The sequence below is a fragment of the Oribacterium sp. oral taxon 078 str. F0262 genome (assembly GCF_000160135.1).
Taxonomy (GTDB): domain Bacteria; phylum Bacillota; class Clostridia; order Lachnospirales; family Lachnospiraceae; genus Oribacterium.
Window position 1 is genome coordinate 4,414 of record NZ_GG729938.1, and the last position, 57,671, is coordinate 62,084.

The following is a 57,671-nucleotide window of genomic DNA, read 5'->3' on the forward strand; positions in this document are numbered from 1 at the left end:
GAAGCAGGAACAAATCTATCGCGATCTCGGCGTGAAGCCGCTGCTGGCGGCACCGGAGATGAAGTAACTCTTAATCTACATAGTTATGTGTTGCGGGAATCCAGGGTTCAAGCTATCCACACCCGAGCTGGAGTAGAGCGAAGAATCATAGAAATGGCTTAAAATAAAGGCTTTTAGCCTATGAAAATGAGCAACTGGGACAAAATTGGGTAAAGTTTTCAAAAAGAATAATCTCAATAATTGTTCAAAGTGGCTTTACAAGAAAATACAAAAAAATGAGACCGTAGCTTAGTTGTTACGGTCTTTTTGACTCTAGTGCTATTTCTGCTTGTATGTGAAGCATATGATATCGCAAAGGAGACATATTCGATAGTGTCAAGATTTTTTCGCAAATTCAATTTCAACCATCGGATCCCTGGTAGTTAGCCGGCAGACACCTCAGCCGTTTCAGTATAATAGCTGAAGAAGTATCGCCAAATTAGAACCTTCCCGAGTATAATGGGTCAGTTTTCAAGACAAAAATCCGAGATTTTTATAATGAACTGATATCCATAGTTATGAGAGTGTTGATACCCTGGGGTACTGATGTTCAAGCTATATCTCTGGCTCCCTCGTAAATGTGATTTTCCTAAGAATTAACTCTCGACGTCCTCAGAATCCCCCGCGGAGGTGTCCCCCTGAAGGAACTGCATGATCTCCTCGAAGCTTCTGTTGCTGTCCTCAATAGCCTTCATGAGTTCCTTCTTCTGAAGCTCGTCCCGTTTATTCATCATCTGCTCCAGTTTGCTGACCTCAGCTTCATAGTGTTCCTTGGCCTTACTGACGACCTGCTCCTGTTCCTCAATCCGTTCATCAAGAGAACGCCTCGTCCTTGCCATCACACTGCCTCCTTCATCTTCTCAGACAGTTTATCGCTGATCTCATTAGCCCACTTTTTGATGTCTACCTCACTGATTCCAAATGCTTTCAGGCTCTCTTTCTGAGTCGCCGTAACTGCATAGTTCATCCGGTATCTGTGATCTGACTGCTGGATGATCTCGATCTTCTCCAGTTCCCGGATCGCGGCAGCTACTGTCATGTAGTTTTCCTTCTTATCGTTCTTTTTCTCCTGCTCGATCAGCTGATGATAGATGCGGTTTCTGACAATCAGCGCCACGAACTCAACAAAGATCCGGGCATCCTCCGTTTCATTCATATGTGCCCGCATCGTCCTGTTGCCAATAAAGGACTTGTCTGCCCGGAACAGTTTCTCTGAGACGTCACGGCTCTTGTAGAGCTCCAAGGCTTTCGAAGCGGTCATTCCAGCCGAGGTGATAATAACGAAGTATCCACAGAAGCTGATCTCCTTGTTGATCACATCCGTTTTCTCTCTGGCATACAGGAACTTCTCGTCCTTCTGGCCTTCGTGCCAGTAGATCAGGTCGAAATAGTGTTCCAGAGCCCGGTCAAAATGAACCGCCTGATTCTGATGTTTCTTGAAGTATTTAGCCAGCCTGGCGATCTTCCCCGTCAGTTCGCCCTTCTCAGACGCTTTCTTGCTGTCACTATAATAAATGTGGAAATATCTGTCCTTCTCATCTGACGGGAACAGCTTTTGATGAACCGTCATTCCGTAAACTTTATAGCCGCGGATGTTTTTCGAATAGTCATCCTCAAACCTGCCCTTGTTCGCGGTTACGATTTCATGGACCAGAGACTTCATTCCTTTCATCATGATGATGAAATCGAAGCCATTCTTGTCCATGTACCGAATGTTCTCTCTGCTAAAGTATCCCCGGTCGAGAATGAATCCGACCTCATGATAGCCATAGCCTTTAGCCTTCTCCAGCATGATCTGCAGTTGCGATACATCCGTGATGCTGCCTGGATACTCTTCATAAAAGAGAGGTACCGTATTGGTGTTGTTATAAGCAACGGAATAGTTGAACACCGGCTTTCCGTTGTCCTGTTTCGGATGGCCGAATTCTACGCATTCCAGGTTGCCTGCCTGGCAGTTCTTATTCGTGGAATCATAAGAAATATAGATCTTCTCGCGATGATCCAGTTTCTCATTCCATGTATTCTGGAAAACGATGATCTGGTCAGGCGTGATTCCCTTCAGGAAATCGCAGACCTTGGAATCACTGTAAACATGCATCCCTTCGGTAAAGAGCGGGTGATTGAATGCGTATTCCGGATAGTACTGGGCGACATTTCCTTCCGTCACAAGTGTATAAGCTGCAAGGTCCAGGAACAGACCGCTGTCTTTGCCAATCAGTGCGTCGATTGTCTGATCAAGTTTGTATTCCTGCGGGATCTTACGGACAACAACGAATGTTCCGATCCTGAGACATCCGCTTCTTTCCGGCGGCTTATCTTCTTCCGGGAGAGAATCTGGAAAGAATCGAAGGAAGTTAGCGTTCGGATACATCATGGTATTATCACCAGGATCAACCTTCCCTATAGAAGTATCCTTTCCCTGGCTATACTTCTTCTCTGAGATGTAGGTGTACGACCATATGTATAGTAAACATAAGTCGTTCCCTTGATCGTTTTCTTCGTGATTCCAGTCTCAATCTCAGGAATTTTTACCGTGTATTTCTGGTACATTTCCACCTCCCATAGAGAGTTAATTAACTCTCTATGATTCTACCACTTTGAGGTCGGAATGCAACGGAAAAGCATGTATTTTCAACAAAAACTCGTTATCGACTGCATTTTTAATTTGGTCGAGAGTTAATTATCGGGAAATCCACAAGTATGTCTCGGATGCTTTCAAAGATGCAACTGCAAGCTTTATTAATAGTTATTCCCAAAAAGGATATCCCTGGGATAATGCATGCATCGAATCGTTCCATGCACTCATTAAAAGAGAATGGATCAATCGATTTGCGATACTTGATTATCAACATGCTTATCGTCTTGTATTTGAGTATATTGAAACTTTCTATAATACAGTGAGGATCCATAGTCATTGTGATTACTGCTCACCGGATCAGTATGAGGCGCAATACCTGGAGAAACTGGAGGAGTCTCTCAAGCTCGTAAGCTGAGAGATAATCCGGTGTGTAAGTCACTGATACAGAGCATCTGAAACTGTTAATGCTGTTTAGCGGGAATTATTGTACTCATACACCAACCGGAATGACAGTCTGATCTGTGACTGTCATGAAGGGCGGTAGGATAAACAGCGGAGTATCAACGAAAAAGGTTATTTTTAGCTTGTACTTTTTCTTGACATAGGACCATTTGAAGATTTCCCATACTGATCTGAAAGAACAGCTTGCCGCAGTCAATGAGAAATTGCAGCCGATGAAAGATATTCGCTACTGGGTCGGTAAGGTTCTATTGCCGGAACAGACGGTTGAGAAACAGCTTGAGCCGAAGCACTCCCCGACTGAAAAAATCAAGTATGAACGGGAACAGACTAAACAGAAACAGGTGCAGAAAGCACCGAAACAGAAACAACAGGATATGGAACTTTAACAGGCACTTGCCGTTTTTATTTGGAAAATAGCAGGTACTTTTTGCGTTTCTATGGGAAAGGAAAATGCACTCGGAATAAAACCAAGTGCATTTTCTTATTTCCCGAACAGATCGCTATGTGTGCCGGTTCTGGAAAGAGTCAGCACGAGCAGATCATTTTCAATCCAATAGACCAGTAACCAATCCGGCTGAATGTGACACTCACGATGTCCCACCCAATTCCCGGTTAGAGCATGGTCTTTGTTCTTGTCTGGAAGCTGTTCGCCGCTTGCCAGCTTACGGATGATGTCATCGAGAAGGTCAATATCCAGATGGCGTTTCATCGCCAGCTTGTAGTCTTTCTTGAACTGATTTGTCCAAACGATGTCTAAATTCTTGCTCATTCCTTTAACGCCCTCAATGCTTCTTCTACATCAGAGTAGCGTTTTACAGACGGATCACGGGCAATGCGTTCTGCTTCCAGCATTGCAGCCATCGTCTCCTTGTTCGGTTGTTCCATGCGAACATCAAAAGGAAAACCGCCTACACGGAGCGACTGACGAAGAAACACATTGATTGCGGTTGTCAGGTTCATGCCCAACTCACCGTAAAGCGTTTCGCACTGCTTTTTAATGTCGCTGTCCATACGGACGCTGAAATTCGTAGTGGTAGCCATATCGTCAACTCCTTTCATTGCTAATGCACTTGTATTATACGCACTTTGCATTGCAATATCAATATATCAGACGGAAGCTTCTCCTTGATGTTTTCCTCACGGGAATCATCGAAGACCACGGAATCCTTCTCTAAGAACTCCTTCTTCCAGTTTCTGAGAAGATTCGCTGGATGCCGTTCTCAGTGGCGATGACATTCAGTTCTTTCTCACCCTTCAGGACTTCGAGAATGAGGTCGGACTTGAACTTTGCTGAAAAGTTTCTTCTTGTACGGGACATAAATGAATCCTCCATGTGTGGTATGTTTCAAGCATATCAGATTCATTAAAAACCGTCTTAAGAAGTGTCTTAATTTACGGAACCATTATAGCTTCATTCCGGTCCTTCCATATAACAAAGGATGAGACAGACCTTTCAGTCCATCTCATCCTCGCCGTGAAGAAGCTCTGCTCCTCTTCCCTTTGACAGAACGAAAGATTTTCAAGTCTATCCGGGAAGCAGGGCCTGAACTCTTCCTTCACCGTTTAGCATTGAGGGATTCTATTGCCTTGCGGCACCTTGATCCCAGCTTCCATCCTCCTTCAGGAGATAACCATCCGGTGATCTCTGACTCTTCAGCATCCTTCCCTGGCTTCCGTCAGAAACCGTATGGAAGTAATACCACTTGCTGCTGATCAGCTGCCATCCGATGCGCATGGCGCCTCTTGTGCCGTCGGAGACGGGATTTAGATAGTACCATTCTCCCTTTCCGTCTTGCACCCAGCCATCGCGCATGGAGCCGGAGCCGTCCATAAAATACCAGCTTCCGTCGACATTCGCCCAGCCTGTCATCATCTCTCCCTTCTCGTTGAAGAGATACCAGTTTCCTGAGAGATATGCCCATGCGGACGTTGCCGTTGCTCCGTCGACATCCAGCTTCCACACCGTTCCTTCCTGCTTCCAGCTGCCATGATCATGGATTCTTCCGTTGGTCTGGATATAGGAATACGGATTGACAGAGATATTCCCGAAATCAAGGCTTCTGCGGCCGCGGAAAGAAGATCCTGAGCTGCCTCCGCCGGAATTTCGAGACTGGCCCTGATTGTCCGGGTTCAGATCGGAGGGCGTTGCCGTTCCGGTGTTGCTGTTGTTGGCATTGCCGTTGTTGATGTTGCCGTTATTGGCATTGCCGTTGTTGATGTTGCCGTTATTGGCATTGCCGTTATTGGCGTTGCCGTTGTTGGCGTTGCCGTTATTGGCGTTGCCGTTATTGGCGTTGCCGTTGTTGGCGTTGCCGTTATTGGCGTTGCCGTTGTTGGCGTTGCCGTTGTTGATGTTGCCGCTATTGGCATTGCCGTTATTGGCGTTGCCGTTATTGGCATTGCCGTTATTGGCATTGCCGTTGTCCGCCGATCCTTCCGTTACCTGAAGGGTAAAGCTTGCGGTGTAGATCAAGCCTCCGGAATCCTTCGCTGCGATCCGGAGAGGAATGCTCGATCCTACAGCGTCCTCCACACGCACTCCCTCCTTCAGCTTCAGCACGCCGTCAGAGTTGGCCTCAAAGCGCGAATCACTCACGGTGTAGCTGTGTGTATCGCCTACATCGGGATCTGTCGTCGTAAGCTGCCCTACGATTTCTCCCGCCTTGCCTGCCGCGACAGTATTGTTGGAAAGCGTGACCTTTTTCGGAGGCTGGTTCTTGGGCCTTGCCACCTCTATGGTAAAAGCTTTTGTCAGAGAAGCGCCGAGCGCATCGGTTGCCGTTACATGGAGGGTTATCGTAGACACAGATCCAAAGGGAATATAGTTGTCTCCTTTCAAACGAAGCAGATTATCATATATTATCTCAAAGCGATCATCGTCGACCGTATAGGTATGCACATCTCCGGCGTCCGGGTCTGTCGTGCTCAGGAGCCCCACTTCTGCCAGATATTGATTGCTGTAGATGAAGAGAGGGTTGAGCGTGATGTCTGTCGGCGCTTGATTTGCATAGTCTACCGGCAGGGTGGGAGGACTGACGGCATCCTCCGCATTTCCGGCTTTATCCGTATACTGCACCTGCACGGTAAGCCTTTTTCCGGAATCGGATGCCGTCGGGACATAGCTGGACTGTGTCGCACCGCTGATGGCCGTTCCATCGGCATACCACTGATAGGAAGAGATCGCTGAGGCCGGGACCAGTACGACATTATGGACATGAAGATCTCCATAATCGCCGTCGTATACCTTGGCGTTCAGCGTCTTCCCGGCATGGGCGATGCCGCGGATGTAGACAGCAGCTTTGAAAATATTGTCTTGAATCGTATTGCTTTCTCCGGTGCTGTCAATGATATTGGCACCGTAGATGGTATTGCCGCTGACTGTCACATTGCTCGTCGCGTGAACCCCGGAGTTGCGAAGCCGGATCCCCCAATGCGTATCATTTTCCGTACTCTGATCATGATAGACCGTATTGCCGATGATCTTACCGCCCTGCAGACCTACCAGATTGATTCCGGTCCGGTTATCACGGACGATATTATCGGCAAAGGTGATATTCGCCGCGACACTGTTTGAATAGTGATTGCCAACCACAAAGCCGGTACTGTTTCCGGAGAATTCACAGTTTCGTATTTCCACATCCTTGACGACCGGAAGGTCCCCCTCGGGTTCGATGTCAATTCCTGATTTCGGGGGCGTACCGTCGGAGTGGTTGAATTTCGAGTTCAGAATTTTGACATTCTGACCGCCGACAATCGACATTCCCTGACGGCGGTTATGGTCGCAGACAACATTGTAGATGGTGATATTTTTGCTGTCCTCTCCCAGAAACAGACCGTCTCCCCAGAATTCACCGGCATGCAGATTCTCAATGACCACATTCGTGGCATCGGTGATGCGAACGCCATATCCGGTCTCTCCGATACTCGAGGTATGATGATCGCGATCACCGATCAGTGTGCCGCCGATGATATGGACATTATCGACATGCGTGATACTGAACATCTGATAGGACCTCTCCCCGTTCGGAATCGCCTCAAGTACGGCGCTGTCATCGATGCGAACGATGATGTTGCTTTTCAGCACAAGCCCCGCTTTCTCATAGCTCTTTCCCGTCTGGTACAGAGTGTTGATCCGGTAGGTGCCCGCCGGAATGTCTACGATCCCGCCGCCCGCCTCAGAAACGGCATCGATGGCCTTTTGTATCGCGGCAGTATCATCACTCACGCCGTCTCCCACCGCGCCATAGGCCGAGTCCCGAACATTTGCCACGAAGCTGGTCACAGGGTCAGGTACATAGACACCTGTGGACGCTGATACCCTCTGTGAAAGAATACAGAGGAAGCAGAGCAGCATCGGCATAAAGTACAGAGGCCATTTCTTTTTTGAATTCATTCCTTTTCATCCCCTTCGTTGGATATTGATAAATGTATGACAATACCTGGGCCAAACAGCTTCCTGCACGAGTGTGGAGGATCGCTGTGTGACCCGCGCTCCTCTTAGTTCCCGAATCCCTTTTCGTAATCCCGCGGAAGCTTCTCGCTGCCGCTGTCTCTAAGTGGGTGCTTTGCTGTTTTGCTCGTCTTGAAGGACAGGGCATGTGCACTGTACGATATGCACCGGCTGCCAGACAGAGGCAGAGATCCTCTGACGGTCAATGTCCGGGTAGATTCTGAAACCTTCTGTGATATTCCATGCCGTCTGCGGAGCGATTCCTCCGCTCTCCCTGGAATGGAGAGAGATACGGAAAGCCTTGATCGGCTGCGCGGCAGGGAAAATCAGCTTATATTACAGCGGATGGCCTCGGCAGCGAATGATTTGGACAGCCTTCTGCCCCTCCCTTGCCGGTACATTCGGAAGAAGACTGAGCGGCATAATCGGAAGAAATTCCTCCGGCATAATCGGAAGAAGCTTCTCCGGCATAATCGGGAGAAGCCCTGCACCTTTCCATCCCTCAGCGGCTATGGTCCCGGCAGTTGTGAGCGCAGCGCTCATGGTTTCCGTACGCATGACTTCAGCAGCCATGGCTTTTGTGCTCATGGGCTCAGCGGCCATGGTCCCGGCAGTCGCTAACGCAGCGCTTACGGCTTCTGTGCTCACGGGCTCAGCGTTCATGGATTCGGCAGCTGCGAGTGCAGCGGTCGTGGGTTCGGCGCTTATGGCTTCTGTACTCACGGGCTCAGCGGCCATGGACTCGGCAGCTGCGAGTGCAGCGGTCGTGGGTTCGGCGCTTATGGCTTCCGCGCTCATGGGCTCAACGGCCATGGGCTCAGCAGTCGTGGCTTCCGCGCTCATGGCCTCGGCAGTCGTTTGCCCCGCTTTTTCTCTTCCCTCTCCCTCGATCCGGCCCGGACTTACCAGGAAGGCGGGATACTGTCTTTGCGCTTCCGCATCCGTATGTCCGGCTCCCTTGAGCAGGATCAGACTTACTGTGAAGGCGAAATTCTGCCTTTGCAGCCCTGCATCCGTATGCCCGGCTTCCTTCGTGAGAGGAGGGCTTGCGCTAAGCTCCGTATCCCGTGCTGGATGAAGCCTCTCTGTATCAGCGGCATCCATCGAAGATCTCATTGCTTTCCTCCTTTCTTCTGTTTCCTTCAGAAACTATTTTCAGCATCAGTTTACCCTACGGTGTGGGTAAATACAAATACTATCGCAGGATAGAATACTGTAAATCTTTACTATTTTTTCACTTATGCACTGCTCGAAGAGAAAATTATTACAAAAAATCAGCTAGAAATCACATCTGTCCGCAGCGATAAGGGCAGGGCCGAAGGGAGAACGATCGAAGCCCTGCTGAGGGATGAGCTTGCCGGCACTGACTTTCGAGCGTCTTTTTGGAGGATCCTGGCGGCATTGCCCAGGCGCATAAGCGCATATTTGCAGTTTTCGGCAAATAGAAGCAGCGAGGATTCTCCTGGAGCTGCCCGTCGAATGCATGCGCTCGTTTTTTGCCGGAAAAGCGGGAGCAAGGATGGAGCGCCCTGCCTCACTGAGCGCTCAGGAAGAGCGGTCCGTTTTGAGAAAATGCAGCATCCAGCACAGCGCGAGGAGATCCGCACTGCCGCCGGGAGAGAGATTTTTTTGGATGAATTCCCGATCCAGCTCCTCCAGCTCTTCTCTTCCGGGACAGGGGCAGTGCTCCAGCAGCTCCCCGGCCCGGCGGGAGGCTTCCTTCTGAGTCGGCACATCGCTTCTTGCGATGAGATTGGTGTCCGTCATATGGGACAGGATGGCGAGAAGGACCGCCGCGCCTGTCTCATCCGTACTTCTGCCCTCGGCCAGGAGCTTTTCCAGCAGCGGAAGGCCATAAGCGGATACCGCAGGGAGACCTTCCTCCATCTGCCCGCGGACTCCTGTGATGCCATACTCCAGGTAGAGCTTCTGCCCTTTGGTCTTTGCGGTATTGACGGTCAGATTCCGGTAATCCCCGGCCACAATTCCTTTTGTCATCCTGGCGCAGATGGAAAGGATGGTTTCACTTTCATTCCAGCGAGCCGGTGGAAGACTTGCGGCAGCGGCGCAGAGGATCCCCAAGGAGAAGATCGCCCCCTTATGGGTATTGACGCCGCCCGTTGCGCGGAGCATCTGGTTTTCCGCAAGCTTTCCGGGCAGGCGGAGAGAACGGAAGAGCCCCGGCAGATCTTCCCTTCCTTCTCTTTCCGCCTTTTCCGCCTCCAAAATGCCAAAGTCAGCGCACTTTTTAAAATACGACTGCAAAGCGGCGGCACTGTTTAAAAAGGAATAAAAATCCATATCCCTGTGGCTGCCATTATTCGCCCTGTCCACAAGGCCGGGCTTTGGAGTTATGGCCACCTCATAGAGAAGGGATCTTGTGGCAAGCTCTGCGATCCGGCAGGCCGTGCGCTCCCGTACGGCGCTTTTCAGGATCTCATCGGTCCTGGCGACGAGCTCGCTCAGGGGATGGATTCTTCTGGAAGCGCATTCCTTTGCGGGCCTTTTGCACAGAAGGCATTGCCTTCCGGAAAACCCCAGCTCCTCTCGCTCCATCTTGCGAAAGCCGGAGGGGATGTCCTTCGCAGGCAGGAGGACGTCCATGTCATAGAGCCGTCCCAGAGGATCGGCATCCTCCAGCTCGCAGGCCAGCGTTTTGATTGTGGCGGGAGAAGTATTGATTATGAGGAAGGCCTCGTTTCCTGTCGCTTCATCCCATATTTCCCGGTACAGGATCTCGGCCCTCTCTCTTTGGAGCTGGAGGGCGAGGTCCTCCAGGCCATATAGAAAGCCCTTTCGGATCAGAGGGGAGTTTTTCATGGACCCCGCAATATTCATCGTAAAGCAGAGCAGAGGCTTTTGGTATTGAAGAAGCAGTTCTCTTTGCCGAAGAGCCCGTTTTTCTCTGGCATCCAGGATCTCGGGCAGTGAAACTTCGTGGTAGTTCTTCCGCATTTTTTCCTCCGGCTTAAGCGAATGCCTTTAATTCTCCGGAAAAGCTGTGAGCCGCGGTCCCTTGCTTACTCCAGGTAGCCTCCGAGCTCAAGCTTCCGCCCCGTCTTCTTCCGGTAGAGGATCAGGATGCCCGTGAAATTTGCAAAGACATAGAGCATAGTGATGGTGATCGCGGAGAAGGGGGAACGGCCGAGGAGCAGGACCGCCGGGACATAGAGGAGGATGAGAGTGCCGGTGCAGAGGAGGAGACGCCCCATGCTCCGGAAGCAGTCCTTGGCGTAGCGGTCCACACCGACCAGAAGGATGTAATAGGATATCATGCTTATGAGCAGGAAGAGGAGCCTCGGGAACTGCGCCATTCCCTCCCGCGAAAAGAATTCCAGGGCGATGGTCACGGAATTGATGGAGCAGATCAGGAAGACGTGGAGGGAGAGAAAGCCGAGTCCGCTCGTCCTTTTATGATGCTCCAGGATATTGTCGAAGTAGAAACCGTACTGCAAAAACATGCCGACCACGGTCAGAAAGGCGAAGAGATTCAGGAGGATATTTGAGCCGCCGTGGAAAAATTCCGAGATGCCGATGATCATTTCTCCGAAGGTCAGGATCACGAGCAGGAGCACCCGCTCCGAAAGATGCGGGAAATCGACGGTGCGCCTTTTATAATAGCGGTACTCAAAGGCCCTTGCTGTATAGCCAAAGAGAAGCGCGGCAGGGGCCAGGATGGGGCCGAAGAATGCCTGGACCGGGATCGAGAGGAGAATGATTCCCGCCTCGGCGGTTTCGATAAAAACGTTATTGCCCAGAATTTTCCGATCCAGCTCATCCAGCTTAGGCCCTCTCTTTCTCTTGTCCCAGTTTCGGTAGGCGAGATTCAGGAGGATTAAAGCCCAGGCGATGCAATAGGGGAGATAGTGCTTCTGCCAGTCCAGCTTGGCGCCAAAGGACATATAGTACAGGAAAAACATGCTGGCCAGGATCATGAGATAATCCCGGAGAGACTTTCTCCCGTAGCGATTGAAATACATGGTCGCAAAGTACCAAACCTGCAATGCGACAAGCATCAGAAAGAAGAAGGAGAAAAGAGTGGGAAGAGGCGGAAATTCAGTCTCAAAGTCGTGAAAGAGCGCGTTGATCGTCCGAAGAGTGAAGACGAAAATGAGATCGAAAAAAAGCTCGATGTATTCCACCTTCTTTTCGCCCTTTTCGCCGGGCAGGTCCTGAGGTTCGTTTTCCTTCTGCTTTTCCATATTTTCCCCTTTGCCGCCGCATCCTGGAGACGCGCTTTGATACCGGAATGACGCAATGGCTTCAGTATAACGAAAGTGCGGGCGATAAGCCAGCACTTTTCCTGTCTGAACGGATCTCCGCCTGCAGCGCTCTTTCCTATTTTGAAAGCTTTGAAAGCCGTCTGCTTCCTTCTTCGCTTAATGGAAGCGGACTGGAAATTTTGTCCGATATGGGATACAATCTTGCACGAGTATCCGGATATTTGACGGGATAAAGGGATAGAGCCGCAGCGCTGCCGCATTTTCTTGTTTATGCCTGGCATGGTCCGGCGCATAAGCGATGGAAAAGGTGAGAGGCCAAACGCTGAAGAGGCGGACAGACAATCTGCGGGAGGGGAATTTATATGCCCTTGAGCAGAGCGGAATATGAAAGCTGGGAAGGGGGAAGAGGATATGGGACAGATCAAGGTGACGGAAGCGCCGATCAGAGGCCTCTATATCATAGAGCCCGCGGTGCACGGTGACAGCCGCGGCTATTTTATGGAGACCTATAATCAGAGGGATATGGAGGAGGCCGGGCTCAATATGCGCTTTGTGCAGGACAATCAGAGTATGTCCGTGCGGGGCGTGCTGCGTGGCCTGCATTTTCAGAAGCAGTATCCGCAGGGGAAGCTGGTCCGCGTGATACGCGGCAGGGTCTATGATGTCGCGGTGGATCTCCGGGAGGGGAGTGAGAGCTATGGGGAGCACTTCGGCGTGGAGCTCACAGCGGAGAATCACCGGCAGTTCTACATCTCCGAGGGCTTTGCGCACGGCTTCCTGGTTCTCTCCGAGGAGGCGGAGTTTTGCTATAAGGTGACGGACTTTTACCGCCCGGGGGATGAGGGCGGGATCGCCTGGAACGATCCGGAGCTTCACATCGATTGGCCGGAGCTTACGGGAACGTATCCCGGCTCCGCGGATGCATCCTCCTATTGCCTTAAGGACGGGACAAAACTGATCCTTTCGGAGAAGGACCAGAAATGGCTTGGCCTTCGGGAGAGCTTTCACTTCACCGGGAAGGCCTGAGGGAGCAGGAGAGAGGAGGGCAGGGATGAGAATCAATAAATGCCTCTCGGAGCTCGGGCTTTGCTCGAGGAGAGAGGCGGACCGCTGGATCGCCGAGGGAAGAGTCCGCCTGAACGGGGAGACCGCGGAAATGGGGCAGCAGGTTGAGGAAAAGGACCGCCTTGAGCTGGACGGAAAACTGGTGAAGAAGGCGGGAAAGGCCGTCCGGGCGCAGGCTCCGCGAAGAGTCCTTCTCGCCTGCTATAAGCCTCGGGGAGTCGTGTGCAGCTGCTCCGACAAGGACAGAGCGAAGAATATCGTGGAGCTTGTGAACTATCCGGAGCGGGTCTATCCGATCGGACGGCTGGACAAGGATTCGGAGGGACTCATCCTCCTCACCAATCAGGGCGAGCTTGTGAACCGTATCAACCGGGGAGGACGGAATGAGAAGGAATACGTCGTCACCGTGGACAGGCCCCTTACGAGGGAGGCGCTGGACCGCCTTGCGGACGGCGTGGAGCTTTCGGAGCTCAATCAAAAGACGCGCCCCTGTGAGGTCTGGCAGGATCTTCGTCTTCCGCCGGGAAGAAGGCAGAGGCAGTTTCATATTGTATTAAGCCAGGGACTGAACCGGCAGATCCGGAGGATGTGCGAAGCGCTTGGCTATGAGGTGAAACGCTTAAAGAGGGTCCGGATCCTCTCCTTAAGACTGGAGGGACTCAGACCCGGTGAGTTTCGGGAGATTGGGCTTTCAGAGCTCGGACTTTCGGAGGAGCTTTGGCCGGAGTGATGCCGGAGGAAAGGATGCGGAAGCTTTGATGCAGATCGAACGAATGAAGGAACTAATCGGGATTTTGAACCGGGCGTCAAAGGCCTATTATCAGGACGGAGACGAGATCATGTCGAATCTCGAGTACGATAAACTCTACGATGAGCTCCAGGGGCTGGAGAGGGAGACGGGGATTGTGCTCTCCGCTTCTCCCACAGAGCGGGTGGGCTACGAGCTTCTCTCGGAGCTTCCGAAGGTGCGGCATTTATCCCCCATGCTCTCTCTCGATAAGACAAAGTCCCCGGAGGCACTCGCGGAATGGCTCGGGGACAGGGAGGGGCTTCTCTCCTGGAAGCTGGACGGGCTCACCATTGTTCTGAACTACGAGGGGGGAGAGCTGGTCCGGGGAGTCACCCGGGGAAACGGAGAGATCGGGGAGCTCGTCACGCAAAATGTCAGAGTTTTTGACAATGTGCCGACCCGCATCCCCTTTTCGGGGAGCCTCGTGCTCCGCGGAGAGGCGCTCATCCGCTACTCGGACTTTGAGAGGATCAATGACGGCATCCTGGACGCGGAGGCCCGCTATAAGAATCCGAGGAATCTCTGCGCGGGCTCTGTCCGCCAGCTGGACCCCGGGATTACGAAGGAGCGGCATGTGAAGCTGCTCGCCTTCTCTTTGGTCTCCGCAAAAGAGGGGGACGGGAGCCCCGTGGATTTTCAGAACAGCAGGAGGAGGCAGTTTGAATTCCTCCGGGAGCAGGGCTTCTCCGTCGTGGAGTACAGGCTGGTTCGGGGAGGAGAGGTTTTGGCCGCCGTGAAGGCTTTTTCGGAGAGGGTGAAGGACAATGACTTCCCCTCCGACGGTCTGGTTCTTCTCTTAGATGACATCGCCTATGGGGAATCGCTCGGCAGGACGGCGAAGTTTCCGAGGAATGCGCTTGCCTTTAAGTGGAGGGATGAGGAGGCGGAGACCGTGCTCCGGGAGGTGGAGTGGTCTCCCTCCAGGACCGGACTCATCAATCCGGTCGCGATCTTCGATCCGGTGGAGCTCGAGGGGACGACAGTCTCCCGGGCGAGCCTCCACAATCTCTCCTTCTGCGAGGAGCTTTCACTCGGGCTGGGGGACCGCGTCTCTGTCTATAAGGCGAATATGATTATCCCTCAGCTTTCGGAGAATTTCACGAAATCCGGGACGCTCTCCCCGCCCTCCCGCTGCCCTGCCTGCGGGGAGGAGACGGAGGTCAGAAAGGATAAGGGTGCGAAGTTTCTGTACTGCAAAAATCCGGACTGTCCGGCGAAGAGGATCAAGAAGTTTTCCCTCTTTGTGAGCCGGGATGCTTTGAATATCGAGGGACTTTCCGAGATGACGCTCGAGAAATTCATCGGGCACGGCTTTATTAAAAGCTACCGGGACCTCTACCATCTTGAACGGCACCGGGAGGAAATTCTCTCGATGGAGGGCTTTGGCGAGAGGTCCTATGAGAGACTGATGGAGGCGGTGGAGAAATCCAGAGATACGCTCCTCTATCATCTGATCTACGGACTCGGGATCGACGGGATCGGACTCGCCAACGCGCGTCTGCTCTGCCGGCATTTTCACCAGGAGCTCAGTCTTATCCGGGGAGCGGAAAAGGAGGAGCTCCTGGAGGTGGATGGCATCGGGGAGGTGCTTGCGGAGAAGCTCTATGCCTATTTCCACTCGGAGAAGCAGCTTTCAGAGCTCCATGAGCTTCTCCCGGAGCTTCGGATCGGAAGGGAAGAGGAGAGAGAGGAAGAGGGGGGAGCGCTCCGCGGAAAGACCATCGTCATCACGGGGAATCTCACACATTTTGAAAATCGGAAAGAGCTCGAGGAGGAGATCCTCCGGGCGGGGGGGAAGTGCTCGGGCTCCGTCTCAAAGAAGACCTCCTATCTTGTGAATAACGACAGCTCTTCTCAATCCGGAAAGAATAAAAAGGCCAAGGAGCTCGGCATCCCGATCGTCACGGAGGAGGAGTTCCTGAAGATACTGGGAGAGAGCCGGGAGGGTGCGCAGGGAGACTGAGAGCGCCGCGGCAGGACTAAAAAATCGCTCAGGGCCGCTCAGGACTGCTTAAGACCGCCATAGACTGCCCCATAGACCGCCATGGAAGCTTCGAAGCGGTTTTTTGGGATCGGAAAGGAAAGACAAAAGTGAATTCATACGACGTATATTTTCCGCATCTTGGCATCGGCATCCGCCATCTGGTGAATTCGATTTCGCCCTTCGGCTTTCGAATCGCCTTTTACGGGATTATCATCGCCATCGGGATGCTGATCGGCATACTGGTCGCCTCCCGGGATTATCAGAACAGGGGAGGGAAGGCGGACGATATTCAGGATTTCGCGCTCTACACCATCGTGCTTGCGATCCTCGGTGCGAGGGCTTACTACGTGATCTTTGAGTGGGGCTATTATTCGAAGCATCCCGCGGAGATTCTCATGACCCGCCACGGGGGACTTGCGATCTACGGCGGCGTTCTGACCTCGATCCTCTGCTGCTTTCTCTTTACGAGGTGGCGGAAGCTCCGTTTCCTGAATATGGCGGACAGCGGCGTCATCGGCCTGATCCTCGGACAGGCGATCGGACGCTGGGGGAATTTCTTCAACGCGGAGGCCTTCGGGGGTTATACGGATTCGTTCTTTGCGATGCGCCTCCGGGAGGATATCGTAAATCAGAATATGCTGACCCGCTCTGTGCTGGATCGGGAGATCCTCGTGGACGGCGTCCGCTATATTCAGGTCCATCCGACCTTTCTCTATGAGAGCGCCTGGAATTTCGCCGTCTTCCTCTTTCTTCTTCTCTGGAGCCGCTCCGGAAAGAAGCTCTTTGAGGGGCAGATCTTCTTCCTCTATCTCGGCCTGTACGGCTTCGGCAGGTTTTTCATCGAGGGGCTGAGGACGGACTCCCTTCTCCTCTGGGGGACAAAGCTTGCCGTGTCTCAGCTTCTCTCCGCCTTTCTCGTGCTTCTTTCTCTCGCGGCGCATATTCTTATGCTCCGAAGGAGGAAGGAAAGGGAAGGGAAGCCGGAGGGGAATTCCTGACAGCCTCTCCTCCGCGCTTTTAGGGATGCGAATTTGCGCTTTTTCCTTCATACGTGCAGGAGCGCCGCGATTTGATCCGCCATAAGAATGACTATAGGATGCGGATTTGCGCTTTCCTCTCATACGTGCTATAGTACTGCAAATGTCGGCCTGAGGGAAAGGAGAGACGGGCCGCATAGCGCCGGGACCGGAGACGGTTGACGAGGCTGGCAGTGATCGAAGGATTCGGCGGATGCTGCCACGGAGTAGTGAATCGAAAGAGGGAATGGAAAAAGCGGAATCAAAACCGTAACAGAGCTTCTCTCACTCACCAGGTCATGGAAAGAGAGCGGGGACGGTCTCCTCGCCTTTGTCTTTTTAAGATAAAAGGCGGAGGACTTCCCTTTATTTTGGGACGCTTTCGGAGGGCTGTCTCCCGCTCAGGGATGATTTTGGATCTGTGAGAGGAGCTTTTTATGTGCGGAATTGTGGGATATGTCGGGAGAAAGCAGGCGGGTCCGCTCCTTTTGGACGGGCTTTCCAGACTGGAATACCGGGGCTATGACTCGGCTGGGATCGCGGTTTTTCGGGAGGACGGCGGGATTTCGATCAGCAAGGCGGTAGGGAAGCTTTCGAATCTGATCAAAAAGACGGAGGGAGGGGCGCTTCTTCCGGGGAGATGCGGCATCGGACACACGCGCTGGGCGACGCACGGCGCCCCCTCGGAGCAGAATGCGCATCCGCATGTCTCCATGCATGGGGGAGTGACGCTCGTCCACAACGGCATCATTGAAAATGACCGGGAGCTCCGCGAGGAGCTCCTCGGAGAGGGCTTCCGCTTTTACTCTGAGACGGATACGGAGGTCGCGGCAAACTATATCGAATATTGCTTTGATAGAGCGGAGGGAGACCCGAAGCAGGCGATCCGGCGTTTCATGGAGCGGGCGAGAGGATCCTATGCCCTGGCGATCCTCTTTCAGGGGAGGACGGATGAGATCTGGGCCGTCCGGAAGGACAGTCCCATGATCATCGGGCGCGGAGAGGATGGCTGCTGTCTCGCCTCCGATGTTCAGGCGATTCTGAAGTACAGCGATTCGGCCTGCTATATCGGAAACCGGGAGATCGCGCGTCTCACCGAGAGAGGCATCAGCTTCTTCGATGAAAAGGGAAGAGCGATAGAGAAGGAGATGGGCCGGATCGAGATGGACGGCCGGGCGGCGGAGAAGGGCATCTATCCGCATTTTATGCTGAAGGAGATTCATGAGCAGCCCGCTGCGGTGGAGGAGACCCTTCGCTCTATGCTGCGGGATGGCAGGATCTCTCTTTCCGGGATCGGAATCTCCGATTCCGCTCTTCAGAAGCTTCGCTCCGTCTGGATCGTCGCCTGCGGCTCGGCCTTCTACGCGGGGACCGCGCTTCAGTACGGGATAGAGGCCCTCGCCGGGATACTGGTCCGGACGGAGCTCGCCTCGGAGTTTCGCTATCGGAAGCCGCTCCTCTCTCCGGAGGATCTGGTGATCCTGATCAGCCAGTCGGGGGAGACCGCCGATACACTGGCCGCGCTTCGGGAAGCGAAGCTGCGGGGCGCTTCGACGCTTGCCATCGTAAATGTCCCCGGCTCCTCCATCGCGAGGGAAGCGGATTATGTCCTCTATACGCTTGCCGGGCCCGAGGTCTCCGTCGCGACCACGAAGGCCTACAGCGCACAGCTCATGGCGGGCTATATCCTGTGCCTCGCCCTTGCGAGGGCGAGGGGGAGACTGACGAGAGCGGAGGAGGAGCGGCTCACAGGGGCGCTCCGGGAGCTCCCGGAGAAGATCTCCCTCTGCCTCTCACTTTCCGATTCCCTTTCCGGGATTGCGGAGCGCTGCCGGGATGCGCGGGACGTCTTTTTCCTCGGGAGAGGGATCGACTACGCGGCGGGACTGGAGGCTGCCCTCAAACTGAAGGAGTTAAGCTATATCCACGCGGAGGCCTATGCGGCCGGAGAACTGAAGCACGGGGCGATCAGCCTGATTGAAGAAGGCGTACCCGTAATCGGGATTCTCAGTCAGCCGGAGCTTTTCGAGAAGATGCGATCCAATATGGCGGAGGTGAAGAGCCGGGGAGGCTGCCTCTATGCCCTTTTTATGGGAAAGGACAGAGAGCTTCTCTCCGGAACAGACGGCAGCATTCTCCTCCCGGAGACAGAGCCGCTCTTTTCCGCGAGCCTCTCTGTCATCCCGCTTCAGCTCCTTGCCTACCGGGTGAGCGTGCTCCGGGGATTGGACGTGGACCGCCCGAGGAATCTCGCGAAATCCGTGACGGTGGAGTGAAAAGATCCTGTTCCTGACAGGAACTTATTGTAAAAATCTAACAGCGAAAGCAAAGAGCCATCGGAAAGAATCATGCACTAAATCCAATGCATGGTTCTTTCTTTGCTTGTCGGAAGAATTTTTCTCATCTATAATGATAAAAAGAGTCTGCGGAATCATATTTGGGAGGTATCAAAGATGGGTATTTCCACTTTCAAGGGCGGAGTCCACCCCTACGACGGCAAGGAGCTCGCGATGGGGGAGGCGATCCGGGAAATCAGGCCGAAGGGGACCATGGTCTATCCCTTGTCCCAGCATATCGGCGCGCCCGCAAAGCCCGTGGTGCAAAAGGGGGACAAGGTTCTGGTCGGACAGACGATAGCGGAGGCCGGCGGATTCATTTCCGCGCCGGTCATAAGCTCCGTCTCGGGGAGCGTGAAGGCGATTGAGAAGAGACTGACGCCGGGCGGTGTCATGGCGGAGTCCATCCTCATTGAGAGCGACCAGAACGACGAGAAGATTCCGGGCTTCGGGGAGAAGCGCGATTACAAATCTCTCAGCAGAGAGGAGATTGTCTCCATTGTGAGGGATGCGGGGATCGTGGGGCTTGGGGGAGCGGGATTTCCGACTGCGGTGAAGCTCTCTCCGAAGGAGCCGGAGAAGATCGACTATTTTCTTGTAAACGGCGCGGAGTGCGAGCCGTATCTGTGCTCGGACTACCGGGATATGCTGGAGTATCCGGAGCGCCTGATCGGCGGTCTTCGCGTGCTGCTCCGCCTCTTTCCGAATGCGGCGGGGAAGATCTGCATCGAGGACAACAAGCCGGAGGCGATCAGGAAGCTGTCGGAGCTTGTGAAGTCGGAGGACAGGATGGAGGTCCTGTCCCTCCGAACGAGATATCCCCAGGGGGGAGAGCGGCAGCTCATCTACGCGGCGACAGGGCGGAAAATCAACTCCTCCATGCTCCCCGCGGACGCGGGAGTGGTGGTAGACAATGTGGACACCGTGATCGCGATCTACGACGCGGTCTGCGAATCCATGCCGCTCGTCCGGAGGATACTCACGGTGACGGGGGACGCGGTGGTGAAGCCCGGGAATTTCCGGGTGCCGCTCGGCATAAGCTATCAGGAGATTATCGATGCCGCGGGGGGCTTTAAGGAGGATCCGGAGAAGGTCATCTCCGGCGGCCCCATGATGGGGGTTCCTCTCTTTAAGCTCGATGTGCCGCTTGTGAAAAATTCAAGCTCCATCCTGGCCTTTTTGAAGGATCCGGTCTCCGCGGAGCCGACGACAGCCTGCATCAACTGCGGGAGATGCGTCTCCGCCTGTCCGGAGAATTTGATGCCGACTCTCATGATGCAGTCGGCTTTAAGAAAAGATACCGCCCGTTTTACGAAGCTATATGGGATGGAATGCATCGAGTGCGGATGCTGCTCCTATGTCTGTCCGGCGAAGCGCCCCCTGACACAGGGCTTTAAGGAAATGAAGCGAAGGGTGAATGCGGAGCGGAGAGCTGCTGCCATGAAGGCGCGGGAAGCGGAAGGGAAGAAAGAGGGGGAAAAGAAATGAAAATGCTGAATCTCTCTGCGAATCCTCATATAAGAGACAGGATCAGCACCGCGGAGATCATGCGGGATGTCGTGATCGCCATGCTGCCGACCGCGATCTACGGCGTGATGCAGTGGGGCTTAAACGCCGCCCTCGTCATCGTCTTCACCACTGCGGCCGCAGTTCTTACGGAGTATCTCTATGAGCTGTGCATGAAGTTCCCGAACACGGTGAAGGACTGGTCCGCCGCGGTCACGGGGCTGATCCTCGCCCTGAACTGTCCGCCGGATATCCCGCTTTGGATGCCGGTGGTCGGGGCGGTCTTCGCGATCCTCGTCGTAAAGCAGCTCTACGGCGGTCTGGGAAGAAACTTCATGAATCCGGCCCTTGCGGCCCGCTGCTTTCTCCTGATCTCCTTTGCGGGACCGATGACGAAGTTCCGGGGAGTCGGGGCGGATGCGGTCTCCTCCGCGACGCCGCTCGCCCTGATGAAGGCGGATCCCGCGGCGGTGCAGAGCCTTCGCACTCTTTTCCTGGGGCAGATCCCGGGGACGATCGGCGAGGTCTCGAAGCTCTGCCTCCTGATCGGGGCGCTCTATCTCATACTGAGAAGAGTGATCTCCCCAAAGATTCCGCTCATCTATATCGGGACCGTCGCGCTGTTCACGCTTCTCTTCGGGGGAAGAGGCTTTGACCTCCATTATGTGCTCGCGGAAATCCTCGGGGGAGGCCTGATCTTCGGGGCCTTCTTCATGGCGACCGATTATGTCACGGGGCCGATCACGCCGAAGGGTCAGATCATCTTCGCGCTGATCCTCGGGCTTCTCACCGGGCTCTTCCGCCTCTTCGGCGGCTCCGCCGAGGGCGTGTCCTACGCGATTATCCTGACGAATATCCTTGTGCCCGTGATCAATGAAAAAACGATTCCGAAGGCTTTCGGAAGGGAGGGAGAGAAGTCATGAAGAAGGATTCCTTTGTCAAGGACGCAATCGTCCTGACTGCCATCACCCTGGTCTCCGGACTTCTCCTCGGCGGAGTTTACGGCCTCACGAAGCAGAGAATCTATGAGGCGAATATGGCGTCCACGATCGAGTCCTACCACAAGGTGATGGACGCGGAGAGCTACGATGAGGAGAGCCTGGCGGACGCTCTTGAAAAAGCGAAAACGGACGGAACGATCTCTGCGGACAACGGCGGGGCGGAGCTTCTCTCCGCTGTCGCCGCAAAAGACGCGGGAGGAGAGGCGATCGGCTATATCGTGAAAGGGCAGGCGGCCGGCTACGGAGGGAATGTCATCGTGGTCGTCGGAGTGAGCCCGGACCTGAAGGTCTCCGGGATCTCCTTTCCGGAGACGCTTCCGGAGACGGCGGGGCTCGGGCAGAAGGCCACGGAGCCGGAATTCTATAAGCAGTTCGCGGGAAAGGGCACGAAGCTTTCCGTGAAGAAGGGCGGAGGCGCCGGGGAGAATGAGATCGATGCGATCTCCGGGGCCACGATCACGAGCACCGCTGTCACGAATACGGTAAACGCCGCGACACAGTTTATCGGGGACTATGTCCTGGAGCAGGGAGGAGGCGGGAAGAATGGATAAATATACGGAAAGGATTTATAACGGCATCGTAAAGGAAAATCCGACCTTCGTCATCATGCTCGGCATGTGTCCGACACTTGCGACGACGACCAGCGCTCTGAACGGACTCGGCATGGGTCTGTCCACGACCGCGGTCTTGATGTTTTCCAACCTTTTGATCTCGGTGCTCCGGAAGATCATACCGGATCGGATGCGGCTCCCCGGAGAGATTGTCGTAGTGGCCTCACTCGTTACGATCGTTCAGCTTTTGATCCAGGCCTATGTGCCCTGGCTCTATGAGGCGCTCGGCATCTATATCCCGCTGATCGTAGTGAACTGCATCATCCTCGGGAGGGCGGAGGCCTATGCGCTCTCCCATGAGCCGATGCTCTCCTTCATGGACGGTCTTGGGATGGGAATCGGCTTTACCCTCGCGCTCACGGTGATCGGAGCGGTCCGGGAAATCATCGGCGCCGGAACGATCTTTAATTTCCGCCTGATCCCGGAGGCCTTCAGCATCAACATCTTTGTCCTTGCGCCCGGCGCCTTCCTGGTGCTCGCGGTGCTCACGGCGATTCAGAACAAGCTAAAGCTCCCCTCTGCGACAAACGGGGACGCTCCGGCGGACTTTGTCTGCGCAGGAAACTGCATGGGCTGCTTTGCCTCCTGTGAGAGCAGGGAGCCTAAGAGCGCTGCGAAGCCTAAGGCAGAGGAGAAGCCGGCCTCCCAGAAGAAGGAAAGCGCCGCTGTCCCTGCTTCGGAGGGCGCGAAGGAGGAAGTACAGAAGCCCGCGGGGCGCTCCCGTTTAAGACCCGGGAGCCGGAAGGCGGAGAGCTCCTCCGAAGCGCAGGCAGAAGGAAGCGAGAAGGAGGAGAGTAAACAGCCGGAGAATAAGGACGGCGGGAAGCAGCAGGCAGACAGCGCGGATAAGGGCTCTGATCTTAAGGAGAGTCCGATCGGAAGGGAGGGATAAGGATGCTGGGGCTTTTACTGATAGCAATCAAATATTCTCTGGTCAGCAATGTGGTGCTTTCCCAGTTCCTGGGAATCTGCCCCTTCCTCGGCGTCTCGAAGAAGACGGAGTCCTCGAAGGGAATGGGGGGAGCCGTGATTTTCGTCATCGCGATTGCCTCCGTTGTCACCCATGCGATCTATATCCTCTTCCTGAAGGCCTCGGGGCCGCTCTGCAGGGCGCTTGGGCTGAAGGACGGGCTGGAGTTTCTGAACACGATCGTCTTCATCCTCGTGATCGCGGCTTTGGTCCAGTTTGTGGAGATGTTCCTGAAGAAAAATATCCCCTCTCTCTATGAGTCGCTCGGCGTCTACCTTCCGCTCATCACGACAAACTGCGCGGTGCTCGGCGTCGCGCTGAACAATGTGACCTATGGCTATAATTTCATCGAGTGCCTGGTCTATGGGATCGGGATCTCCGTCGGCTTCGCTCTGGCCCTTCTTCTTATGGCCGGGATCCGTGAAAATATCATCGCGGACAATGACGGGATTCCCCATGCCTTTCAGGGCTCCCCGATCGTGCTCATCACCGCAAGCCTCATGGCGATCGCCTTTTTCGGCTTCAGCGGTATGATTTAAGGAGGGAAGGATTATGGAAAATATCACGACATTTGTCCTGGTCGCCGCTCTCCTCGTGGGCGCGACCGGGCTCATCCTCGGTCTCTTTCTGGGAGTGGCCTCGGAGAAGTTCAAGGTCGAGGTCGATGAGAGGGAGGCCCTGGTGAGAGCGGCACTCCCCGGAAATAACTGCGGAGCCTGCGGCTTTCCGGGCTGCGACGGCTGCGCGAAGGCAATCGCGAAGGGGGAGGCTCCGGTCACGCAGTGCCCGGTGGGGGGCGCCCCCACTGCTAAGAGGATCGCCGAAATTATGGGGACAGAGGCGGGGGACCTCGATCAGGTGAAGCAGGTGGCCTTTGTCCACTGCCAGGGCTCCTGTGATAAGGCGAAGCAGAGCTATCATTACAGCGGCATCGCGGACTGCTCGGATCTCGCCGTCGTTCCGAACGGCTCGGAGAAGGAATGCCCCTACTCCTGCGCGGGCTACGGCTCCTGCGTGAAGGCCTGTCAGTTCGACGCGATCCACGTGATAAACGGTGTTGCCGTCGTCGATAAGGAGAAGTGCACCGCCTGCGGCGCCTGCATCAAGGCCTGTCCGAAGAAGCTCATCGCCCTTGTACCCTATAAGAAGAAGCGCCTCGTCGCCTGCAAAAATCTCCTGAAGGGAAAGGATGTGCGAAGCGCCTGTTCCATCGGCTGCATCGCCTGCGGGCTCTGCGAGAAAAACTGTCCCTTTGACGCGATTCACGTCACGGATAATCTCGCGGTTATGAATGAAAAGTGCACCGACTGCGGAATCTGCGCTCAGAAGTGCCCGACGGGGGCGATCACCGGGAAGAGGCCCGTAAAGCCAAAGCCTGCGGCAGCAGCTCCGCCGCCTCCCAAAAAAGATGCGGTCAAGGCAGCGGAGGGGGGAGCACAATAAGCTTTGTACGTTTCGCGGCTGTTCTTGAAATCCGGCGGGGGGCGCCGGGAAAAGATTTATCGTAAAATGCAATAAATAAAAAGCCGGAGGAACAGTCGTTTTCCCGGCTTTTTACGACAAATTGCCCTATTCCAAACCTTGATTTATCCCCCTCGCTGCGGTAGAATCTGAGTTTGTAGCGGCATTTTGGAAGTCTGTGAAATCTTAGCTTTTTCGGCATCTTTAACAGCGAAAGCCGGACGGCGCCGCGGGGGGGAGCTTCAGTATGCGCAAATGGTCAAGTATCTATCGGAATATCTCCATCCTTACGCAGCTGGGTCTTTCTCTCGCGATGCCGCTTCTTTTATGCCTTTTTCTGTGTCAGCAGCTGAGCCTTCGCTTCTCTCTCGGAGAGTGGGTCTATATCCCGGGGTTTTTCTTCGGGCTCGGCGGCTCCTTTATGACGGCGTGGAAGCTCTTTCGCTCGATCATGAAGCGGGAGGAAGAGGAGAAAAAGAAGCGGGAGACAGCGGCATTCAATCAGCATCGGGGATAGGGAGAGATGAAGGTACAAAAGACAGTAAAGGAGGAGAGCGGGAGAGTTGCGCGGGGCAGTATCCTAATGATGCTTTTGATGCTCGCCGTCTTTTTCCTTCTTCACCGCTGTTTTCCGGAGAGGATCCCCTTTGACTATCGGGTACCGCTCAGCGCAGCGCTCGGCACGGCAGTTTCCGTCCTCAATTTCTTTATGATGGGGATGACGGTCCAGAGCATCGTGAATACGGAGAAGGAGGAGGACGCCTATCAGAAGATGCGTCTTTCCTACCGAAACCGGAATCTCATGCAGCTTCTTTGGATCATCCTGGCGCTCGTTGCCCCGCCTTTTCAGCCGGTGGCGGCGATCCTGCCCCTCCTCTTTCCGGGGACGCTGATCCGGCTCCGGGGGATTTTCTCGGGGAGAAAGAGGACGGAAGAGACAGAGGGAGGTGAGAAGTAATTTATGAACTTTGATATCTCGGGTGCGAAAATTTTCTTCCGCATCCCGACGGGCATCCCCGTTCTCGGGGATATCCTGATCACAGAGACCATTCTGGTCTCCTGGCTCGTCATGGCGATCATCACCGGGCTTTGCATATTCCTGACGAGAAATCTCAAGGTGGAAAAGATCGGAAAGCGCCAGGCGGTGGCGGAGCTTCTTGTGGAGACCGCGACGAATCTGGTGCGGAGCAATACGGGGGGAAAGCGCTTTGACCGCATGATCCCCTTTGTCGCGGCTCTTTTTTCCACAAGCGTCGTCTCGAATCTGATCAGCTTGACCGGCCTCAGAAGTCCCACGGCGGATCTCTCCGTGGAGGCGGCCTGGGCCGTCGTCGTCTTTATCATGATTACGGCGAACAAGATCAAGGCGGGCGGCGTCCTCGGCTACCTGAAGGGCTTTACGACGCCGATCTTTGTGATGACTCCGTTTAACATTCTCTCCGAGATCGCGACACCCATCAGCATGGCCTGCCGTCATTTCGGGAATATCCTTTCGGGAGTTGTCATCAACGGCCTCATCTACGCGGCTCTCGCCCTGGCTTCCTCCGCGATTCTTCACCTGATCCCCGGCGCGGCGGGGCAGCTCCTCTCTCAGATTCCGATCCTGGATGTGGGGCTTCCGGCGATCCTTTCGTTCTACTTCGACTGGTTCTCCGGCATCATGCAGGCCTTTATCTTCACCATGCTCACGATCATGTATATCGCGAACGCGGCGGAGGGCTAGGAAGGACAGGAGAGTTATACTTACTACAGAAACGTCCATGCCGGAAGCACCGGCAGACAGGTTTAGGAGGAAAATAAAATGACAGATTTTCAGTTTCTTGCGAGAGGAATTGCACTTGGCGGCTGTGGAATCGGAGCGGGATGCGCATTGATCGCCGGTATCGGACCCGGTATCGGAGAAGGAAACGCCGTCGCGAAGGCACTGGAGGCGATCGGACGGCAGCCGGAGTGCAAGGGTGATGTCACGAGCACGATGCTGCTCGGCTGCGCAATCGCGGAGACCACCGGTATCTACGGCTTTGTCACCGGACTTCTTCTGATCTTCGTTGCGCCGGGAATGTTCATGAACTTCCTGAAATAAACGTCCGTCCCGATGCTCGTGCAGGCAGGCTTGCCCGGCATTTGCCCGCTTGGCGGAGACTTATACACTTATTTCGGAGGCAGTAAATGGAAACTCAGCAATTAGTAACCATTGTACCCTGGACCTTCATCGCGACGATTCTGAATCTTTTTCTTCAGCTCTATCTCATCAAGCGCTTTTTGTTCAAGCCGGTGCAGGAGGTGATCAGAAAGCGGCAGGAGAAGGCGGATCAGGATATCCGGGCCGCGGAAAAAGCCCGTGAGGAGGCGGAAAGCGTCCGCTCGGAGTACGAGAAGAATATGGCGAATGCGAGAGCGGAGGCGTCCTCCATCATTGACAGGGCGAAAAAGGACGCGGAATCCCGCTCTGAGCAGCTGCTTCGCGCGGCGGAGGAGCAGGCAAAGAATCTGAAGACGAAGGCGGATCAGGATATCCGGCAGGAGCGGAGAAAGGCGCTGAATGAGCTGAAGGGCGAGATCGGCGGCATCGCGATGGACATCGCCGGAAAGGTCGTGGAGAAGGAGATCGATGAAAAGGATCACCGAAGCCTGATCGAGGACTTCCTGAAGAACGTGGAGGAGGCCTCATGAAAAACGCGGCGGAGCTCTACGGCAAAAGCCTCTACGAGCTCTCCCGCGAGGAGGGGCTGGATCAGAGAATACTCTCGGAGATGCGGACGGTGGGGAAGCTTTTTTCGGAGAATCCGGACTATATCCGTCTTCTCTCTGAGCCCTCTTTGCCGAAGCTGGAGAGGCTTTCCCTTCTGGACAAGGCCTTTCGCGGCAGCATTGAGCCCTATTTTCTGAATTTCCTGAAGCTTCTCGTGGAGAGGGGCCTTCTGAGCTCCTACAGCGGTGCGGAGAGAACATTCAAAAACGCCTACAACCGGGATCACGGAATACTGGAGGCGACGGTTTTCAGCGCCGTGGCTCTCACGGAGGAGGAGAGGAGAGAGCTCCTCTCCCGCCTGAGAGAGCGAAGTGGGAAAGAGGTGGAGCTTACGGAGAAGCTGGATTCTTCCCTTCTCGGAGGACTTCTCGTCGAGATCGACGGAAAGAGACTGGACGGCACGGTATTGGGCCGACTCTCCGCGATCCGTAAGAAGCTTGATGAATACGTATTGTAAAGGATGGGCATAGAATGGAATTAAAGCCAGAAAAGATTTCGGAGGTCATCCGAAGTCAGATCAAATATTATGAGAATGCCATCATCCAGAATGAGACCGGAACGGTCCTGACCGTCGGAGACGGGATCGCGAGGGTCAGCGGCCTGACGAACTGCATGTCGGGGGAGCTTCTGGAGTTTCAGGACGGCACTTATGGTATGGCGCAGAACCTGGAGGAGACCAGCGTGTCCGCAGTGCTTTTCGGCTCGGACGTCGGGATCCAGGAGGGACAGACCGCAAAGCGCACCGGAAGAGTGGTCTCGGTGCCCGTGGGAGAGGCCATGATCGGCCGCGTCGTCAATGCGATTGGACAGCCGATCGATGGAGCGGGCCCGATCGAGAGCAGTGAGTTCCGCGCGGTGGAGAGTCCCGCCCCCGGCATCATCAAGCGGCAGCCTGTCAAGGAGCCGCTCCAGACCGGCATCAAGGCCATTGACTCCATGATTCCGATCGGAAGAGGGCAGAGAGAGCTGATCATCGGGGACCGTCAGACCGGAAAGACGACGATTGCGATCGATACCATCATAAATCAGAAGGGGAAGGACGTCCTCTGCATCTACGTGGCCATCGGTCAGAAGAGATCGACCGTGACCGCTCTTGTGAACGAGCTGAAGGAGGCGGGGGCGATGGATTATTCCATCGTCGTTGCGGCGACGGCCTCCGAGCCGAGCCCGCTTCAGTACATCGCCCCCTACTCGGGTTGCGCGATGGGGGAGTACTTCATGAATCAGGGGAAGCATGTCCTGATTATCTACGATGACCTCTCGAAGCACGCGGTCGCCTACCGTGCGATCTCCCTTCTGATCCGGAGACCGCCCGGGAGAGAGGCCTATCCCGGAGATGTCTTCTATCTGCACTCCAGACTGCTGGAGAGAGCGGCGAAGCTTTCCGAGGAGATGGGGGGAGGGAGCCTCACGGCGCTTCCGATCATCGAGACACAGGCGGGCGATGTCTCCGCCTATATTCCGACCAATGTCATTTCCATCACGGACGGACAGATCTTTCTGGAGACCGAGCTCTTCCACAGCGGCATCATGCCGGCCGTAAATCCCGGCATCTCCGTCTCCCGTGTGGGAGGAAACGCGCAGATCAAGGCGATGAAAAAGGTCGCGGGTACCCTGAAGCTCGTTTACTCCCAGTACCGGGAGCTTCAGAGCTTCGCGCAGTTTGGCTCCGATCTCGACGCGGACACCAAGGCGCGTCTTGCGCAGGGAGAGCGGATCGTGGAGGTTCTGAAGCAGGGCAAGTCCTCTCCGGTTTCGGTGGAGAAGCAGGTCGCGATCCTCTATGCCGTGGTAAAGGATGTTCTCAGCTCTGTCGAAGTCAGAGATATCCATGACTATGAAGAGGAGCTCTTCTCCTACCTCGATTCGGATGCCGACGGGCTCTATGCCATGGAGGAGATCCGAAAGAGCGGAAAGCTCGAGGAGGAGAGCGAGAAGAGACTCAAGGCTGCTCTTCTCCGTTTCACGGAGGACTTTACGGCGAGAAAGGCCGCTGAGCGGGACGCGAAGTAAGGGGGGACAGAGATGGCTGCTGCGAATATGAAGTCAGTCAAACTCCGGATCAAAAGCATACAGAATACGATGCAGATCACGAAGGCGATGGAGCTTGTGGCCTCCTCGAAGCTCAGAAAAGCAAAGGAGAGGGCAGACAGAAGCAAGCCCTATTTCCGGATTCTCCGCCAGACGCTCTGCAATATTGCGCTTGGAAACTATGATTTCACCTCCCCCTATACCAGGGAAAACGGAGAGGACAGCTACTGCTATATCGTCATCGCGGGAGACCGCGGCATGGCAGGCGGCTATAATGCGAATCTCTTTCGTTTTCTGGAGGAGGAAAGTGCGGGAAAGCGCTTCTCTGTGCTTCCGCTCGGAAAGAAGAGCTTGGAGTATGCGAGACAGAAGAGCTTCCCGATCGTGACGGAGCAATATGATCTGGTCTCTGCCTTAAGGGTATCCGACTGCTATGCCATCGCGAAGCTTCTCTGTGAGCGCTACCGCGAGAAAAGTTTCGGACATATCGCGCTGATCTATACGGAATTTCTGTCCATGATGAGTCAGAAAGCCGGCTCCACCAGTCTTCTCCCGCTCTCGGACTTCCGGGAGGACGCCTGCGTGATCTGCGGGAGGGAGGGGAAGGAGGAGAAGATTGCTCAGAATCTGATTCTCTATGAGCCGAGCGCCGAAGAGGTCTTTAACGCGATTGTTCCGGAGTATCTCTCCGGGCTCCTCTACAGCGCGATTGCGAGCTCTGAGGCGAGTGAGCTGGCTGCGAGGAGAAGCGCGATGGAGGCGGCGACGGACAATGCCGGAGAAATGATTGATAAACTGAGTCTCTATTACAACCGCGCGCGTCAGGCGTCGATCACCCAGGAGATCACGGAGATCGTCGCGGGCGCCGAGGGACAGTGATAGGGCGGGAACAAGGAGAGCGATACATGAGTGAGCAGCATATAGGCAAGGTAATACAGATTATGGGCGCTGTGCTCGATATCCGCTTCGAGGAAGGGCAGCTGCCGTCGCTTCTCAACGCGATTGAGATCAGCCACGACGGCGGGAAGCTCATCGCTGAGGTCGCTCAGCAGATCGGGGACGATGTGGTGCGCTGTATTGCCATGAGTTCTACCGATGGCCTCGTGCGGGGCATGGAGGCGAGGGACTGCGGCGGGCCCATCACCGTGCCGGTCGGGGATGCCTGCCTCGGGAGAATCTTCAACCTCCTGGGAGAGCCGGTCGATGAGAAGCCGGCGCCAAAGACGGAGGAGCGCTGGGCGATCCACCGTCCGGCTCCTTCCTTTGAGGACCAGACTCCGGCGACGGAGATTCTGGAGACCGGAATCAAGGTCGTGGACCTGATCTGCCCCTACGCAAAGGGGGGAAAGATCGGCCTCTTCGGGGGAGCGGGAGTCGGAAAGACCGTTCTCATCATGGAGCTGATCCACAATGTCGCCACGGCGCATGGCGGCATCTCCGTCTTTACGGGAGTCGGAGAGCGCACCCGTGAGGGAAATGATCTCTATGGAGAGATGAAGGAGAGCGGCGTCCTGGATAAGACCGCCCTGGTTTACGGGCAGATGAACGAGCCGCCCGGGGCCAGAATGAGGGTCGGTCTCTCCGGCCTGACCATGGCGGAGTATTTCCGCGATGAGAGAAATCAGGATGTGCTTCTCTTCATCGATAATATTTTCCGATTCACGCAGGCGGGCTCCGAGGTTTCCGCTCTGCTCGGGCGTATGCCGTCCGCGGTGGGATATCAACCCACCCTCGCGACGGATATGGGAGCCCTGCAGGAGAGGATCACCTCGACGAAGAAGGGCTCCATCACCTCGGTCCAGGCGGTCTATGTCCCGGCGGACGATCTGACGGACCCGGCCCCGGCGACGACCTTCACCCACCTCGATGCGACCACCGTTCTCTCCAGAGACATCGCCAGCAAGGGAATCTACCCGGCTGTGGATCCGCTGGATTCCACGAGCCGCATCCTGACGCCGGAGGTCGTGGGACAGGAGCACTACGAGATCGCAAGAGCGGTACAGCAGGTCCTGCAGCGCTATAAGGAGCTCCAGGACATCATCGCGATCATGGGTATGGACGAGCTGTCCGAGGAGGACAAGATCACCGTTTACCGCGCGAGAAAGATCCAGAATTTCCTCTCCCAGAGCTTCTCTGTCGCGGAACAGTTTACGGGACTTCCCGGAAAATACGTCCCTCTGAAGGAGACGCTCCGCGGCTTTAAGATGATTCTCGGCGGTGAATGCGACTCCCTGCCGGAGAGCGCATTTCTCCTCGTGGGAGGGATCGACGAGGTCTTCGAGAAGGCAAAGAAGCAGTAGGAGGAGAGCAGGATGGCGAACTTCCATTTGGAGATCGTCTCGATCGACGGTCTGAAATTCGAGGATGAGGTGGAGCGGGTGACGCTTCGCTCCATCGCAGGAGATGTGGCGATCCTCGCGGGACATACGAATTACTGCACAGCGGTCGGCATGGGGACGGCGAAGCTGATCCTCCCGGACGGGACGGAGAGACATGGCGCCTGTATCGGCGGCATGCTGTCCGTGATGGACAAACGCTGTCATCTTCTCCCGTCCACCTGGGAGTGGAGCGATGAGATCGACGTGGAAAGAGCGAAGGAGGCGAAGCGGAAGGCGGAGGAAAGGCTCCGGGAGGAGCGGCTCTCTGAGGAGGCCAGACTGAGGGCGCAGGCGAAGCTCTACCGCGCTCTGATCCGCCTCCAGACCGCCGGGGCGAGATAGACGATGCTTAAAATACGGACTGCGGCGGGAGGACCCGGCGCAGTCCTTTTTCGCGGGAACAGTCCCGCTCAGGCGGATCCATGCGAAAAGGATCACCCGCAGGGGCGCTTTATTGGATGGGGAAAAGAGAAAAGCCGCGGGGATCATGATTTGTGAATTTTCTGACAATTTTTAAATTCGCTGATGACAATCCGGACTTTCTATGTATAATAGTAGAGAAAAAAATGTTTTTTTTCAAAGACAGTTGGCAGCAGGCGCGCTCTCCCGCGCTCTGGCGGGGCGGAGCACAGCGGATCAGGGAAAAGAGGTTAGGGAATGGCAAAGATTGATCTTGGAAGCTATGGCATAAAGGATACGACGGAGATTGTCTATAATCCCTCCTATGAAATGCTCTTCGAGGAGGAGACGAAGGAGGGACTCGAGGGCTTTGAGAAGGGGCAGCTGAGTGAGCTCGGCGCGGTGAATGTCATGACCGGCATCTACACGGGGCGCTCTCCCAAGGATAAGTTTATCGTGATGGACGAGAACTCGAAGGACACGGTCTGGTGGACCAGCGAGGGCTATCCAAACGACAACCATCCGGCGACGGAGGAGGCCTGGAGGAGTGCGAAGGCTCTTGCGCAGAGGGAGCTTTCCGGAAAGAGACTCTTCGTCGTGGACGCCTTCTGCGGTGCCAGCAAGGAGACCCGGATGGCGGTCCGCTTCATCATGGAGGTCGCCTGGCAGGCTCACTTCGTCACGAATATGTTCATCAATCCGACGGAGGAGGAGCTTAAGAATTTCAAGCCGGACTTCGTCGTCTACAATGCCTCTAAGGCGAAGCTTGAAAATTATCGGGAGCTCGGCCTGAACTCCGAGACCGCGGTCCTTTTCAATATCTCGAGCCGGGAGCAGATCATCATCAATACTTGGTACGGCGGGGAAATGAAGAAGGGCATCTTCTCCATGATGAACTACTACCTGCCTCTGAAGGGCGTCGCATCCATGCACTGCTCCGCGAACACGGACCTGGACGGAAAGCATACTGCGATCTTCTTCGGTCTCTCCGGGACGGGCAAGACGACCCTCTCCACGGATCCGAAGCGTCTTTTGATCGGAGATGATGAGCACGGCTGGGACGACAAGGGCATCTTTAACTTTGAGGGCGGCTGCTATGCGAAGGTCATAAACCTCGACAAGGAGTCCGAGCCGGATATCTACCGGGCGATCCGCAGAAATGCGCTCCTCGAGAATGTCACGCTGGACAAAGAGGGCAGGATCGACTTTGCGGACAAGTCCGTGACGGAGAATACCCGGGTTTCCTATCCGATCGAGCACATCGAGAAGATCGTCCGGCCGGTATCCATGGCCCCGGCCGCGGAGAATGTGATCTTTCTCTCCGCGGATGCCTTCGGCGTGCTGCCGCCGGTCTCCATCCTGAGCCCGGAGCAGACGCAGTATTATTTCCTCTCCGGCTTTACCGCGAAGCTCGCCGGCACAGAGCGCGGCATCACGGAGCCGACCCCGACCTTCTCCGCCTGCTTCGGCCAGGCCTTTTTGGAGCTTCCCCCGACGAAATATGCGGAGGAGCTTGTGAAGAGGATGAAAAAGAGCGGCGCGAAGGCCTATCTTGTGAACACCGGCTGGAATGGCTCCGGAAAGAGGATTTCCATCCGGGATACCAGGGGAATCATCGATGCGATCCTGAACGGGGAGGTCCTGAAGGCGGAGACGAAGAGGATTCCCTACTTCGATTTTGAGGTTCCGACGTCCCTTCCGGGGGTGGATTCCGGGATTCTGGATCCGAGAGATACCTACCGGGATGCCTCCGAGTGGGAGAAAAAGGCGCTCGACCTCGCGGGGAGATTTGTGAAAAACTTCAGAAAATACGAGAGCAGCGAGGCCGGAAGGGCACTGCTTTCCGCCGGACCGAAGGAGGCGCGCTAGAATCCGATCCTTCGGAAAATAAAAAATATTTCCGCCGTCCCGCCTCTTTCCCTGGAAAGCGGGCGGGGGCGGCAGGCCTTTTTGAGGAAGCTTGGGGATGAAAAGAGAAGAGAGCGGGGAGCGGAGACGCCGAACGGCGCCCTCCGCGAGGCATGAGGAGAGTGAAAGGCTGCGCATGGAGGAGCCGGAACGCGGGGGAGATTTTTCGGAGGATCCTCCGCGTCGACCCTATTCCTCTCATTCCCGCCCCGCTGCGCCGGGGCGGGGGAGAGGGAAGAGGAGGGGGAGAGCGTTAAAGCCGCTTCTCCTCCTGTTTCTCTGTCTCCTTCTCTCCTATCTCGCCTGGAGCTTTCTCTCTCCCTACTTCGGAAAGCGCTACTGGACGCTCGCGGTTTTCGGTGTGGATTCCCGGGATGGGAAGCTGGAAGCGGGAGCGCTTTCGGATGTCATCATGGTGGCGAGCCTCGACAGGAGGAGCGGGCGGATAGAGCTCGTCTCTGTCTTCCGGGATACCTACGCGATGATCGGGGAGAAGGAATACCATAAGCTCAACGAGGCCTTCTTCAAGGGAGGACACAAGCAGGCGCTGGAGGCTCTGGAAAAAAATCTGGATCTCTCGATCGACGACTATGTGAGCTTCAACTGGGCCGCGGTGGCAAAGGCGATCAATGCACTCGGCGGGGTGGATCTCGAGATCAGCGATGCGGAATTCTTTTATATCAATGCCTTTATCACGGAGACCGTGGAATCGACCGGGATCGGATCCGTTCAGCTGGAGCACGCGGGGATGAACCACCTGGACGGCGTGCAGGCTGTGGCCTACGGCAGGCTTCGCCTGATGGATACGGACTTTAACCGGACCGCGAGGCAGAGAAAGGTCCTAAGCCTTGCTATGGATAAGGCGAAGAAGGCGAACCCCGCCGTCCTCATCAATGTCGCCCGCTCCGTCTTCCCGGAGATTTCCACCAGTATGGGAATCGGAGAGATCAGCGCTCTCGCCGTGCGGGCGAAGAGCTATCAGCTTGCGGAGACCCGGGGCTTCCCCTTCTCCCGGGAGACGAAGAACATCGGAAAGCTGGACTGCGTCGTCCCGACGACCCTGAGCTCCAATGTCACAGAGCTCCACAAAATGCTCTACGGTGTGGATGACTACAAGCCGTCCGCCGCCGTGGAGGAGATCAGTGCGCACATTGGGAAGGTGAGCGGATTGACCAAGGCGGGGCAGGATGCTGAGGAAGCGGGAACCGGCGGAGGCAGTATCCGAAAGAAGGATCAAAAAGGCGGGAAGAAAAAGCAAAAGGCGGAGACAGCAGCCGGGGAGAACGGACAGACGGGGAAGAAGCCGAAGAAGAAGGAGACGGCGCCTTCTAAGGAAACGGCTGCCTCTTCGGAAAAGAAGGAGACGGAAGAGAGAAAGGGCGGAGAAGCGGAGAGAGAGACAGAAAGCACGGCGCAAAAGAGTGCGGAGAGTAAAGAGCAAAAGAGCGAGGAGGAGAGGAAGGAGAGCGGAGCTTCGCGGAAGGAAGGGGAAAAGTCCGGGGGCGACGCGCAGAAGGGAGAGGTTTCCGCGGAGGATCCCGGGGATGACGCCGCCGGACCCGGCGCGGCCTATGCGAAGAAGCAGGAGCAGTCCGCACAGTCGGATACGCCTTGACAAAGATCCCGCTTTTTAGTATGATTTTTCCGTTGCGGCGATCTGTGGGAGCCGGATTGCCGGCATGGCGGAACAGGCAGACGCACAGGACTTAAAATCCTGCGGGACTTAATCCCATACCGGTTCGATCCCGGTTGCCGGCAGCTCGGAGGGAGACCTTCGAAGAGGATGGAGATGTACCCAAGAGGCTGAAGGGGAGGCACTCGAAATGCTTTAGGCCGTGTGAGCGGCGCCAGGGTTCAAATCCCTGCATCTCCGTGAATAATTTTGGAAAGCACTTAGATCTGCGGCGGAAAGGCACAGCTGTATCCTCTAGCTGTGCCTTTTTCCGTGGATAGCTATCCGATCCTTTTCTTCCGGACGGGTCTATCGGAGCCACTCTTTTTTCAGCATCCAAAGAGCGGCCTGTACGCTGTGGACACAGCTGTAGTCGCCGGAGCGGATCAATTGGTCAAAGCGGAAGAGCCGGGACCAGCTTTTCAGGATCCGCTCCTTCCACTCCGGGTAGAAGGAGCTCAGCATGACCTTATTGCTGTCGAGCCCCCTGAGGGAGAGCTCCCGGGCAAATTCCTTTTCCTCCTCCTCGTTCTCTCCGATATAGGAGAGACGGAGGACCTTGTACCAGTCCCATGCGTCGAAGAAGAGGACTTCGCTGACAGGAACGCGGAGGCGGCTCAGGACTCCTCCTCCCGAAAGATCGACACTCCTCGGGTCGGGAAAGGCCCAATAGGGATACTCCGCTTTTTCCGGCTTTTGCAGGAGCTTTTCCGCCTCCCGGACGAAGGAGCCGTAGGCGAGGAGAAAGATTCCCGCGCTCTCTCCATATTTTTTTCTGACATATTCCGCCCGGGAGTAACAGACGCCGTCCCGCTCCAGAATCGAAAGGACCTGCTCTGTCTGGGAGCTGTAGAGTTCAATTTCGTACATTTTTGACCCACTCCCTCCGGATTTCCCATATATTTCCATAGTACAGACGGCTTCCGAAGAGGATTTCCTCATCGAAGAGGCGCTTCCAGCTCTCCATGATCTCTCTTCGGATCTCCGGGTAGAATTGCGTCATGACAGCTCTTGCGTCGTCAATCCCGCGGAGGCGGAGAAGCTCCCGATGCCGTCTTTCGTCCTCCGCATTCTCTGGAAGATAGGAGTAGTTCAGGATTTCTCCCCATTTTATGATATGGATCGGTGTGATGAGACTGCGTTCGACTTCGAGCTCCAGCACAAGCTCCTTCTCTCCCGAGAGCATGACCGTGTCTTCATCGAAGGAGAGCCAGATCGGATAGTCCGCGTCCCGGGGCTTCTCGGAAGCGGCCGGGCTGTTTTTCACAAGCCAGTCGTAGGCTCTCAGCAGGATATCGGAAAATTCCGGCATATCCAGGGCGATGCAGGAGCGCTTTGCCGTGTAGCGCCCCTTCTCCTCCAGGAGCTTCCAGACATTTTCATGCTGCCTGGTCCAGACCCGGAGCTTCCCCTCCCGCGCCATCCCTTTCATCTTAGCTCTTTTCCTCCCTGTCTTCTGCGAAAATCTGCCTGCTTCTCCTTGAAATTGCCATGATTATACAGGAGAGCGGACCCTTATGCAAAGAGGGAATCTATGCTATACTTTTAACGGATAGCTCCCTCGTCTTTTCGTCTCACAGGGCTGAGGATTCTGTTTCGCGGAGCAATGCGGGGGATTGATCGTACAAAATGCCGGGGCGGCAGACGGAAAAACAGCGCGCAGGCGCTTAATCATATTCTTCGGCTTTGACGGCGGATCGAGAGGTGATGCTTTGGATATCATAAAGGCGAAGGTCTTTTTACATGCGGTGGATTCCGGCAGTCTGGCCAATGCGGCCGCGCAGTTTGATTATACACCCTCTGCGATCAGTCATATGATGATGGCACTCGAATCGGAGGTGGGCTTTCCTCTCCTGATCCGGACAAAGAGCGGCGTCACTCCGACCAGGAATGCGGAGAGACTGATCCCGATTCTCCGGGCGCAGTGCAGCTTTGAGGAGCAGTTTCGTCAAATGGTATCGGAGATCCATGGCCTCAGCAGCGGGGAGCTCAGGATCGCATCCTACGCAAGCATCGCCTGTCAGTGGCTTCCCTCCGTGATATCGCGCTTTCACGCGGATTATCCGGGGATCCGGATCGAGATCATGGAGGGGGTCTGGCAGGATCTGGACTCCTATCTCAGGGAAAACCGGGCGGATCTCGCGTTTTTCAGCCATCAGCCCTCCCTCCCCTACCACTGGATTTTTTTGAAGAGGGATCCCATGGTGGTGGCGGTCTCCTGCTCTCACCCTCTTGCGTCCCGCTCCTCTATCTCCCTGCGGGAGCTGGAGAAGGAGACGCTTATCATGCCGGCTTACGGGGCAGATCTCGACGTTGAGAACCTGCTTCGATCCCGGGATCTGAAAATCCACAGCACTATCTCAACGATCCAGAATTATTCCGCGATGGGCCTGGTAGAGCAGGGGCTCGGAGTTCTCATCATGAATGAGCTCATTACGAAGGGAAGACTCAACCATCTCTGCCTTCTCCCTCTGGATCCTCCGCAGTATATCAAGCTGGGGATCGCGGTCAGCGATTTGAACCGCAGTTCTCCGGCGGCGCAGCGTTTTATCAGCTACGCGAAGGAAATCATCCCAAAGCTTTAAATATTCGGATCAGTTTGAAGAGAAGGTCCCGGCCATTCGGACGGGGCCTTTTAGAGCGCCGGAAACTGGAAACAAAGAAGAAGATGCTTATCCGGTGACAGGAAACATAAAGCATTTTCCGGAGAAGCTTTTATTGTTACACCGAGGCAGGTGCTGGATATCCTTCTAAAGGACCGGGATTTGTAATTATCCGGCAAGCAATCCGAAGCCTATGGAATGGAGTCTGACTTTGCCGCTATTTCCAAGGAGGATCTCCCTTGCTTAATTTGTGTTTTTTTACAATTCTATATCAGCATAAAATTATGTATCATGAAAATTTCTCAAGTCAGCATTGAAAAATCCCAACTTCCTATTCAACTTTTCATGCATTAGAATAGATACATAGATTTATAGAGAATATCAATAAGGAGGACGGGGATGGAGAAAATCTATCTGCTTCTCAGCAATAATCCGATGGCGGCGGAGAAATACCGGGAGGACCGGGACATTGAGCTTTCCTACCATGAGGAGGACAGCTTCCGGGACGTCCTCGTCCGGGCGAGGGATCTGATCCACCGGGGCTGGCATCTGATGACGCATCCCCAGGCGAGCAATCTGAAGCCGAATCAGTGTCCCTATAAGACGGTCTTTCTCTCGAAGGGGAGAGCCGCGGAGTCCGAGGAGCGGGAGATCGAGCTGATCGAGGCGGCCATCGCGGCCGTGGACAAGTTTACCAGGGGGATGCAGGCACCGCGCTGGACGGAGAAGGCGCTCCGGGATTTTCAGACGGTTGACCTTTCGGTCATCGAATCCGCTCTGAACAGCTCGCTTCTCCACCAGATGATACTGAATCATCAATAAAATCCGTTCTTTAACCCAGCCGGGGTTATAGATATAGAGGAACCATGGAAACAGTTTCTTGAAAGCCAAGGAGGGTTTTTAATGTATGAAGCTTGAACTGGGAAAAATCCATATCCACGATGTGAAATTCGGAGAGAAGACGGAGATTCGCTCCGGCGTTCTCTATGTCAATGCGGATGAGCTTCGGGAGCTGGTGCTCCGGGATGATCGTCTGATCGACTGCCATGTGGAGCTCGCCCATCCCGGGGAGTCTGTCCGCATCACGCCGGTGAAGGACGTCATCGAGCCCCGACTCAAGGTTGAGGGCCCGGGCGTGGTCTTCCCCGGTGTCATGGGAAAGGTCACGGAGGTCGGACACGGAAAGACCTACTGCATGGACGGCCTCTGCGTCGTCACGGTCGGAAAGATCGTGGGCTTCCAGGAGGGAGTCATCGACATGAGCGGGCCTGCGGCGGAGTACTGCCCCTTCTCGAAGACGCAGAATGTCTGTGTCGTGATCGAGCCGAAGGAGGGTCTGGAGACCCATGTCTATGAGAGCGCGGGCCGCATGGCGGGACTCAGCGCTGCGACCTATCTCGCGAAGGCTCTGAAGGATCAGACGCCGGATGAGACCGAGGTCTTCGAGACAAAGCCGCTCCTGGAGCAGGCAGCGCAGTATCCGGATCTTCCGAGAGTCGGATATATCCACATGCTGCAGAGCCAGGGACTCCTCCACGATACCTACTACTACGGTGTGGACGCGAAGCAGATCGTGCCGACCATCATGTATCCGGAGGAGATTTTCGACGGAGCCATCATCTCCGGAAACTGCGTGGCGCCCTGTGACAAGGTGACGACCTACCATCACCTTCATAATCCGGTCATCGAGGATCTCTTCCGGCAGCACGGAAAGACCGTGAACTTCATGGGTGTGATCCTGACCAACGAGAATGTCTTCCTGATGGATAAGGAGAGACATTCCGATATGACCTCGAAGCTCTGCGAGTATCTGGGGCTCGAGGGAGTGCTCCTCACGGAGGAGGGCTACGGCAATCCGGATACCGATCTCATGATGAACTGCAAGAAGACGACGCAGCGCGGGACGAAGGTCGTTATCATCACCGACGAATTCCCCGGGAGAGACGGAAAGTCCTATTCCCTCGCGGACGTGTGCAAGGAGGCGGATACCATGATCTCCTGCGGAAACGGAAATGTGGTCATCCACTTCCCGGCGATGGATCGGCTCATCGGCACGCAGGACTTTATCGAGATGCAGATCGGCGGCTGGGTCGGATGCAAGAACGAGGACGGAAGCTTCGACGCGGAGATTCAGATCATCATCGCCTCTACCATCGCGAACGGCTTCAACAAGCTCTGCGCGAGAGGGTATTAAGGAAGTGCCGCGGGGCCGGGCGGGCCGGAAAAGCGCGCCCCGGGACTTTTCGGAACTTTTGAGAGGAAGGAGATAGAATATGGCAAAAAAATAGTTCATTATATCAACCAGTTCTTCGCCGGTATCGGCGGCGAGGAGAAGGCGGACATCGCCCCGGAGCTGAGAGAGGGAGCGATCGGACCCGGACTCGCCCTTCAGAAGGAGCTGGGGGAGGATTTCCAGATCGTCGCGACGGTGATCTGCGGTGACAACTACTTTGGCTCTCATATCGAGAGCGGCGTGGTGGATGAGATTCTCGAACTCATCCGTCCCCTCAGCCCGGATGCCTTCGTGGCGGGACCTGCCTTCAATGCGGGGCGCTACGGCGTGGCCTGCGGCACGATGGCGAAGGCCGTGCAGGATGCGCTCTCGATCCCGGTCGTGAGCGGAATGTACCGGGAGAACCCGGGCGTCGACATGTTCCGGAAGGACATATACATCATCGAGACGAAGGATTCCTCCGCGGATATGCGGAATGCGGCGCCGAAGATGGCGAAGCTTCTGAAAAAGCTTGTAAACGGCGAGGAAGTGCTCGGACCGAAGGAGGAGGGATACCTTGAGAAGGGGATCCGTGTCAACTACTTCAATGAGCGCCGGGGATCGGAGAGAGCGGTGGAGCTTCTCGTCCGGAAAATAAAGGGAGAGGAGACCTATACGGATTATCCGATGCCGGTCATCGATCATGTGGCTCCGGCTCCGCCTCTTAAGGATCTTTCGAAGGCGAAGATCGCGCTCATCACCTCCGGCGGCGTCGTGCCCCAGGGGAACCCGGACCATATCGAGTCCTCCTCCGCGACGAAGTGGGGCAAGTACTCGATCGCGGGCATGGATCACGCGGACAAGAAGGATTTCATGACGATCCACGGAGGCTACGACCGGGCCTTCATCACGGAGGATCCGGACCTGTGCATCCCGGTCGATGCGCTCCGGAAGCTGGAGAAGGAAGGTGTGATCGGAAAGCTCACGGACTACTTCATCACCACCACCGGAACCGGTACGGCGACCAATTCCTCGAAGCGCTTTGCGGAGGAGTATATCCCGCTCTTAAAGGAGGACGGAGTCGACGCGGTTTTGATGGTAAGTACGTGAGGAACCTGTACTAGATGCGGTGCATCTATGGTTAAGGAAATTGATCGCGCAGGAATCCCGGTTGTGCATGTGTGTACGGTTGTCCCGATCTCTCTCACGATCGGTGCGAACCGGATTGTCCCGGCTATCGGCATCCCCTATCCGCTGGGAAATCCGACTCTCGGAGAGAAGAAGAGCTATGAGATCCGGGAAGGGCTTGTGAGGCGTGCGCTGAAGACGCTGACAGTCCCGGTCGAGGAGCAGACAGTCTTCGAGGAAGATTTTTAAAGGGGGGCAATATATCGCACTCTTCCCCTCTGAGGGATCAGCGGGGAAGAGTGCGTTCCGACCGCCCCGTGGACCCCGGAATCCTCTCCGGGACAGGAAAGGGATGACATGGACGGGAAAAAACGAAATTTAATGGCGATTATCGGATTCTGCGGGGCCTGTATCGCGTTTTACATCGGCGCGGGCTTTGCGACCATGCAGGAGGTCATGCAGTACGAGGCCTCCTATGGCTCCCAGCTTCCGATCGTGATCGCCGTAATCTCTGTAATTTATATTTACACGAATCTCTCCTTCGCAACCAACGGCTCCCGGCTTCAGATCCAGAGGGGCGGTGACATCTATAAGCATTACTGCGGAAAGTATATCGGGAGCTTTTACGACTATTTTTCGGCATTCTTCTGCTATATGTGCTTTATCGTCATGTGCGGCGGAGCCAATTCCACGGCCTCGCAGCAGTGGGGACTTCCAAACGGCGTGGGCGCCGTGATTCTGACCATTGCTGTCATCGCCACCGCAATCTTCGGTCTCGACGGGATTCTGAATGCTCTCGGGAAGCTGGGGCCGCTCATCATCGTCATCATCATCGTGGTCTCCGCGGCTTCTCTTTTTACGGGAGGCGGGAATTTCCAGGAGAATCTGCAGGCGGTGGACGCGGGGAAATATGAGCTTGCCCAGGTCGGAGGGGGAAATCCCTTCGCATCGGGTGCTTCCTACGGGGGCTTCGTAATCCTCTGGTTTGCCTCCTTCCTCTCGGAGGTCGGAGCGAAGAACAAGCTCTCTGAGGTCAACGCGGGCATGCTTCTCTCCACCGTTTTCATCATGGGGACCGCGGTTCTCGCGAGCGTCGCGCTGATTATGCATATTGATATGACGGCCACCGCGGATATTCCGGCCCTGGTCCTCGCGGCCAGAGTCTCGCCGCTTCTCGCCCAGGCACTCGCTGTCATCATCTTCTGCGGAATCTATACGACTTCCGTGCCGCTGCTTTGGACCGGCGTGGGAAGAGTGGCGACGGAGGGCACGAAGAAGTACAAGCTCCTGACTGTCATAGGAGGAGCTGTCGGATGCATTATCGCCTGCTTCCTCCCCTATAAGGGACTTGTCAATATCCTCTATGGGATGAACGGTTATCTGGGATTTCTCCTGATCGCCTTCATGCTGGTCTATGATATCCGAAGCAGGATGAGCAGCAAAAAGATCTGATCCGGAAACTTTCTCTTGACAGTAAAGGCAGTGTGGAATCATAATCCTTCATAAAAGAAAGGTTTGCCGTCCGGGAACGGACGGCAGACCTTAAGACATCTCCTCAGGGGCAAGGAATGAAAATGTGAGGAGGGCCTTTTCCAAGGAGGATTTTCTGTGAAAGATTCCGTGAAATATCTGGCTCCCCGAAGGAAGAGGGGGGCCTTTTTCTCTCTTTTTCTCCGCTTTTTTCTCTGCCTTTCTCTGCTCGTCCTTCTCCCCGGATGCGGGAGGAGCACTCCTTCTCTTCAGCGCTTTCAGTCGCAGTTTATGGATGTCTTCGACACGGTTTCTGTGCTGACAGGCTATGACAGGGACGAGAAGAGCTTTCAGGAGAAGGCGGAGGCGGTGCATAAGGAGCTCCGCGACTGCCATGCGCTCTTCGATATCTATGACGATTACGAGGGCGTAGTGAATCTGAAGACCGTAAATGAGAGAGCGGGGCAGGGTCCCGTGAAGGTGGACGGCCGGATCATCGAGCTCCTGAAATTCGGGAAGGAAATCTATCGCCTCACGGGGGGGAAGGTCAATATCGCCTACGGCGCGGTTCTCTCTCTCTGGCATGAGAAGAGGGAGGAGGGGATCGCGGATCCGGAGCATGCCTCCCTTCCGGAGGAGGACGTGCTCTTAGAAGCGTCGAAGCACTGCCGGATCGAGGATATTGTGATCGATGAGGACGCCTCCACGGTCGCTCTCATGGATCCGAAGATGAGCCTCGATGTCGGCGGAATCGCAAAGGGCTACGCCGTACAGAGGGCGGGAGAAAGGGCCGCAGAGCTCGGCGCGAAGAGCTTTCTTCTCAATATCGGGGGGAATCTGAAGGCGATCGGCCGGAAGCCGGATGGGGAGAAGTGGATCTGCCCTGTGGAGAGCCCCTTTTACATCGACAGCGGAGAAGGGGAGAGGTATGCGCTTACGACGGGGCTTTCGGAGCTCTCCCTCGTCACAAGCGGGGACTATGAGCGCTATTATATGGTGAACGGCGAGAGGTATCACCATATCGTGGATCCGGATACGCTTTATCCCGGAAAGCTTCACCGGAGCGTCACGATCCTGACGGCGGATTCGGGACTTGCAGATGCGCTCTCCACCGCGCTTTTTCTCATGAGCCGGGAGGAGGGAGAGGCACTCCTTCGGAGGATCCGGGAGGAGCATTTCCGCGGCCTCTCGGAGGGGGATGCGCTGGAAGCGATGTGGGTGGAAAATGACGGCGAAAAGCCGATGACGCAGGGCTTTTCGAAATATCTCCTCCCGGACTGAGGAGAAAATACTTGACAAATCCCGCCGCCTCGAGTATCCTTTATGAGTCTGAGAAAAGCTCAGGCGGTTTTTTATTCAGGGCTATAGCCAAACGGTAAGGCAGCGGATTCTGATTCCGTCATTTCATGGTTCGAATCCATGTAGCCCTGCGGGGTCTCCGGATTTTCCGGAGACTTTTTTCTTTTCCTTTTCTTTTTTCTCATAATCCCCTCTCCCTCCGTCTCTTTTCCGGCTTTCTTCCGTTTCTCTTATTATTTGACGGATAAAATAGAGAATGATATTATTAAAATTAACGAAACGGACGGAAATCCACTCAGGAGAGGGGGAGTTGTGATGCTAAGAAAAAAATGTGCAATTTTTCTCGCGGCATGTCTTTTTGCCGCGGGATTGACGGGATGCGGGGGCTCGGTGCAGGGCAATGAGGGGCGGGAAAAGGTTCGCCTCATGGTCTGGTCTCCCTCGGAGGATCAGTCAAAGGCAAGCGGGGAATGGCTGCAGAAAATGTGCCGCTCCTTTGCGGAGGAGAATCCGCAGTGGGATATCACCTTCGTCTACGGCGTCGCCGATGAGGCGACGGCGGCGACACAGGTATCGCAGGACCCGGAGGCGAGCGCGGATGTCTTTATGTTCGCAAATGATACCCTGACCACCATGACGGATGCCAAGGCTCTCGCCAAATTCGGCGGGAAATACCGGAAGGAGATCGAGGAGGAAAATACACCGGAGCTCCTCAAATCCTTGACCCTGGACGGTGAGCTCTACGGCGTTCCCTTCACCACCAATACCTGGTACATGTACTACGACAAGGCCGTGTTTACCGAGGAGGATGTGAAAAATCTGGAGAGCATGCTCTCAAAGGGGACGGTTTCCTTCCCGCTCACCAATTCGTGGAATCTCCCGGCCTTTTATTTCGGGAACGGATGCAGCCTCTTCGGGGACGGTACGGACGAGTCCAAGGGGGCCGATTTCGGAGGGGAGAAGGCGGTGGAGGTCACGAACTATCTGATCGACCTTTTGAAGAATCCGAATTTCAAGGTGGATGAGGGAGGCTCCGGCATCGCGGGGCTTCGGGATGGAAGCATCCACGCCATGTTCTCCGGCTCCTGGGATGCCAATAATGTGAAGGAGGCCCTGGGGGAGAACATGGGAGCCGCGGCTCTTCCGACCTATACTCTGAACGGGCAGAAGAAGCAGCTGTATTCCTATGCCGGCTCCAAGGCGATCGGTGTGAACCCGAATGCGAAGAATATGGAGGCCGCCGTGAAGCTCGCCGTCTATCTCGGAGGAGAGAAGGGGCAGAAGCTGCACTATGAGCTTCGGAACGTGATCCCGTGCAATAAAAAGCTTCTGGAGGACAAGGACATCCTCTCAGACCTCGTCGTGGCGGCGCAGACCGAGACCTTCGACAAGACCTCCGTCCTGCAGCCCTTCGTTCCGAAGATGAGCAACTGCTGGGTCCCGGTCGAGAACATGGGAAAGGGGATCCGGAACGGAAGCGTCACGCATGAGAATGCGAAGGAGCAGGTGGAGGCGATGAATAAGGCGATGAACAGCGACGGCATCTAGGCGCGGAAAAAGAGCGGCTGCGCATTCAGGGAGAGGAGAAACATGAAATTATCAAAGAAATGGGTCAATGAATTTCCGACGCCTTATACCTGTGAGAGAGCGATCCGGGAGGGCGGTCTGGAGACAAAGCTGTCCATGCTTTTGATGGGCTTTGGGAATTTTGTCCATGGACAGAGAATCAAGGGACTTCTGTATCTCGCTCTGGAAGTTATCTACATCGTATTCATGGCGGCGGCGGGCCTCAGCTTCCTGGGGATGCTCCGCGGCCTTGGGACTGTGCCGCAAACGGAGGTCTGGGACGAGGCGAAGCAGGTCTATCTCTATGTGAAGGGGGATCAGTCCGTATTGATCCTTCTCTACGGGGTGACGACGGTGCTTCTGAGCGCCCTCTTTTTCCTCGCCTGGAGAGGAGCGCTTCGGAGCGCCTACAAGGCGGAGTGTCTCGCAAAGGAGGGAAGGCATGTCAATACCTTCGGAGAGGATCTCTCCTCCCTCCTCAATGAGAATCTCTACCGTCTTCTGATGACGCCTCCGATGGCGTTCATCCTGGCTTTTACCATACTGCCTCTGATCTTCATGATCTGCATGGCCTTTACGAATTACAGTAAGATCGGGAATCACCTGCTGCTCTTTGACTGGGTGGGGCTTGAGAATTTCCGGACCCTCTTTGACTCGAGCAGTATCCTTGGGACCACCTTCTGGTCCGTCCTCCTTTGGACGCTGATCTGGGCGTTTTTCGCAACCTTTTCGAACTATATCTTCGGGATGATTCTCGCGATTACGATCAATCGGAAGGAGACGAGGGCGAAGGGCTTTTGGAGGTTTTGTTTCGTCCTTTCCTGTGCAATGCCGATGTTCGTCTCGCTCCTTATCATGAGGACCATCCTGCAGCCGGACGGGGCAGTCAATGTCCTTTTGCGAAATCTCGGATGGATCGCGCCGGATGCGAGTCTTCCCTTCTTTACGGACCCGATGTGGGCGAGAGTGACCGTCATCGTGGTCAATATCTGGGTCGGAGTGCCCTATACCCTTTTGCAGCTGACCGGAGTGCTCCAGAACATTCCGTCGGATCTCTATGAGGCCGCGCGGGTGGACGGGGCCAATGCTCTGCAGATTTTCGGAAAGATCACGCTCCCCTATATGCTCTACGTGACGACGCCCTACCTCATCGCCACTTTCACCGGAAATGTCAATAACTTCAATGTCATCTACCTTCTCTCCGGGGGAGGGCCGGTCACGGACCTCTCCTCTACGGCGGGGAGCACGGATCTGCTCGTGACCTGGCTTTATAAGCTCACGATCGACAAGCAGTACTATAATATCGGCGCGGTGATCGGCATCCTGACCTTTGTCATTCTGGCGATCGGGGCCCTGTTCAGCTATCGGAGGAGTAAATCCTATAAGGAAGAAGGAGGATTTTAGAATGAGCGGACAAAGAATGCCGTCGGCGACGGGAAGGCGAAGCGTAAAGAACGGGATCGTGCACATTGTCCTGGCTCTTCTTGCGGTGATCTGGCTCTTTCCGATCGTCTGGGTCGTGCTGACCAGCTTCCGGGAGGAGAAGGGCTCCTATGTGTCCAACTTCTTCCCGAAGGCCTACACCCTGGAGAACTACAAAAGACTCTTTATCGACACTACGGTTCTGAACTTCCCGAGGATGTTCATGAATACCCTGATCATCGCGGTCTGCTCCTGCATCCTCGCGACCTTCTATGTCCTCGCCGTGTCCTACTGCCTCTCCAGGCTCCGCTTTAAGATGCGGAAGCCCTATATGAATATGGCGATGGTGCTCGGACTCTTCCCGGGCTTCATGTCCATGATCGCGGTCTATTTTATCCTGAAGGCGATGGGACTTACGGAGGGGGGATGGATCCGTCTGGCCCTGATCCTTGTGTATTCCGGAGGAGCGGGGCTTAGCTTCCAGATCGCGAAGGGCTTCTTCGATACCCTCCCGATGGCGATCGATGAGGCCGCGCTTCTGGACGGCTGCACGAGATGGCAGATTTTCAGCAGGATCACACTGCCGCTCAGTAAGCCCATCATCATCTACACGATTCTGACCTCCTTCATGGCGCCCTGGCTCGACTTCATCTTCGCAAAGGTGATCTGCCGCGCAAATTCCGACCAGTATACAATCGCGATCGGACTTTGGAAGATGGTGGAGAAGGAGTACATCGACAGCTGGTACACGAGCTTTGCGGCCGGAGCGGTGCTGATCTCGATTCCGATCGCAATCCTCTTCCTCTGCATGCAGAAATTCTATGTAGAGGGTGTCTCCGGCGCGGTGAAGGGCTAAGCGCTTTTTGGAAGACGGAGATCGGAGGAGAAGCTGCCGGGCGGCGGCTTCGGGAGGGCCGCCTGCCCGGATTTCTTGAGAGGGCGGCTCTTCCCTGGGAGCCGCCCTTATTCGGGAGTGAGGAGATTTCGATGGAATTTGCCGGGGTATATCACAGGACATCGGAGCAGATGTGCTATCCCTTAAATGAAAGGGAGCTGGTCATCAATCTCAGGACAGGTTATGATGTGAAGAGGGTCTTCCTGCATTACGGAGATCCTTTTGAAGCGGGAATTCTCGGGGGAAAAGAGCAGTGGACGGGACAGCGCGAAGAGATCTGCTTTAAAAAGAGGCTTCGCCACCAGCTTTGGTGGACGACGACCCTGGTTCCGAGATATAAAAGATGCAAGTATTTCTTTGAGCTTTGGACGGAGCAGGAGCTTTGGTATTACTTCGAGGACGGCTTCCTGACAGAGGAGCAGAGGAAGCTCGAGGGCAGGATGCTGCAGTGCTTTACCAAGCCCTGGATGAATCCTGCGGATATCAATGAGACTCCGGCCTGGGTCAATGAGACGATCTGGTATCAGATCTTCCCGGACCGCTTCTGCCGGGGAAAGGGGAGCCCGGAGGATCGGAGTCTGAGTCCGTGGAGAGAGGGGGAGGTGACGAGGGAGGAGCGTTTCGGAGGCAATCTGAACGGGATCCGGGAGAAGCTTCCCTACCTCCACTCGCTCGGGATCAGCGGGATCTACCTAAATCCCATTATGCAGGCGGAGTCAAACCACAAGTATGACACAGAGGATTATACGAAGGTGGATGCTGACTTCGGGACGGAGGAGGAGCTTGCCTCCCTCGTAAGAGAGGCGCACAGTCTTGGGATCCGGATCATGCTGGACGCGGTCTTCAATCACTGCGGAAGAAGCTTCGCCCCCTGGAAGGATGTGCTGGAGAAGGGCAGGGCATCGGAATATGCGGACTGGTTCATGGTACAGGACTGGGAGCATATCCGGGACAGGGGGAGCACCAGAGACGGGCGCTTCTATTCCTTTGCCTTTTCGGATGGAATGCCGAAGCTAAATACGAACTGCGAGGCGGTCATCCGTTTTTTTACCTCGCTCTGTGAGGACTGGATCCGGAAATTCGATATCGACGGAATCCGCTTCGACGTGGGAGACGAGGTCTCCCACCATTTTCTGAAGCGGCTTCGGAGGAGCTTAAAGGAAAAAAAGGCGGAGCTCTATCTCCTCGGGGAGATCTGGCACGATGCCGGACCATGGCTTTTGGGGGATGAATATGATGCGGTGATGAATTATCCTCTGATGAGCGGGATCCACGATTTCTTTTTGGACAGGGAGCTGAAAAAGGAGGACTTTGAGTACATGGTGAACCGCTGCTATACCATGTATATGCAGCAGAGCAACAATGTCATCTTTAATCTCCTGGATTCCCACGATACCATGAGGCTGATGAGCCGTGTTCAGAATCCGGATATCTTCTATCAGCAGCTCGCCGTCCTCTTCACCATGCCGGGGAGCCCCTGCATCTACTATGGGACCGAGATCGCGCTGGAGGGGGGATATGATCCGGACTGCAGGAGATGTATGCCCTGGGAGAGTCTGGAGAGCCCGGAAAACAGGGAAAAGCTCTCCGCCATGAAGGCACTGATCGCCATGCGGAAGGGAGAGGCGGCCTGCCGGAGCCCGCACTTTCATTTCCCGGGGGAATACGAGCAGGAGAGGATGGTGGAGTATATCAAGCTGGATCAGGAGGGGAGAGAGCTGGAAGTCCTTCTGAACTGCTCTTCCGGCCCGATCGGAATCAGGGAGGGGGGAGAGATCCTCTTTTCCAGAGGCCTTCAGGGGGACAGCCTCTTGGCAAACGGAAGCCTGATCCGGAGAAAACGGAGCGGCTGATAAGGAAAAGGCGCGTGCGGAAACGCGGAATCGGCCGGGGCCTTCCGACTTGCTTCGAAATGGCCGGGTTTACAAGCCGCGCCATACTGTGTTACACTTTTCGGCGGGCGAGCCGCCCACGGCATCCGGATGCGGAAAGCATAGCTTTGCCGCTCTGCCAATCCATGAGCAGACGGCGCTTTGTGACTTGCCCTATTGCTTTGCATATCTCTGCGGGGCGGGAGCGCTTTCTGTCGGGCTTTCTGCCGGATGGAGGAAAGGGCGGCATATCAGAGGAGGGCAGGATGAAGCAGGAGAGGACGAAATTTTTGGCGCAGGCGGCTCTGATCGCGGCGATCTATACGGTATTGACACTGATCTTTCAGCCGATCAGCTTCGGAGCGGTGCAGTTCCGGGTTTCGGAGGCACTCTGCATCCTGCCCTATTTCAGCTTTGCGGCAGTGCCGGGGCTTTCTGTCGGCTGTCTTCTTGCGAACGCGCTGGCCGGAGCGCCCCTTCCGGATATTGTCTTCGGGACGCTCGCGACCTTGATCGGGGCCGTCGGAAGCTGGCAGATCCGGAAGCTGTCCCGCTTTCTCGTCTGGCTTCCGCCGGTACTTTCCAACGCGCTCATCATTCCCTTCGTGCTCCGCTATGCCTATGGCGCAAAGGAGCTCATCCCGTGGATGATGCTCATAGTCGGCGCGGGGGAGCTGCTTGCCGCTGCACTTCTCGGAAACCTGCTGCTTTTGATTTTGGAGCAGCAGAGGGAGTTCATCTTTGGGAGAGAGTATGGATCAGATCAGCTTTGATAAGCCGCTCCACGTACATTTTATCGGGATCGGCGGCATCTCCATGAGCGGCCTCGCGGAGATTCTCTTGGACCGGGGCTTTACGGTCTCGGGATCAGACCGGGAGAGCTCGGCTCTGACGGAGCATTTACAGAAGCTCGGCGCGAGGATCCGGTATCCGCAGAGCGCGGAGAATATAGAAAAGGGGATCGAGCTCGTGGTCTACACGGCGGCGATCCATCCGGACAATCCGGAGCTTGTCGCGGCGAAGAAGGCGGGGCTTCCCATCATCAGCCGGGCGGGGCTTCTCGGAGAGATCATGCGGAACTACCGAAATGCCATCAATATCTCCGGAACGCACGGGAAGACGACGACCACCTCGATGATCGCGGAGATCCTCCTGGAGGCGGACTGGGACCCCACCGTGACGGTGGGCGGCATGATGCGGGATATCGGCGGAAACATCCGGGTCGGACAGTCGGAAAACTTCATCGCGGAGGCCTGCGAGTACACCAATTCCTTTCTCTCCTTCTATCCCACGATCGAGGTGGTCCTGAATGTAGAGGCGGATCATCTGGACTTTTTCAAGGATCTGGAGGACATCCGGCACTCCTTCCGAAGGTTCACGGAGAAGCTTCCGGAGAACGGACTTCTCGTGATCAACCGGGATATCCCCCACTACGAATATTTCACAGAGGGGCTTCGCTGCAGGGTTTTGACCTACGGGCATGACCGGGACGCGGATTATACCGCGAATTTCATCAGCTACGATCATTACGCGCATCCGAGCTACACCCTCTTTGAGCGGGGGAAGGAGCTTGGCCCGATCAGCCTCGGCGTCACGGGGGAGCACAATATCTACAACTCCCTCTCCGCGATCGCCGTGGGCCGGGCGCTTGGAATCGAGCTTGAGACGATCCGGAGGGCGCTCCACCGCTTCCAGGGCACGGACCGCCGCTTCCAGAAAAAAGGAGAGGTCTGCGGCTTTACGATCATAGACGACTATGCGCATCATCCCCAGGAGATCGCCGCCACGATCGAGGCCGCGAAGAAGTATCCGCATCGAAAGCTCTGGGTCGCCTTTCAGCCTCATACCTACTCGAGGACCGCGGCGCTCATGGACGATTTTGCGGGAGCTCTGTCCCAGGCGGATGAGATCGTGCTCGCGGATATCTACGCCGCGAGGGAGAAAAATACGGTGGGCGTGAGCTCCGAGGATCTGAGGCGCCACATGCTGGAGCAGAACACGAATGTCTACTATATCCCGGATTTTCAGAGGATCGAGGACTTCCTGATGGAGCGCCTGCAGCCCGGAGATCTCCTGATCACTATGGGGGCCGGGGATATCTACCGGGTCGGAGACGCGCTTTTAAAGAGAGGCGGCGCAAAATCAGAGAGCTGTTGAGGAGGAAAGCGGCGCCCGCTCTCTCGCTCCTTCTTCTGCTTTTCCTTTTCTTCTGTCTTTTACTGTGCGGGAATGGGGCGGAGCGGGACTACGGGGTCTTTCTCGGCATCAGCGGAGAGGAGGCGGAGCGCCTTCAGGGCTTCCGCACCGTTGTGATCGAGCCCTCGGAGTTTAAAAAGGAGCAGATCCAAAAGCTCCGGGAGGCGGGAAAGACGGTCTACGGCTATCTCAACATCGGGGCGATCGAGAGCGGCCGCCCTTATTTCTCCCGCTTCTCGGATCTTTCGCTCTCTGCCTATGAGAACTGGCCGGAGGAGAGCTGGATCGACGTATCCTCCCCCCGTTGGAGGGACTTTCTCGTAAATGAGCTTGGAAAAGAGTATGCGGAGCTCGGACTGGACGGCTTTTTCCTGGACAATGCGGACGTCTACTATCATTATCCGGAGGAGAAGACCTACCGGGGACTCTGCGAGATCCTGGAAGGCCTGAGAGGCTTCGGACTTCCGATCCTGATTAACGGGGGAGATCTCTTTGTCTCCCGCTGCATTTCGGGGGGAAGAGCCCTCGCTCTCTTTGACGGGATTAACCAGGAGACGGTATTCAGCAGCATCGACTTTAAGAGGAAAAGCTACGGGAGGCAGGGGGAGGAGGAGAGCGCATACTTTCGCTCTTATCTTTCCCGGGCAAAGGCCTGCGGCCTCTCCGTCTATTTGCTGGAATACCGGGCAGATCCCGGGCTTTCTTCGCAGATCGACCGCTACTGCCGGGAAAACGGCTTTCACTGGTACAATGCGGAGGGGCTGGAGCTTCGATAGAAAGAAAATGGAACAGAGAAATTTCCGAGGAGGGAGGATTCCCTCCTTTTTTATAATTAAAAAACGGTATTGACAAATATTTCATTTAATATTAGTATATAAACAAAAGAACTAATTCGCTAAAACTCCATTCTGAATTCGGAAGAGCCTCGGAATGGAACAGAGATGAGGAGAGATATGGTGAAAGACAATCAATCGTTGAATAAGTGGGAGATGGCGGTCATGCGGGAGCTCTGGGGCAGTGAGAGCGCATTGACCAGTATGGAGCTGAGAGAAAGAAGGGCAGACATTTTTCATTATGCCGCGCCCCTTCACACGGCTCTGAACTCCCTTCTCGATAAAAAAATGATCGCTGTCTCCGGTCTTATCATATCGGGGAAAAAGAATGCGAGACAATTTAAACCCTGCATCAGCGAAAGGGATTTTTCCGTCAGAGAAGCGGTAAAGAACTATGGAGAAAGCCGCGTCCTCCCCAATGTGGCGATGGCCCTTGTGAAGGCAGCCGTCGGGAAGAAAAATACGAAGGAAGAACGGGAGAGCGACAGAAAATTCATGGAAGAGCTGGAAAAGTTTATTGACGACTACAGGGAGGGCAGAGACAACTCCTGAGAGAGCGTCCTGCGCTGGATCGGCCGGGCGGCAGGAAAAGCGCCAAAAACGCCTGCATTTTCCGCCATATTAGAGCGTGCTGAAGTCAGATGGGATAGATAGCATCTTTTATTAAACAGCCGACGGAAAGAGAACGATGGAAGCTTTTCGGAGCTTTTAGAGGATATGGATGAATGAGAGAGCAGTGGGGGGCGGAAATTTTTTGAGCCCTCGCTGTGGATTGCCGTCCACTGGAAAAATGTGGATAAGTCGGGATTGTATTTTTAAAATACAATCCCGACTTTTTGCGAAGAAATGAAAAAGACGCGAAAAAGCCATATTCTAAGCGCGTGGAAAGGATTTCCCGAAAAAGAAAAAATGAGAAAGGCTTGACATATGATTTGTCCACGTTATCCACAGGGATGTGGATAAATCCGGTGGATAAAGTTGTGGAGCAGTTCGATTGCCCGCGGCGCCCTGCTGTGCTATCATCGGTTTATGTGAGGAAGGGGAGGGCAGGTGAAGAAGATGAAGAGAGAGATCAGAGACCGTCTGGAGATTCGCGCGACCTGCGTGTCCAATGATTTTCTGGATCGCTTCATGGCGGAGGCGAACGGAGATTATGTGAAGGTCTACCTGTATCTGCTCCGGCATGGGGGAGAGGGATTCAGTGTGAAGGAAGCGGCGGACGCCCTGAACCTGACGGACAATGATATCAAGCGGGCGGTGAACTACTGGGAGAAGCAGGGTATCTACTCGGACGGCTCCTCTCTCCGGGTGGAGAAGGAGATCCGGACGGAGGAGGACATCGCCTGCTCTGAGGAGGTGCTCAGAAGATCGGAGGAATCCGAGAGGAGGAGCCGGGAGGAGACCCTCTCCGGCACAGTGGACCATGTGAAGGATGACGAGGAGTTCGCCGGCATCCTCTTTGTCGCAAAGCATGTGCTTCCCGCGCTCCCCAGTCCGAAGCAGGTGGAGACTCTGGAGTTTATGTACCGGGAGCTTTCGATGAAGGCGGAGCTCATCGAGTTTTTGCTGGAGTACTGCGCGGGACTTGGCAAGACCTCTGCGCGCTATATGGAGACGGTCGCGATCAACTGGCATGAGCAGGGGATTCAGACGATGCGGCAGGCGCAGCAGCTTGTGAAGGAGTTCTCCGATAGAAAACGGGGGAGAAAGACGGGGAAGGCGGGAAAGCCGAATCCGTTCCTGAATTTTCCGCAGTCCGAGGTGGACTATGACAGTCTGGCGAAGAAAAAGCTGATGGGGCGGTTCTAGGATGGGACTTGCCAATTCTCAATACAGTAAAATCATGCGGGTCTACGGGGAGAGGCAGCTAAAGAGCTACCGGGAGCTCTCCGAGCGCCAGGAGAGGGCCTACCGAAGGGCCCCGCGGCTTCAGGAGCTGGACCGGGCGGTAGGGGAGGAGTCCGTGAGGGCGGCGGAGGCGATGCTCGCCGGGGATCGGACGAAAAAACGGGAGCTCCGCCGCAGGATTTCCGAGATCGGAGAGGAGAGGAAGAGGGTCCTTCTGGAGAACGGCTTTCCGGAGGATATGCTGGAGCTTCAGTACATCTGTCCGGACTGCCGTGACACGGGCTTTATCCGGGGGAAAAAGTGCCACTGCTTTCTTTCTCTGCAGCGCCGCCTCCTCTATCGCCAGTCCAATGTGGAGGAGATCGTCGGGAGAGAGAACTTCAGACACTTCGATCTCTCTGTCTTTGACGACCGGGAGCCGATCCCGGAGGTAAACGGGAGGACGAGCCGCGAATACATGGCCTCTGTGCTCCGCTTCAGCAGGGACTGGTGCAGGAAATTCCGGGAGGAGAGAGGAAACCTGATTCTGATGGGAAAGACCGGGACGGGGAAGACCTTTCTCATGAACTGCATCACAAAGGAGATCCTGGATCAGGGCTTCAGCGTCATTTATCTCTCCAGCACCGATCTCTTCGAGAGTCTTTCCTACCGGAGGAAGGAGGAGAATGAGGAGGAGCAGGGGCAGGGGGAGGCGGCGCTGGAGGCGGACCTCCTCCTGATCGATGATCTCGGGACGGAGCTTTCGAACAGCTTCACCGCTTCGAAGCTTTTTTATGTGATTAACCAAAGGATGGTCATGAAGCGCTCCACGATCCTCTCCACCAATCTGAACTTCGGGGCGATCCGGGATACGTATTCGGACCGCGTAGTCTCCCGCCTCATGTCGGAGGACTATGATATTATCCCGCTCTACGGGAGGGATCAGCGCATTCCCTCCTGAAAGTCCGAAGGAGGGGGAGAGCAGCCCTTCCATGATGATATCCATAAATTTTCGCCGCTGCCTGCCATTGCTTTGAGAGGAGAAAAAAGATGTCTGATTCCAGAACGTCCGAGTTCATCGAGAGGATTCCGGTCGGTCCGCTGGCTTTGATGCCGCTTCAGTCCATAGAGACCCTGGGAGAGAGAGTCAACCGCTATCTCGCCGCGTGGAGAGCGGAGCGGGAGAGTGAGCACAAGCACACGATTGCCTTTAATGGCTATCAGAAGGACAATTACATCGTTCCGACGAAGATCAGCCGCTTCGGCACGGGGGAGGCGAAGGGGGAGATTCTGGAGACTGTGCGCGGCGTGGACATCTATTTCCTTGTGGATGTCATGAATTACTCCATCACCTATTCGATCTTCGGCCATGTAAATCATATGTCTCCGGACGATCATTACGCGGATCTGAAGAGGCTGATCGCGGCGACCACCGGGAAGGCGAAGCGGATCAATGTCATCATGCCCTTTATGTATGAGTCCCGCCAGCACAAAAGATCCGGCAGGGAGTCCCTGGACTGCGCGATGATGCTGCAGGAGCTCCACAGCATGGGAGTGGAGAATTTCATCACCTTCGACGCGCATGATCCGAGGGTCATGAACGCGATTCCGAGGGATTCCTTTGACAATGTCTCCTGCAGCTACCAGTTTATCAAGGCCCTCCTCCAGAATGTCCCCGACCTGGATATCGACAAGGACCATATGATGATCATTTCTCCGGACGAGGGAGGGATGAAGCGCGCCATCTACTATGCCAATGTGCTGGGGCTGGATATGGGTATGTTCTATAAGAGGAGAGACTATACCCAGGTTGTGAACGGGAGAAATCCGATCGTCGCCCATGAGTTCCTGGGGAGCGATGTCGCGGGGAAGGATGTCATCATCATCGACGATATGATCTCCTCCGGGGAGTCTCTCATCGACACCGCGAAGGCCTTGAAGGAGCGGAGGGCGAAGAGGGTCTATGCCTGCTGTACCTTCGGGCTTTTCACAAACGGTCTGAATAAGTTCGATGAGGCCTGTGCGGCCCGCACGCTGGACGGCGTGCTCACGACGGATCTGATCTATCAGACGCCGGAGCTTCTCAGCAGGAAGTGGTATATCGGGGTCGGCATGGCGAAGTATGTCGCGCTCCTGATCGACAATATGAACCATGATATGTCGATCTCCGCGATTTTGGATCCGGTAGAGAGGATCAACGAAAGGCTTCAGGCTTACAGAAAGAAGCGGGCCATGGAGAACGAACAGATCAGCATGGAGCTCGAGTAGGAGAGACGGGGAGAAGAGAGAGGAAAGGGAGGAGGCGGAGCTTGGAGGAGAGAGAAAAGCTTTTCTTTAGGAAGACGGAGCGCTTTGGTCTCCTTCTCTCTCTCCTTGTGATCCTGATCCATGCGGTGAATCTCGCGGGGAGCGCGCAGGAGCTCGCGGAGCTCTCTCAATCGGCGCCGCCCCTTTCCCCGGTCTCGATCGAGCAGTTCTTCAGCGGGGAGATCGGGCAGACCGCGGTCCCCGCCTTTTTTATCCTGAGCGGCTATCTTTTCTACCGAAAGCTCCAGAGCTTTTCCGGGATCTTCGATAAGTGGAGGCGGCGCTTCCGATCACTCATCGTACCCTACGGCGCCTGGAATACCCTCCTCTACCTGCTCTATGCCTTGATCGGGAGGGCGCCCATCAGCCTCCGAGCCCTCAGCGATGCGGCGGTGAACTACCGCTATGAG

At 55.3% G+C, this 57,671-nt stretch carries 52 protein-coding genes, 3 tRNA genes and 2 pseudogenes (1 of these 57 running past the window's edge); 46 read left to right on the forward strand and 11 right to left on the reverse strand.

Translation table 11 applies throughout. From position 1 onward, the window contains the following. Window positions 1-635: 635 nt before the first annotated feature. Window positions 636-878 (reverse strand): hypothetical protein, encoded by a 243-nt coding sequence (locus GCWU000341_RS11695; protein ID WP_009216266.1) that lies wholly within the window; start codon window positions 876-878, stop codon window positions 636-638. Then, window positions 878-2,589 (reverse strand): annotated as a pseudogene (locus GCWU000341_RS11700) (IS1634 family transposase). Before GCWU000341_RS11700 ends, GCWU000341_RS11695 begins: the two are co-directional and overlap by 1 nt. A 47-nt stretch (window positions 2,590-2,636) precedes the next feature. Here GCWU000341_RS11700 and GCWU000341_RS14405 point away from each other — a divergent pair. Together GCWU000341_RS14405 and GCWU000341_RS13290 are read left to right on the forward strand one after the other, a co-directional pair. Then, window positions 2,637-3,032: an integrase core domain-containing protein gene (locus GCWU000341_RS14405; protein ID WP_009216268.1), complete on the forward strand. Its 396-nt coding sequence runs from the start codon at window positions 2,637-2,639 to the stop codon at window positions 3,030-3,032. A 196-nt stretch (window positions 3,033-3,228) separates the two neighbouring features. Beyond that, a complete protein-coding gene (locus GCWU000341_RS13290; protein WP_009216269.1) occupies window positions 3,229-3,465 on the forward strand; it encodes a hypothetical protein in 237 nt (78 codons plus the stop codon). A gap of 95 nt (window positions 3,466-3,560) precedes the next feature. Here the strand turns inward: GCWU000341_RS13290 and GCWU000341_RS11710 are convergent, their stop codons facing one another. From GCWU000341_RS11710 to GCWU000341_RS11740, 7 genes are all read right to left on the reverse strand, one after another. Then, the gene (locus GCWU000341_RS11710; RefSeq protein ID WP_009216270.1) at window positions 3,561-3,848 is read right to left on the reverse strand and encodes a type II toxin-antitoxin system YafQ family toxin; all 288 of its coding nucleotides are present in this window, start codon (window positions 3,846-3,848) and stop codon (window positions 3,561-3,563) included. After that, entirely contained in the window at window positions 3,845-4,120 is a 276-nt protein-coding gene (locus GCWU000341_RS11715; RefSeq protein ID WP_040654391.1) for a type II toxin-antitoxin system RelB/DinJ family antitoxin, read from the reverse strand. Before GCWU000341_RS11715 ends, GCWU000341_RS11710 begins: the two co-directional genes overlap by 4 nt. Before the next feature lie 130 nt (window positions 4,121-4,250). Then, window positions 4,251-4,397 carry a hypothetical protein gene (locus GCWU000341_RS11720; protein WP_242651684.1) on the reverse strand — a complete coding sequence of 49 codons (147 nt, stop codon included), beginning with the start codon at window positions 4,395-4,397 and terminating at the stop codon, window positions 4,251-4,253. 261 nt (window positions 4,398-4,658) lie between these two features. Next, a complete protein-coding gene (locus GCWU000341_RS11725) occupies window positions 4,659-7,472 on the reverse strand; it encodes a glycosyl hydrolase family 28-related protein (protein WP_009216274.1) in 2,814 nt (937 codons plus the stop codon). Between the two features lie 393 nt (window positions 7,473-7,865). After that, on the reverse strand, window positions 7,866-8,645 hold the full coding sequence (locus GCWU000341_RS11730) for a hypothetical protein (protein ID WP_040654394.1): 780 nt from the start codon (window positions 8,643-8,645) through the stop codon (window positions 7,866-7,868). Window positions 8,646-9,074: 429 nt separating this feature from the next. Beyond that, window positions 9,075-10,484 carry a triphosphoribosyl-dephospho-CoA synthase CitG gene (gene citG, locus GCWU000341_RS11735; protein WP_009216277.1) on the reverse strand — a complete coding sequence of 470 codons (1,410 nt, stop codon included), beginning with the start codon at window positions 10,482-10,484 and terminating at the stop codon, window positions 9,075-9,077. A gap of 65 nt (window positions 10,485-10,549) precedes the next feature. Further along, window positions 10,550-11,731: a low temperature requirement protein A gene (locus GCWU000341_RS11740; RefSeq protein ID WP_009216278.1), complete on the reverse strand. Its 1,182-nt coding sequence runs from the start codon at window positions 11,729-11,731 to the stop codon at window positions 10,550-10,552. A gap of 432 nt (window positions 11,732-12,163) precedes the next feature. On the opposite strand from GCWU000341_RS11740, the gene rfbC reads away from it, so the two are divergent. The 25 genes and pseudogenes from rfbC to GCWU000341_RS11875 all read left to right on the forward strand — a co-directional run bounded on the left by rfbC (window position 12,164) and on the right by GCWU000341_RS11875 (window position 35,833). Beyond that, window positions 12,164-12,778, forward strand: coding sequence for a dTDP-4-dehydrorhamnose 3,5-epimerase (gene rfbC / locus GCWU000341_RS11750; protein ID WP_040654428.1), 615 nt, complete (start codon window positions 12,164-12,166; stop codon window positions 12,776-12,778). 25 nt (window positions 12,779-12,803) lie between these two features. Beyond that, window positions 12,804-13,547, forward strand: coding sequence for a pseudouridine synthase (locus GCWU000341_RS11755; protein WP_009216281.1), 744 nt, complete (start codon window positions 12,804-12,806; stop codon window positions 13,545-13,547). Between the two features lie 28 nt (window positions 13,548-13,575). Next, window positions 13,576-15,570: an NAD-dependent DNA ligase LigA gene (gene ligA, locus GCWU000341_RS11760; RefSeq protein WP_009216282.1), complete on the forward strand. Its 1,995-nt coding sequence runs from the start codon at window positions 13,576-13,578 to the stop codon at window positions 15,568-15,570. A 128-nt stretch (window positions 15,571-15,698) separates the two neighbouring features. After that, the gene (lgt, locus tag GCWU000341_RS11765) at window positions 15,699-16,589 is read left to right on the forward strand and encodes a prolipoprotein diacylglyceryl transferase (protein ID WP_009216283.1); all 891 of its coding nucleotides are present in this window, start codon (window positions 15,699-15,701) and stop codon (window positions 16,587-16,589) included. Window positions 16,590-17,044: 455 nt separating this feature from the next. Further along, entirely contained in the window at window positions 17,045-18,883 is a 1,839-nt protein-coding gene (glmS, locus tag GCWU000341_RS11775; protein ID WP_009216285.1) for a glutamine--fructose-6-phosphate transaminase (isomerizing), read from the forward strand. 177 nt (window positions 18,884-19,060) lie between these two features. Next, on the forward strand, window positions 19,061-20,431 hold the full coding sequence (gene rsxC / locus GCWU000341_RS11780; RefSeq protein WP_040654432.1) for an electron transport complex subunit RsxC: 1,371 nt from the start codon (window positions 19,061-19,063) through the stop codon (window positions 20,429-20,431). Continuing rightward, complete coding sequence (locus GCWU000341_RS11785; protein WP_009216287.1) at window positions 20,428-21,372, forward strand: RnfABCDGE type electron transport complex subunit D; 945 nt, start codon at window positions 20,428-20,430, stop codon at window positions 21,370-21,372. Before rsxC ends, GCWU000341_RS11785 begins: the two co-directional genes overlap by 4 nt. After that, complete coding sequence (locus GCWU000341_RS11790; protein WP_009216288.1) at window positions 21,369-22,001, forward strand: RnfABCDGE type electron transport complex subunit G; 633 nt, start codon at window positions 21,369-21,371, stop codon at window positions 21,999-22,001. Before GCWU000341_RS11785 ends, GCWU000341_RS11790 begins: the two co-directional genes overlap by 4 nt. Beyond that, window positions 21,994-22,743 (forward strand): annotated as a pseudogene (gene rsxE, locus GCWU000341_RS11795) (electron transport complex subunit RsxE); the annotation flags it as partial. The gene GCWU000341_RS11790 and the pseudogene rsxE, both read left to right, overlap by 8 nt. Window positions 22,744-22,955: 212 nt before the next feature. Then, window positions 22,956-23,570 (forward strand): electron transport complex protein RnfA, encoded by a 615-nt coding sequence (locus GCWU000341_RS11800; RefSeq protein WP_009216290.1) that lies wholly within the window; start codon window positions 22,956-22,958, stop codon window positions 23,568-23,570. Between the two features lie 13 nt (window positions 23,571-23,583). Then, window positions 23,584-24,474 (forward strand): RnfABCDGE type electron transport complex subunit B, encoded by an 891-nt coding sequence (locus GCWU000341_RS11805; protein ID WP_009216291.1) that lies wholly within the window; start codon window positions 23,584-23,586, stop codon window positions 24,472-24,474. 265 nt (window positions 24,475-24,739) lie between these two features. After that, window positions 24,740-25,009 carry an AtpZ/AtpI family protein gene (locus GCWU000341_RS11810; RefSeq protein ID WP_009216292.1) on the forward strand — a complete coding sequence of 90 codons (270 nt, stop codon included), beginning with the start codon at window positions 24,740-24,742 and terminating at the stop codon, window positions 25,007-25,009. A 6-nt stretch (window positions 25,010-25,015) separates the two neighbouring features. After that, window positions 25,016-25,450: an ATP synthase subunit I gene (locus tag GCWU000341_RS11815; RefSeq protein WP_009216293.1), complete on the forward strand. Its 435-nt coding sequence runs from the start codon at window positions 25,016-25,018 to the stop codon at window positions 25,448-25,450. 3 nt (window positions 25,451-25,453) lie between these two features. Further along, window positions 25,454-26,215 (forward strand): F0F1 ATP synthase subunit A, encoded by a 762-nt coding sequence (locus GCWU000341_RS11820; protein ID WP_009216294.1) that lies wholly within the window; start codon window positions 25,454-25,456, stop codon window positions 26,213-26,215. A gap of 78 nt (window positions 26,216-26,293) precedes the next feature. Beyond that, window positions 26,294-26,575 carry an ATP synthase F0 subunit C gene (gene atpE, locus GCWU000341_RS11825; protein ID WP_009216295.1) on the forward strand — a complete coding sequence of 94 codons (282 nt, stop codon included), beginning with the start codon at window positions 26,294-26,296 and terminating at the stop codon, window positions 26,573-26,575. Window positions 26,576-26,661: 86 nt separating this feature from the next. After that, window positions 26,662-27,165 carry a F0F1 ATP synthase subunit B gene (gene atpF / locus GCWU000341_RS11830; RefSeq protein ID WP_009216296.1) on the forward strand — a complete coding sequence of 168 codons (504 nt, stop codon included), beginning with the start codon at window positions 26,662-26,664 and terminating at the stop codon, window positions 27,163-27,165. After that, window positions 27,162-27,701 carry an ATP synthase F1 subunit delta gene (gene atpH, locus GCWU000341_RS11835; RefSeq protein WP_009216297.1) on the forward strand — a complete coding sequence of 180 codons (540 nt, stop codon included), beginning with the start codon at window positions 27,162-27,164 and terminating at the stop codon, window positions 27,699-27,701. Before atpF ends, atpH begins: the two co-directional genes overlap by 4 nt. Window positions 27,702-27,715: 14 nt before the next feature. Further along, window positions 27,716-29,257 (forward strand): F0F1 ATP synthase subunit alpha, encoded by a 1,542-nt coding sequence (atpA, locus tag GCWU000341_RS11840; RefSeq protein WP_009216298.1) that lies wholly within the window; start codon window positions 27,716-27,718, stop codon window positions 29,255-29,257. A gap of 12 nt (window positions 29,258-29,269) precedes the next feature. Further along, entirely contained in the window at window positions 29,270-30,154 is an 885-nt protein-coding gene (gene atpG, locus GCWU000341_RS11845; protein ID WP_009216299.1) for an ATP synthase F1 subunit gamma, read from the forward strand. Window positions 30,155-30,180: 26 nt separating this feature from the next. Further along, on the forward strand, window positions 30,181-31,575 hold the full coding sequence (atpD, locus tag GCWU000341_RS11850; RefSeq protein WP_021773092.1) for a F0F1 ATP synthase subunit beta: 1,395 nt from the start codon (window positions 30,181-30,183) through the stop codon (window positions 31,573-31,575). 12 nt (window positions 31,576-31,587) lie between these two features. Further along, entirely contained in the window at window positions 31,588-31,995 is a 408-nt protein-coding gene (atpC, locus tag GCWU000341_RS11855; protein WP_009216301.1) for an ATP synthase F1 subunit epsilon, read from the forward strand. Between the two features lie 315 nt (window positions 31,996-32,310). Further along, complete coding sequence (gene pckA, locus GCWU000341_RS11860) at window positions 32,311-33,921, forward strand: phosphoenolpyruvate carboxykinase (ATP) (RefSeq protein ID WP_009216303.1); 1,611 nt, start codon at window positions 32,311-32,313, stop codon at window positions 33,919-33,921. Between the two features lie 97 nt (window positions 33,922-34,018). Next, window positions 34,019-35,575 carry an LCP family glycopolymer transferase gene (locus GCWU000341_RS11865; protein WP_009216304.1) on the forward strand — a complete coding sequence of 519 codons (1,557 nt, stop codon included), beginning with the start codon at window positions 34,019-34,021 and terminating at the stop codon, window positions 35,573-35,575. Window positions 35,576-35,633: 58 nt separating this feature from the next. Further along, window positions 35,634-35,718: transfer RNA gene (locus GCWU000341_RS11870), tRNA-Leu, on the forward strand. 27 nt (window positions 35,719-35,745) lie between these two features. After that, a tRNA-Ser gene (locus GCWU000341_RS11875) sits at window positions 35,746-35,833 on the forward strand. Between the two features lie 108 nt (window positions 35,834-35,941). Here the strand turns inward: GCWU000341_RS11875 and GCWU000341_RS11880 are convergent. Then, window positions 35,942-36,502, reverse strand: coding sequence for a DUF3841 domain-containing protein (locus GCWU000341_RS11880; RefSeq protein ID WP_009216305.1), 561 nt, complete (start codon window positions 36,500-36,502; stop codon window positions 35,942-35,944). Further along, the gene (locus tag GCWU000341_RS11885) at window positions 36,489-37,064 is read right to left on the reverse strand and encodes a DUF3841 domain-containing protein (protein WP_009216306.1); all 576 of its coding nucleotides are present in this window, start codon (window positions 37,062-37,064) and stop codon (window positions 36,489-36,491) included. The genes GCWU000341_RS11880 and GCWU000341_RS11885 overlap by 14 nt, the downstream gene beginning before the upstream one ends. A gap of 280 nt (window positions 37,065-37,344) precedes the next feature. Between GCWU000341_RS11885 and GCWU000341_RS11890 the strand changes: the two genes are divergently transcribed. The 19 genes from GCWU000341_RS11890 to GCWU000341_RS11990 form a co-directional block, all read left to right on the forward strand. After that, window positions 37,345-38,217, forward strand: a complete 873-nt coding sequence (locus tag GCWU000341_RS11890; protein WP_040654440.1) for a LysR family transcriptional regulator — start codon at window positions 37,345-37,347, stop codon at window positions 38,215-38,217. Between the two features lie 417 nt (window positions 38,218-38,634). After that, complete coding sequence (locus tag GCWU000341_RS11895; protein ID WP_009216311.1) at window positions 38,635-39,057, forward strand: GrdX family protein; 423 nt, start codon at window positions 38,635-38,637, stop codon at window positions 39,055-39,057. An 85-nt stretch (window positions 39,058-39,142) separates the two neighbouring features. Next, window positions 39,143-40,429, forward strand: coding sequence for a sarcosine reductase complex component B subunit alpha (grdG, locus tag GCWU000341_RS11900; RefSeq protein WP_009216312.1), 1,287 nt, complete (start codon window positions 39,143-39,145; stop codon window positions 40,427-40,429). 72 nt (window positions 40,430-40,501) lie between these two features. After that, complete coding sequence (gene grdB / locus GCWU000341_RS11905) at window positions 40,502-41,824, forward strand: glycine reductase complex selenoprotein B (protein WP_081443206.1); 1,323 nt, start codon at window positions 40,502-40,504, stop codon at window positions 41,822-41,824. A gap of 108 nt (window positions 41,825-41,932) precedes the next feature. Then, window positions 41,933-43,027, forward strand: coding sequence for a YkvI family membrane protein (locus GCWU000341_RS11915; RefSeq protein WP_009216315.1), 1,095 nt, complete (start codon window positions 41,933-41,935; stop codon window positions 43,025-43,027). 156 nt (window positions 43,028-43,183) lie between these two features. Then, on the forward strand, window positions 43,184-44,326 hold the full coding sequence (locus GCWU000341_RS11920; RefSeq protein ID WP_009216316.1) for an FAD:protein FMN transferase: 1,143 nt from the start codon (window positions 43,184-43,186) through the stop codon (window positions 44,324-44,326). A 77-nt stretch (window positions 44,327-44,403) separates the two neighbouring features. Then, a tRNA-Gln gene (locus GCWU000341_RS11925) sits at window positions 44,404-44,475 on the forward strand. A gap of 184 nt (window positions 44,476-44,659) precedes the next feature. Next, window positions 44,660-45,892 carry an extracellular solute-binding protein gene (locus tag GCWU000341_RS11930; RefSeq protein ID WP_040654442.1) on the forward strand — a complete coding sequence of 411 codons (1,233 nt, stop codon included), beginning with the start codon at window positions 44,660-44,662 and terminating at the stop codon, window positions 45,890-45,892. Between the two features lie 42 nt (window positions 45,893-45,934). Continuing rightward, a complete protein-coding gene (locus GCWU000341_RS11935) occupies window positions 45,935-47,314 on the forward strand; it encodes a carbohydrate ABC transporter permease (RefSeq protein ID WP_009216318.1) in 1,380 nt (459 codons plus the stop codon). A gap of 1 nt (window position 47,315) precedes the next feature. Next, on the forward strand, window positions 47,316-48,188 hold the full coding sequence (locus GCWU000341_RS11940) for a sugar ABC transporter permease (protein ID WP_036598881.1): 873 nt from the start codon (window positions 47,316-47,318) through the stop codon (window positions 48,186-48,188). 131 nt (window positions 48,189-48,319) lie between these two features. Further along, window positions 48,320-50,080, forward strand: coding sequence for a glycoside hydrolase family 13 protein (locus tag GCWU000341_RS11945; protein ID WP_009216320.1), 1,761 nt, complete (start codon window positions 48,320-48,322; stop codon window positions 50,078-50,080). 284 nt (window positions 50,081-50,364) lie between these two features. Next, window positions 50,365-50,871 (forward strand): QueT transporter family protein, encoded by a 507-nt coding sequence (locus GCWU000341_RS11955; protein WP_040654444.1) that lies wholly within the window; start codon window positions 50,365-50,367, stop codon window positions 50,869-50,871. Continuing rightward, on the forward strand, window positions 50,852-52,255 hold the full coding sequence (gene murC / locus GCWU000341_RS11960; RefSeq protein ID WP_009216322.1) for a UDP-N-acetylmuramate--L-alanine ligase: 1,404 nt from the start codon (window positions 50,852-50,854) through the stop codon (window positions 52,253-52,255). Before GCWU000341_RS11955 ends, murC begins: the two co-directional genes overlap by 20 nt. After that, entirely contained in the window at window positions 52,252-53,070 is an 819-nt protein-coding gene (locus GCWU000341_RS11965) for an endo alpha-1,4 polygalactosaminidase (protein WP_009216323.1), read from the forward strand. The genes murC and GCWU000341_RS11965 overlap by 4 nt, the downstream gene beginning before the upstream one ends. A gap of 177 nt (window positions 53,071-53,247) precedes the next feature. Then, window positions 53,248-53,679: a hypothetical protein gene (locus tag GCWU000341_RS11970; RefSeq protein ID WP_040654413.1), complete on the forward strand. Its 432-nt coding sequence runs from the start codon at window positions 53,248-53,250 to the stop codon at window positions 53,677-53,679. A gap of 507 nt (window positions 53,680-54,186) precedes the next feature. Further along, window positions 54,187-54,936, forward strand: a complete 750-nt coding sequence (locus GCWU000341_RS11975) for a DnaD domain-containing protein (protein WP_040654448.1) — start codon at window positions 54,187-54,189, stop codon at window positions 54,934-54,936. Between the two features lies 1 nt (window position 54,937). After that, complete coding sequence (locus tag GCWU000341_RS11980; RefSeq protein ID WP_009216327.1) at window positions 54,938-55,915, forward strand: ATP-binding protein; 978 nt, start codon at window positions 54,938-54,940, stop codon at window positions 55,913-55,915. Between the two features lie 89 nt (window positions 55,916-56,004). Then, a complete protein-coding gene (locus GCWU000341_RS11985; RefSeq protein ID WP_009216328.1) occupies window positions 56,005-57,222 on the forward strand; it encodes a ribose-phosphate pyrophosphokinase in 1,218 nt (405 codons plus the stop codon). 41 nt (window positions 57,223-57,263) lie between these two features. Continuing rightward, window positions 57,264-57,671 carry the 5' portion of an acyltransferase family protein gene (locus tag GCWU000341_RS11990; protein WP_009216329.1) on the forward strand. 627 nt of this gene lie beyond the right edge of the window, so 408 of the gene's 1,035 nt are visible here — the first part of the coding sequence; it begins with the start codon at window positions 57,264-57,266; the stop codon falls past the right edge of the window.

Coding starts and splice junctions, on each gene's coding strand:
- GCWU000341_RS11695 (WP_009216266.1), bottom strand. CDS start 878: ATGGCAAGGACGAGGCGTTCTCTTGATGAACGGATTGAGGAACAGGAG.
- GCWU000341_RS11710 (WP_009216270.1), bottom strand. CDS start 3,848: ATGAGCAAGAATTTAGACATCGTTTGGACAAATCAGTTCAAGAAAGAC.
- GCWU000341_RS11715 (WP_040654391.1), bottom strand. CDS start 4,120: ATGGCTACCACTACGAATTTCAGCGTCCGTATGGACAGCGACATTAAA.
- GCWU000341_RS11720 (WP_242651684.1), bottom strand. CDS start 4,397: ATGTCCCGTACAAGAAGAAACTTTTCAGCAAAGTTCAAGTCCGACCTC.
- GCWU000341_RS11725 (WP_009216274.1), bottom strand. CDS start 7,472: ATGAATTCAAAAAAGAAATGGCCTCTGTACTTTATGCCGATGCTGCTC.
- GCWU000341_RS11730 (WP_040654394.1), bottom strand. CDS start 8,645: ATGAGATCTTCGATGGATGCCGCTGATACAGAGAGGCTTCATCCAGCA.
- citG (WP_009216277.1), bottom strand. CDS start 10,484: ATGCGGAAGAACTACCACGAAGTTTCACTGCCCGAGATCCTGGATGCC.
- GCWU000341_RS11740 (WP_009216278.1), bottom strand. CDS start 11,731: ATGGAAAAGCAGAAGGAAAACGAACCTCAGGACCTGCCCGGCGAAAAG.
- rfbC (WP_040654428.1), top strand. CDS start 12,164: ATGGGACAGATCAAGGTGACGGAAGCGCCGATCAGAGGCCTCTATATC.
- GCWU000341_RS11755 (WP_009216281.1), top strand. CDS start 12,804: ATGAGAATCAATAAATGCCTCTCGGAGCTCGGGCTTTGCTCGAGGAGA.
- ligA (WP_009216282.1), top strand. CDS start 13,576: ATGCAGATCGAACGAATGAAGGAACTAATCGGGATTTTGAACCGGGCG.
- glmS (WP_009216285.1), top strand. CDS start 17,045: ATGTGCGGAATTGTGGGATATGTCGGGAGAAAGCAGGCGGGTCCGCTC.
- rsxC (WP_040654432.1), top strand. CDS start 19,061: ATGGGTATTTCCACTTTCAAGGGCGGAGTCCACCCCTACGACGGCAAG.
- GCWU000341_RS11785 (WP_009216287.1), top strand. CDS start 20,428: ATGAAAATGCTGAATCTCTCTGCGAATCCTCATATAAGAGACAGGATC.
- GCWU000341_RS11790 (WP_009216288.1), top strand. CDS start 21,369: ATGAAGAAGGATTCCTTTGTCAAGGACGCAATCGTCCTGACTGCCATC.
- GCWU000341_RS11800 (WP_009216290.1), top strand. CDS start 22,956: ATGCTGGGGCTTTTACTGATAGCAATCAAATATTCTCTGGTCAGCAAT.
- GCWU000341_RS11805 (WP_009216291.1), top strand. CDS start 23,584: ATGGAAAATATCACGACATTTGTCCTGGTCGCCGCTCTCCTCGTGGGC.
- GCWU000341_RS11810 (WP_009216292.1), top strand. CDS start 24,740: ATGCGCAAATGGTCAAGTATCTATCGGAATATCTCCATCCTTACGCAG.
- GCWU000341_RS11815 (WP_009216293.1), top strand. CDS start 25,016: ATGAAGGTACAAAAGACAGTAAAGGAGGAGAGCGGGAGAGTTGCGCGG.
- GCWU000341_RS11820 (WP_009216294.1), top strand. CDS start 25,454: ATGAACTTTGATATCTCGGGTGCGAAAATTTTCTTCCGCATCCCGACG.
- atpE (WP_009216295.1), top strand. CDS start 26,294: ATGACAGATTTTCAGTTTCTTGCGAGAGGAATTGCACTTGGCGGCTGT.
- atpF (WP_009216296.1), top strand. CDS start 26,662: ATGGAAACTCAGCAATTAGTAACCATTGTACCCTGGACCTTCATCGCG.
- atpH (WP_009216297.1), top strand. CDS start 27,162: ATGAAAAACGCGGCGGAGCTCTACGGCAAAAGCCTCTACGAGCTCTCC.
- atpA (WP_009216298.1), top strand. CDS start 27,716: ATGGAATTAAAGCCAGAAAAGATTTCGGAGGTCATCCGAAGTCAGATC.
- atpG (WP_009216299.1), top strand. CDS start 29,270: ATGGCTGCTGCGAATATGAAGTCAGTCAAACTCCGGATCAAAAGCATA.
- atpD (WP_021773092.1), top strand. CDS start 30,181: ATGAGTGAGCAGCATATAGGCAAGGTAATACAGATTATGGGCGCTGTG.
- atpC (WP_009216301.1), top strand. CDS start 31,588: ATGGCGAACTTCCATTTGGAGATCGTCTCGATCGACGGTCTGAAATTC.
- pckA (WP_009216303.1), top strand. CDS start 32,311: ATGGCAAAGATTGATCTTGGAAGCTATGGCATAAAGGATACGACGGAG.
- GCWU000341_RS11865 (WP_009216304.1), top strand. CDS start 34,019: ATGAAAAGAGAAGAGAGCGGGGAGCGGAGACGCCGAACGGCGCCCTCC.
- GCWU000341_RS11880 (WP_009216305.1), bottom strand. CDS start 36,502: ATGTACGAAATTGAACTCTACAGCTCCCAGACAGAGCAGGTCCTTTCG.
- GCWU000341_RS11885 (WP_009216306.1), bottom strand. CDS start 37,064: ATGAAAGGGATGGCGCGGGAGGGGAAGCTCCGGGTCTGGACCAGGCAG.
- GCWU000341_RS11895 (WP_009216311.1), top strand. CDS start 38,635: ATGGAGAAAATCTATCTGCTTCTCAGCAATAATCCGATGGCGGCGGAG.
- grdG (WP_009216312.1), top strand. CDS start 39,143: ATGAAGCTTGAACTGGGAAAAATCCATATCCACGATGTGAAATTCGGA.
- GCWU000341_RS11915 (WP_009216315.1), top strand. CDS start 41,933: ATGGACGGGAAAAAACGAAATTTAATGGCGATTATCGGATTCTGCGGG.
- GCWU000341_RS11930 (WP_040654442.1), top strand. CDS start 44,660: ATGCTAAGAAAAAAATGTGCAATTTTTCTCGCGGCATGTCTTTTTGCC.
- GCWU000341_RS11935 (WP_009216318.1), top strand. CDS start 45,935: ATGAAATTATCAAAGAAATGGGTCAATGAATTTCCGACGCCTTATACC.
- GCWU000341_RS11940 (WP_036598881.1), top strand. CDS start 47,316: ATGAGCGGACAAAGAATGCCGTCGGCGACGGGAAGGCGAAGCGTAAAG.
- GCWU000341_RS11945 (WP_009216320.1), top strand. CDS start 48,320: ATGGAATTTGCCGGGGTATATCACAGGACATCGGAGCAGATGTGCTAT.
- GCWU000341_RS11955 (WP_040654444.1), top strand. CDS start 50,365: ATGAAGCAGGAGAGGACGAAATTTTTGGCGCAGGCGGCTCTGATCGCG.
- murC (WP_009216322.1), top strand. CDS start 50,852: ATGGATCAGATCAGCTTTGATAAGCCGCTCCACGTACATTTTATCGGG.
- GCWU000341_RS11970 (WP_040654413.1), top strand. CDS start 53,248: ATGGTGAAAGACAATCAATCGTTGAATAAGTGGGAGATGGCGGTCATG.
- GCWU000341_RS11975 (WP_040654448.1), top strand. CDS start 54,187: ATGAAGAGAGAGATCAGAGACCGTCTGGAGATTCGCGCGACCTGCGTG.
- GCWU000341_RS11980 (WP_009216327.1), top strand. CDS start 54,938: ATGGGACTTGCCAATTCTCAATACAGTAAAATCATGCGGGTCTACGGG.
- GCWU000341_RS11985 (WP_009216328.1), top strand. CDS start 56,005: ATGTCTGATTCCAGAACGTCCGAGTTCATCGAGAGGATTCCGGTCGGT.